This is a genomic window from Pseudomonas pharyngis (assembly GCF_021602345.1).
Lineage (GTDB): Bacteria > Pseudomonadota > Gammaproteobacteria > Pseudomonadales > Pseudomonadaceae > Aquipseudomonas > Aquipseudomonas pharyngis.
The window spans coordinates 575,604-630,320 of the sequence record NZ_BQID01000002.1; the positions used below are offsets into that span (position 1 = coordinate 575,604).

The 54,717-nt window shown below is 58.5% G+C and carries 61 protein-coding genes and 4 pseudogenes (2 of these 65 running past the window's edge); 45 read left to right on the plus strand and 20 right to left on the minus strand.

The features are described 5' to 3' along the window. The 6 genes from hisM to L6D74_RS06150 form a co-directional block, all read right to left on the minus strand. Nucleotides 1–529: the 5' portion of a histidine ABC transporter permease HisM gene (gene hisM, locus L6D74_RS06125; RefSeq protein ID WP_152746380.1), read on the minus strand. The gene continues 236 nt to the left of window position 1, outside the view; only the first 529 of its 765 coding nucleotides appear in the window; the start codon lies at nt 527–529; its stop codon lies off the left edge, out of view. Continuing rightward, complete coding sequence (locus L6D74_RS06130; protein WP_069787704.1) at nt 526–1,215, minus strand: ABC transporter permease; 690 nt, start codon at nt 1,213–1,215, stop codon at nt 526–528. The genes hisM and L6D74_RS06130 overlap by 4 nt, the downstream gene beginning before the upstream one ends. Before the next feature lie 91 nt (nt 1,216–1,306). Further along, nucleotides 1,307–2,080 carry an ABC transporter substrate-binding protein gene (locus L6D74_RS06135; protein ID WP_069787705.1) on the minus strand — a complete coding sequence of 258 codons (774 nt, stop codon included), beginning with the start codon at nt 2,078–2,080 and terminating at the stop codon, nt 1,307–1,309. A gap of 100 nt (nt 2,081–2,180) precedes the next feature. Continuing rightward, nucleotides 2,181–3,707: a histidine ammonia-lyase gene (hutH, locus tag L6D74_RS06140; protein WP_236188226.1), complete on the minus strand. Its 1,527-nt coding sequence runs from the start codon at nt 3,705–3,707 to the stop codon at nt 2,181–2,183. A 45-nt stretch (nt 3,708–3,752) separates the two neighbouring features. Continuing rightward, nucleotides 3,753–5,267 carry an amidohydrolase family protein gene (locus tag L6D74_RS06145; protein ID WP_236188229.1) on the minus strand — a complete coding sequence of 505 codons (1,515 nt, stop codon included), beginning with the start codon at nt 5,265–5,267 and terminating at the stop codon, nt 3,753–3,755. Between the two features lie 11 nt (nt 5,268–5,278). Further along, nucleotides 5,279–6,970, minus strand: a complete 1,692-nt coding sequence (locus L6D74_RS06150) for a urocanate hydratase (RefSeq protein WP_236188232.1) — start codon at nt 6,968–6,970, stop codon at nt 5,279–5,281. 197 nt (nt 6,971–7,167) lie between these two features. On the opposite strand from L6D74_RS06150, the gene L6D74_RS06155 reads away from it, so the two are divergent. From L6D74_RS06155 to L6D74_RS06170, 4 genes are all read left to right on the plus strand, one after another. Then, a complete protein-coding gene (locus tag L6D74_RS06155) occupies nt 7,168–8,538 on the plus strand; it encodes a dihydroorotase (protein ID WP_236188235.1) in 1,371 nt (456 codons plus the stop codon). Nucleotide 8,539: 1 nt separating this feature from the next. After that, entirely contained in the window at nt 8,540–9,799 is a 1,260-nt protein-coding gene (locus L6D74_RS06160) for a Zn-dependent hydrolase (RefSeq protein ID WP_236188237.1), read from the plus strand. A 90-nt stretch (nt 9,800–9,889) separates the two neighbouring features. After that, nucleotides 9,890–10,864, plus strand: a complete 975-nt coding sequence (locus tag L6D74_RS06165; protein WP_236188238.1) for a LysR family transcriptional regulator — start codon at nt 9,890–9,892, stop codon at nt 10,862–10,864. Nucleotides 10,865–10,923: 59 nt separating this feature from the next. Beyond that, complete coding sequence (locus tag L6D74_RS06170) at nt 10,924–11,448, plus strand: helix-turn-helix transcriptional regulator (protein ID WP_236178624.1); 525 nt, start codon at nt 10,924–10,926, stop codon at nt 11,446–11,448. Nucleotides 11,449–12,002: 554 nt separating this feature from the next. On the opposite strand, the gene L6D74_RS06175 is transcribed toward L6D74_RS06170, so the two are convergent. After that, nucleotides 12,003–12,623: a fumarylacetoacetate hydrolase family protein gene (locus tag L6D74_RS06175; protein WP_236188239.1), complete on the minus strand. Its 621-nt coding sequence runs from the start codon at nt 12,621–12,623 to the stop codon at nt 12,003–12,005. A gap of 164 nt (nt 12,624–12,787) precedes the next feature. Here L6D74_RS06175 and L6D74_RS06180 point away from each other — a divergent pair, with 164 nt between their 5' ends. Further along, complete coding sequence (locus L6D74_RS06180; protein ID WP_236178622.1) at nt 12,788–12,940, plus strand: helix-turn-helix domain-containing protein; 153 nt, start codon at nt 12,788–12,790, stop codon at nt 12,938–12,940. A gap of 25 nt (nt 12,941–12,965) precedes the next feature. On the opposite strand, the gene L6D74_RS06185 is transcribed toward L6D74_RS06180, so the two are convergent. Then, nucleotides 12,966–13,589 (minus strand): TetR/AcrR family transcriptional regulator, encoded by a 624-nt coding sequence (locus tag L6D74_RS06185; protein WP_236178621.1) that lies wholly within the window; start codon nt 13,587–13,589, stop codon nt 12,966–12,968. Nucleotides 13,590–13,671: 82 nt separating this feature from the next. On the opposite strand from L6D74_RS06185, the gene L6D74_RS06190 reads away from it, so the two are divergent. The 13 genes from L6D74_RS06190 (at nt 13,672) to L6D74_RS06250 (ending at nt 25,201) form a co-directional block, all read left to right on the plus strand. Next, nucleotides 13,672–14,553, plus strand: a complete 882-nt coding sequence (locus L6D74_RS06190) for an alpha/beta hydrolase (protein ID WP_350404753.1) — start codon at nt 13,672–13,674, stop codon at nt 14,551–14,553. A 60-nt stretch (nt 14,554–14,613) separates the two neighbouring features. Next, a complete protein-coding gene (locus tag L6D74_RS06195) occupies nt 14,614–15,387 on the plus strand; it encodes an SDR family oxidoreductase (protein ID WP_236178619.1) in 774 nt (257 codons plus the stop codon). Between the two features lie 185 nt (nt 15,388–15,572). After that, nucleotides 15,573–16,322 (plus strand): hypothetical protein, encoded by a 750-nt coding sequence (locus L6D74_RS06200; RefSeq protein ID WP_236188240.1) that lies wholly within the window; start codon nt 15,573–15,575, stop codon nt 16,320–16,322. A gap of 115 nt (nt 16,323–16,437) precedes the next feature. Further along, a complete protein-coding gene (locus L6D74_RS06205; protein WP_108538423.1) occupies nt 16,438–16,662 on the plus strand; it encodes an AlpA family phage regulatory protein in 225 nt (74 codons plus the stop codon). Between the two features lie 5 nt (nt 16,663–16,667). Continuing rightward, nucleotides 16,668–17,513 carry a ParA family protein gene (locus tag L6D74_RS06210; protein WP_236188241.1) on the plus strand — a complete coding sequence of 282 codons (846 nt, stop codon included), beginning with the start codon at nt 16,668–16,670 and terminating at the stop codon, nt 17,511–17,513. An 80-nt stretch (nt 17,514–17,593) separates the two neighbouring features. Beyond that, the gene (locus L6D74_RS06215; RefSeq protein ID WP_236184527.1) at nt 17,594–17,803 is read left to right on the plus strand and encodes a hypothetical protein; all 210 of its coding nucleotides are present in this window, start codon (nt 17,594–17,596) and stop codon (nt 17,801–17,803) included. 14 nt (nt 17,804–17,817) lie between these two features. Then, nucleotides 17,818–19,401 (plus strand): ParB family protein, encoded by a 1,584-nt coding sequence (locus L6D74_RS06220; RefSeq protein ID WP_236188242.1) that lies wholly within the window; start codon nt 17,818–17,820, stop codon nt 19,399–19,401. Beyond that, the gene (locus L6D74_RS06225) at nt 19,398–19,946 is read left to right on the plus strand and encodes a DUF2857 domain-containing protein (protein WP_108538419.1); all 549 of its coding nucleotides are present in this window, start codon (nt 19,398–19,400) and stop codon (nt 19,944–19,946) included. Before L6D74_RS06220 ends, L6D74_RS06225 begins: the two co-directional genes overlap by 4 nt. Then, the gene (locus L6D74_RS06230) at nt 19,943–21,130 is read left to right on the plus strand and encodes an STY4528 family pathogenicity island replication protein (RefSeq protein WP_236188249.1); all 1,188 of its coding nucleotides are present in this window, start codon (nt 19,943–19,945) and stop codon (nt 21,128–21,130) included. Before L6D74_RS06225 ends, L6D74_RS06230 begins: the two co-directional genes overlap by 4 nt. 144 nt (nt 21,131–21,274) lie before the next feature. Continuing rightward, entirely contained in the window at nt 21,275–22,039 is a 765-nt protein-coding gene (locus L6D74_RS06235; protein WP_236188254.1) for a PFL_4669 family integrating conjugative element protein, read from the plus strand. Next, nucleotides 22,027–22,545, plus strand: coding sequence for a DUF3158 family protein (locus L6D74_RS06240; protein ID WP_236188258.1), 519 nt, complete (start codon nt 22,027–22,029; stop codon nt 22,543–22,545). The genes L6D74_RS06235 and L6D74_RS06240 overlap by 13 nt, the downstream gene beginning before the upstream one ends. After that, entirely contained in the window at nt 22,542–23,012 is a 471-nt protein-coding gene (locus L6D74_RS06245) for a single-stranded DNA-binding protein (protein WP_236188259.1), read from the plus strand. The genes L6D74_RS06240 and L6D74_RS06245 overlap by 4 nt, the downstream gene beginning before the upstream one ends. 221 nt (nt 23,013–23,233) lie before the next feature. After that, nucleotides 23,234–25,201, plus strand: coding sequence for a DNA topoisomerase III (locus L6D74_RS06250; protein ID WP_236188261.1), 1,968 nt, complete (start codon nt 23,234–23,236; stop codon nt 25,199–25,201). 38 nt (nt 25,202–25,239) lie between these two features. On the opposite strand, the gene L6D74_RS06255 is transcribed toward L6D74_RS06250, so the two are convergent. Next, the gene (locus L6D74_RS06255) at nt 25,240–25,497 is read right to left on the minus strand and encodes a hypothetical protein (protein ID WP_236184551.1); all 258 of its coding nucleotides are present in this window, start codon (nt 25,495–25,497) and stop codon (nt 25,240–25,242) included. A 208-nt stretch (nt 25,498–25,705) separates the two neighbouring features. Here L6D74_RS06255 and L6D74_RS06260 point away from each other — a divergent pair, with 208 nt between their 5' ends. Then, nucleotides 25,706–26,047 (plus strand): helix-turn-helix domain-containing protein, encoded by a 342-nt coding sequence (locus L6D74_RS06260; protein ID WP_027912505.1) that lies wholly within the window; start codon nt 25,706–25,708, stop codon nt 26,045–26,047. An 821-nt stretch (nt 26,048–26,868) separates the two neighbouring features. Here L6D74_RS06260 and L6D74_RS06265 read toward each other — a convergent pair. The 5 genes and pseudogenes from L6D74_RS06265 to L6D74_RS06285 form a co-directional block, all read right to left on the minus strand. Further along, nucleotides 26,869–26,988, minus strand: a pseudogene (locus L6D74_RS06265) (DUF2274 domain-containing protein); the annotation flags it as partial. Continuing rightward, nucleotides 26,985–27,392 (minus strand): annotated as a pseudogene (locus L6D74_RS06270) (TraB/TrbI/VirB10 family type IV secretion system protein); the annotation flags it as partial. The pseudogenes L6D74_RS06270 and L6D74_RS06265, both read right to left, overlap by 4 nt. Nucleotide 27,393: 1 nt before the next feature. Continuing rightward, nucleotides 27,394–27,849: pseudogene (locus L6D74_RS29965) on the minus strand (LysR family transcriptional regulator); the annotation flags it as partial. A 7-nt stretch (nt 27,850–27,856) separates the two neighbouring features. Further along, nucleotides 27,857–29,050, minus strand: a complete 1,194-nt coding sequence (locus tag L6D74_RS06280) for an MFS transporter (protein ID WP_236188262.1) — start codon at nt 29,048–29,050, stop codon at nt 27,857–27,859. A gap of 3 nt (nt 29,051–29,053) precedes the next feature. Then, nucleotides 29,054–29,758: a type 1 glutamine amidotransferase domain-containing protein gene (locus L6D74_RS06285; RefSeq protein ID WP_236188263.1), complete on the minus strand. Its 705-nt coding sequence runs from the start codon at nt 29,756–29,758 to the stop codon at nt 29,054–29,056. A 154-nt stretch (nt 29,759–29,912) separates the two neighbouring features. Here L6D74_RS06285 and L6D74_RS06290 point away from each other — a divergent pair, with 154 nt between their 5' ends. Further along, nucleotides 29,913–30,821 carry a LysR family transcriptional regulator gene (locus L6D74_RS06290; RefSeq protein WP_236188265.1) on the plus strand — a complete coding sequence of 303 codons (909 nt, stop codon included), beginning with the start codon at nt 29,913–29,915 and terminating at the stop codon, nt 30,819–30,821. 45 nt (nt 30,822–30,866) lie between these two features. On the opposite strand, the gene L6D74_RS06295 is transcribed toward L6D74_RS06290, so the two are convergent. The 3 genes from L6D74_RS06295 to L6D74_RS06305 are packed head-to-tail and all read right to left on the minus strand — an operon-like array spanning nt 30,867 to nt 32,604. Beyond that, nucleotides 30,867–31,706, minus strand: coding sequence for an MBL fold metallo-hydrolase (locus L6D74_RS06295; RefSeq protein WP_236188266.1), 840 nt, complete (start codon nt 31,704–31,706; stop codon nt 30,867–30,869). A gap of 21 nt (nt 31,707–31,727) precedes the next feature. Further along, nucleotides 31,728–32,054, minus strand: coding sequence for a hypothetical protein (locus tag L6D74_RS06300; RefSeq protein ID WP_236188267.1), 327 nt, complete (start codon nt 32,052–32,054; stop codon nt 31,728–31,730). Further along, a complete protein-coding gene (locus L6D74_RS06305; protein ID WP_236188268.1) occupies nt 32,047–32,604 on the minus strand; it encodes a sugar ABC transporter in 558 nt (185 codons plus the stop codon). The genes L6D74_RS06300 and L6D74_RS06305 overlap by 8 nt, the downstream gene beginning before the upstream one ends. A 98-nt stretch (nt 32,605–32,702) precedes the next feature. On the opposite strand from L6D74_RS06305, the gene L6D74_RS06310 reads away from it, so the two are divergent. Then, nucleotides 32,703–33,665: a LysR substrate-binding domain-containing protein gene (locus L6D74_RS06310; RefSeq protein WP_236184566.1), complete on the plus strand. Its 963-nt coding sequence runs from the start codon at nt 32,703–32,705 to the stop codon at nt 33,663–33,665. Here the strand turns inward: L6D74_RS06310 and L6D74_RS30025 are convergent. After that, nucleotides 33,655–33,920 (minus strand): annotated as a pseudogene (locus tag L6D74_RS30025) (DUF3363 domain-containing protein); the annotation flags it as partial. The gene L6D74_RS06310 and the pseudogene L6D74_RS30025 sit on opposite strands and share 11 nt — an antisense overlap. A gap of 709 nt (nt 33,921–34,629) precedes the next feature. Here L6D74_RS30025 and L6D74_RS06320 point away from each other — a divergent pair. From L6D74_RS06320 to L6D74_RS06370, 11 genes are all read left to right on the plus strand, one after another. Further along, nucleotides 34,630–35,211 (plus strand): STY4534 family ICE replication protein, encoded by a 582-nt coding sequence (locus L6D74_RS06320; protein WP_236188269.1) that lies wholly within the window; start codon nt 34,630–34,632, stop codon nt 35,209–35,211. Nucleotides 35,212–35,281: 70 nt separating this feature from the next. Next, nucleotides 35,282–35,539 carry a hypothetical protein gene (locus tag L6D74_RS06325; protein ID WP_236188270.1) on the plus strand — a complete coding sequence of 86 codons (258 nt, stop codon included), beginning with the start codon at nt 35,282–35,284 and terminating at the stop codon, nt 35,537–35,539. A gap of 97 nt (nt 35,540–35,636) precedes the next feature. Next, entirely contained in the window at nt 35,637–36,131 is a 495-nt protein-coding gene (radC, locus tag L6D74_RS06330) for a RadC family protein (RefSeq protein WP_236188277.1), read from the plus strand. A gap of 52 nt (nt 36,132–36,183) precedes the next feature. Continuing rightward, nucleotides 36,184–36,948, plus strand: a complete 765-nt coding sequence (locus L6D74_RS06335; protein ID WP_236188278.1) for a DUF5983 family protein — start codon at nt 36,184–36,186, stop codon at nt 36,946–36,948. 88 nt (nt 36,949–37,036) lie between these two features. Continuing rightward, entirely contained in the window at nt 37,037–37,579 is a 543-nt protein-coding gene (gene pilL2, locus L6D74_RS06340) for a PFGI-1 class ICE element type IV pilus protein PilL2 (RefSeq protein ID WP_236184576.1), read from the plus strand. Continuing rightward, on the plus strand, nt 37,576–38,247 hold the full coding sequence (locus L6D74_RS06345) for a tropomyosin (protein ID WP_236184578.1): 672 nt from the start codon (nt 37,576–37,578) through the stop codon (nt 38,245–38,247). The genes pilL2 and L6D74_RS06345 overlap by 4 nt, the downstream gene beginning before the upstream one ends. 9 nt (nt 38,248–38,256) lie before the next feature. Beyond that, nucleotides 38,257–38,976 carry a TIGR03759 family integrating conjugative element protein gene (locus L6D74_RS06350; protein ID WP_236188279.1) on the plus strand — a complete coding sequence of 240 codons (720 nt, stop codon included), beginning with the start codon at nt 38,257–38,259 and terminating at the stop codon, nt 38,974–38,976. Continuing rightward, nucleotides 38,958–39,506 (plus strand): lysozyme family protein, encoded by a 549-nt coding sequence (locus L6D74_RS06355; protein WP_236188280.1) that lies wholly within the window; start codon nt 38,958–38,960, stop codon nt 39,504–39,506. Before L6D74_RS06350 ends, L6D74_RS06355 begins: the two co-directional genes overlap by 19 nt. After that, nucleotides 39,503–40,018, plus strand: coding sequence for an integrating conjugative element protein (locus tag L6D74_RS06360; RefSeq protein ID WP_236188281.1), 516 nt, complete (start codon nt 39,503–39,505; stop codon nt 40,016–40,018). Before L6D74_RS06355 ends, L6D74_RS06360 begins: the two co-directional genes overlap by 4 nt. Nucleotides 40,019–40,027: 9 nt before the next feature. Next, on the plus strand, nt 40,028–42,133 hold the full coding sequence (traD, locus tag L6D74_RS06365; RefSeq protein WP_236188287.1) for a type IV conjugative transfer system coupling protein TraD: 2,106 nt from the start codon (nt 40,028–40,030) through the stop codon (nt 42,131–42,133). Between the two features lie 90 nt (nt 42,134–42,223). After that, complete coding sequence (locus L6D74_RS06370) at nt 42,224–42,955, plus strand: TIGR03747 family integrating conjugative element membrane protein (protein WP_236188289.1); 732 nt, start codon at nt 42,224–42,226, stop codon at nt 42,953–42,955. Between the two features lie 270 nt (nt 42,956–43,225). On the opposite strand, the gene L6D74_RS06375 is transcribed toward L6D74_RS06370, so the two are convergent. Further along, nucleotides 43,226–43,594, minus strand: a complete 369-nt coding sequence (locus L6D74_RS06375; protein WP_236184594.1) for a histone-like nucleoid-structuring protein, MvaT/MvaU family — start codon at nt 43,592–43,594, stop codon at nt 43,226–43,228. A 303-nt stretch (nt 43,595–43,897) separates the two neighbouring features. Between L6D74_RS06375 and L6D74_RS06380 the strand changes: the two genes are divergently transcribed. The 9 genes from L6D74_RS06380 to L6D74_RS06420 are packed head-to-tail and all read left to right on the plus strand — an operon-like array spanning nt 43,898 to nt 51,359. Then, nucleotides 43,898–44,233: an integrative conjugative element protein, RAQPRD family gene (locus L6D74_RS06380; RefSeq protein ID WP_236184596.1), complete on the plus strand. Its 336-nt coding sequence runs from the start codon at nt 43,898–43,900 to the stop codon at nt 44,231–44,233. Further along, nucleotides 44,230–44,463, plus strand: coding sequence for a TIGR03758 family integrating conjugative element protein (locus L6D74_RS06385; RefSeq protein ID WP_003174124.1), 234 nt, complete (start codon nt 44,230–44,232; stop codon nt 44,461–44,463). Before L6D74_RS06380 ends, L6D74_RS06385 begins: the two co-directional genes overlap by 4 nt. A 17-nt stretch (nt 44,464–44,480) precedes the next feature. Next, nucleotides 44,481–44,852, plus strand: a complete 372-nt coding sequence (locus L6D74_RS06390) for a TIGR03745 family integrating conjugative element membrane protein (RefSeq protein WP_003174125.1) — start codon at nt 44,481–44,483, stop codon at nt 44,850–44,852. Nucleotides 44,853–44,859: 7 nt separating this feature from the next. After that, nucleotides 44,860–45,273, plus strand: coding sequence for a TIGR03750 family conjugal transfer protein (locus L6D74_RS06395; protein ID WP_236188296.1), 414 nt, complete (start codon nt 44,860–44,862; stop codon nt 45,271–45,273). Then, on the plus strand, nt 45,270–45,911 hold the full coding sequence (locus L6D74_RS06400; protein ID WP_236188298.1) for a PFL_4703 family integrating conjugative element protein: 642 nt from the start codon (nt 45,270–45,272) through the stop codon (nt 45,909–45,911). The genes L6D74_RS06395 and L6D74_RS06400 overlap by 4 nt, the downstream gene beginning before the upstream one ends. Next, nucleotides 45,908–46,720 (plus strand): TIGR03749 family integrating conjugative element protein, encoded by an 813-nt coding sequence (locus L6D74_RS06405; protein WP_236188299.1) that lies wholly within the window; start codon nt 45,908–45,910, stop codon nt 46,718–46,720. The genes L6D74_RS06400 and L6D74_RS06405 overlap by 4 nt, the downstream gene beginning before the upstream one ends. Next, nucleotides 46,710–48,227 (plus strand): TIGR03752 family integrating conjugative element protein, encoded by a 1,518-nt coding sequence (locus tag L6D74_RS06410; RefSeq protein ID WP_236188300.1) that lies wholly within the window; start codon nt 46,710–46,712, stop codon nt 48,225–48,227. Before L6D74_RS06405 ends, L6D74_RS06410 begins: the two co-directional genes overlap by 11 nt. Next, complete coding sequence (locus tag L6D74_RS06415; protein WP_122513570.1) at nt 48,190–48,606, plus strand: TIGR03751 family conjugal transfer lipoprotein; 417 nt, start codon at nt 48,190–48,192, stop codon at nt 48,604–48,606. Before L6D74_RS06410 ends, L6D74_RS06415 begins: the two co-directional genes overlap by 38 nt. Next, nucleotides 48,606–51,359, plus strand: a complete 2,754-nt coding sequence (locus tag L6D74_RS06420; RefSeq protein WP_236188303.1) for a conjugative transfer ATPase — start codon at nt 48,606–48,608, stop codon at nt 51,357–51,359. Before L6D74_RS06415 ends, L6D74_RS06420 begins: the two co-directional genes overlap by 1 nt. Before the next feature lie 41 nt (nt 51,360–51,400). Here L6D74_RS06420 and L6D74_RS06425 read toward each other — a convergent pair whose 3' ends face one another. Then, a complete protein-coding gene (locus L6D74_RS06425; RefSeq protein WP_069551349.1) occupies nt 51,401–51,658 on the minus strand; it encodes a LasR-specific antiactivator QslA in 258 nt (85 codons plus the stop codon). A 169-nt stretch (nt 51,659–51,827) separates the two neighbouring features. Here L6D74_RS06425 and L6D74_RS06430 point away from each other — a divergent pair, with 169 nt between their 5' ends. The 4 genes from L6D74_RS06430 to L6D74_RS06445 form a co-directional block, all read left to right on the plus strand. Continuing rightward, nucleotides 51,828–52,082 (plus strand): helix-turn-helix domain-containing protein, encoded by a 255-nt coding sequence (locus tag L6D74_RS06430; RefSeq protein WP_236188305.1) that lies wholly within the window; start codon nt 51,828–51,830, stop codon nt 52,080–52,082. A 117-nt stretch (nt 52,083–52,199) separates the two neighbouring features. Further along, a complete protein-coding gene (locus L6D74_RS06435) occupies nt 52,200–53,156 on the plus strand; it encodes a TIGR03756 family integrating conjugative element protein (protein WP_236188306.1) in 957 nt (318 codons plus the stop codon). Further along, on the plus strand, nt 53,153–54,535 hold the full coding sequence (locus L6D74_RS06440) for an integrating conjugative element protein (protein WP_236188307.1): 1,383 nt from the start codon (nt 53,153–53,155) through the stop codon (nt 54,533–54,535). The genes L6D74_RS06435 and L6D74_RS06440 overlap by 4 nt, the downstream gene beginning before the upstream one ends. Before the next feature lie 3 nt (nt 54,536–54,538). Then, nucleotides 54,539–54,717, plus strand: the 5' portion of a protein-coding gene (locus L6D74_RS06445) for a hypothetical protein (protein ID WP_236188308.1). The gene runs 130 nt beyond the window's last position; the window shows 179 of its 309 coding nt (coding positions 1–179); the start codon lies at nt 54,539–54,541; its stop codon lies beyond the right edge, outside the window.

Sequence of the window (54,717 nt, forward strand, 5' to 3'; positions counted from 1 at the left end):
CAAGCGTGGTGCCGTGGAGCATGAAGATTACTTCGTTACTGTAGGCGGGCAGCGCTCGACGCAGTGCGCTGGGCAGTATCACTTTGAGATTGAGTACCGTAGCACTCAAGCCAAACGCCCTGCCCGCCTCCACTTCTCCGCGATTGCTGGCACGAATCGAACCGACCAGGATCTCGGTCATATAGGCGCACTCGTTGAGTACGAAAGCAAACAGGGTGCAGCAATAAGCATCGCGGAAAAAACTATTGAGCAACGCCGTGTTTTGGATGAACGAGAGGCTGTACAAACCGCTGTATATAATCAGCAACTGCACGTAGAGCGGCGTCGTGCGGAATGTGTAGGTGTACAGCCAGATCACGGCGCTCAGTGAGCGCGAAGAAGATACGCGCCCCAGTGCCAGTGGAATCGACAACACAAAGCCGCCCAGCGTCGCGACGATCAACAGCAACAGCGTGACGACTACCCCGCTCCACTGCTGCCCATCGGTCCAAAGAAAGCTCTGCCAATAGGTCTGCAAGAGATCGATCATAGCTCTGCCTCGCGTACCCAAGCTGCCGAACGGTGCTTGAGCCAATACAACAGCAGGCTGGAAAACCCCGACAGACAAAAATAAACCGCGCCGGCCAGTACCATGAACATCAGGGTGTTGTGTGTGCTACGACCGGCCTCTTGCGCCGCCATGACCAGATCGCTGAGCCCGATGATCGACACCAGCGCAGTGGCCTTGACGAGTACCTGCCAGTTGTTACTGATGCCAGGCAAGGCAAATCGGATCAACTGCGGCAGCACGACCTTCTGGAACGTTTTGCGGGCTGAGAGACCATAGGCTCTGGCGGCTTCCGCTTGCCCCGGATCGATAGCCAGAAACGCGCCGCGAAACGTTTCGGCGAAGTAGGCCCCGTAGATAAAACCCAACGTCATGACGCCCGCCACGAAGGGGTCAATTTCAAATCGACCGAGCGAGAGCTTATCGGTGAGCTGATTCACGCCGATCTGGATGGTGTAGAAGATCAGCAGCATCAATGCCAGGTCCGGAATGCCTCGGATCAATGTGGTGTAGCACTGCGCAGGCAGCGTCAGCCAGAGCGTTCCCGACAGCTTGGCCAACGCGGTGATCAGCCCCAGAAACAAGGCCAGCAACAGCGCCACCAACGCCAGTTCGACCGTACTCAAGGCACCTTTGGCAATCAAGGGTAAATATTCAAGCCATTGCATGGCGCATCACTCGCAATAGGTGGACGTACAGAAGCCGCGCGGTACCGGTCATGACAGCGACACGCGGTCATGACCGGGACAAAACTCGCCGTCAGCCGCCGTAGATGTCGAAGTCGAAGTACTTGGCGGCGATCTTCTGATACGTGCCGTCAGCCAGCATTGCGGCGATGGCATCGTCGATGCGCTGCTTGAGTGCCTGATCTTCTTTGCGAACGCCTATCGCAGTGCCGCTGCCCAATACTTTGTCGTCGACAATGATCGGGCCGGCAAACGCGTAGCCTTTACCCTGGTCGGTGCGCAAAAAGGCATAGGTTGCCTGCACTTCATCCTGCAAGGAGGCGTCGATACGCCCATTCAGCAGGTCGGCGTACACCTGGTCTTGACTCGCATAGGCCTGCAATTTGATGCCTGGCACTTTCCAGTAGGTACGGGCATAAGACTCTTGAATCGTGCCTTGCTGATACCCCACGGTCTTGCCCTTGAGCCCCGCCGCTGTCGGCGTGATACCAGAGCCATCGCGCGCCACCAATCGTGTAGACGGGTTAGAGAGTTTGCTGCTGAAGTCGATCTGCTTCAGGCGTTGCTCGGTAATGGACAAGCTCGACAGTACCCCGTCGAACTTGCGTGCGAGCAAACCCGGGATCAGTCCGTCAAAGCTGCTTTGAACATACTCACACTTGACCGCCATGCGCTTGCAGATTTCGTCGCCCAGGTCGATATCAAAGCCGATCATTTTGCCCTGCGGGTCGCGGTACTCCAGTGGTGGATACGTCGGGTCGACGCCCATGCGCAGTACATCCGCAGCCTTTGCCCAAGTGGAACTCAGAAGCAATACTACGCAAGCTACAACGAGATTCTTGTTCATGATTATTCTCTATGTGGTAGTTGGCAGATTTCAGGGATTAGCGATGTCATTGTTATTGTCCAACGCCGGTGGTAGCACCAGCCGGCGCTGGGTGGAGCACTTAGAACAGGCTGAGCAGGTCCGGGCAGGCGTTGACCAGCTCACGACTGCGGATCAACTCGGCCACGCTGGCCATGTCCGGCGCGATCGGTCGGTCCACATTCATCGCCGGCACGCTGGCACGAATGCACTCGACCGCTGGCGCCAGGCGTGCGCTGTACAACTTACCGCCGCGCAGGTCCAGACCCTGGGCCGCACACAGCGCCTCGATAGAGAGAATCCCGCGTAACGTGCACGTCATTTCCAGCAAACGGCGTGCGCCATGGGTGGCCATCGAGACATGGTCCTCCTGGTTACCCGCCGTAGGGATGGTGTCGATGGAGGCCGGGGTGGCGCGCTGTTTGTTTTCCGATGCCATGGCCGCAGCCGAGATGTGCGCCGTCATGTAGCCCGAGTGCAAGCCGGCATCGACCGTCAACATTGGCGGCAGCCCGGAGAAGCCTGGGTCCAGCAGCAGGTTGCAACGACGTTCGGACAGGTTGCCGATCTCGGTAATGGCGATCGCCAACATGTCAGCCGCAAAGGCGACCGGCTCAGCATGGAAATTACCGCCGGAGATGACTTCACCGGTTTCCACGAAAATCAGCGGGTTGTCAGAGGCAGCGTTGCTCTCGATCTCCAACGTGACACTGGCGTTGCGAATCAGGTCCAGGCACGCCCCCAGCACTTGGGGTTGGCAGCGAATGCTGTAGGGGTCCTGAACCTTGCCGGACGCTTGGGAAATGGCACGCATCGGGCTGTCATCCAACAGCCGCTTGAACGCAGCGCCTACGGCGATCTGTCCCGGATGACCACGCAGTGCCTGGATACGCGGGTCGAACGGACTGGCAATACCCGCCAGCGCCTCGGTGGTCATGCTACCGATTGCAATGGCCGCCATGAAGGCGTTTTCCAGGGCAAACAGGCCGGCCAGCGCGAGGGCCGTCGATACCTGAGTGCCATTCATCAAGGCCAGGCCTTCCTTCGGGGCCAGCACGATCGGCGTGAGGCCAGCGCGTGCCAGGGCTTCAGAACCGTCGAGCAACTCGCCCTCGTACCACGCCTGGCCCATGCCGATCATCACGGCGGTCATGTGCGCCAACGGCGCCAGATCGCCACTGGCGCCCACCGAACCCTGGGCGGGGATAAACGGGATGACACCGCGCTCGCGCATTTCTTCCAACAGTGCCACGGTGCCGTATTGCGCCCCCGAGGCACCGCGTCCGAGGCTGGCAACTTTCAAGGCCATGACCAGACGTACCACATCGGCATCCAGCGCTGGGCCGTAGCCCGTCATATGCGACATCACCAGGTTTTTTTGCAGCTGGCAAAGGTCGGCATCGCTGATCCGCACATTGGCCAGTTTGCCGAACCCAGTGTTCAGGCCATACACCGCGCGCCCGCTATCGACCAACGTGTCGACCATCTTCGCCGCCGCCTCGATACCGGTCCGGGCGCTGTCACATAGCCGCGCCGGCGCACCGTTGTAAATGGCACGCCAGGTGGCGATACGGGTTTCGCCTGGGACAATTTTCTGTACTGTGCTCATGGTTTTTCTCGCTGTTCGTAAATGAGTGGAAACAGACCAGATGGGTCAGGCGCCGCGTCTGGATCGGTCGAATTGGTTGATCGAATGGCGCATACCCGCCATTTGCGGATCGGTCAGGCAATCGTTATAGGCGCCCTCCAGATACGGACGCAGCGTTTCGCTGGCGCTTTGGCCGCCCTGAATCCGCCCTTGCAGAGTGGGCATGCAGTCCATCAGTTCAAGCATCAACGCCTCTTCATCGATACGCGTGATCCTGCCGTGATCCACCAGCTTGCGACCGCCGACGTACACATCGCGCACAGCGTTGCCCTGTTCGCAAAAGACCAGTTGCGTCAAGGCATCATTGAGCGGCGTAAAGGCGCTGGTCTTGAGGTCGAGCAAGCAGAAATCGGCTTGCTTTCCAACCTCGATCGACCCCGTCTGCGTACCGCGCCCGATGGCGTTGGCGCCGCCGAGCGTGGCCATGTTGAACGCCTGCAGTGCATCAACCGGACAGGCCTCGTCCTGATCGAGCAGTGCGTTGGAAAGCGCTGCCAGGCGCATGGCGTCAAACATCGAGTTCAGGTCATTGCCGTTATTGTTGTCGGTGCCCAGACCGACATTCACCTGACGGCGTAACATTTCGGCGATCGGCGCCACACCGCTGCCCAACTTCAGGTTACAGGCGGGATTGTGCACCACGCTGGCGCCGCGCTCGGCGATCAAATCGAGTTCAGCCGCTGACAACCAAACGCCATGCGCGAGCACGCTACGAGATGTCAACAGCCCCAGGTCGTCCATGTACACGGCCATTGGCTTGCCATAGAACTTCGCCGCCGTGAGCGCCTGAATGCGGGTTTCCAGGAGATGGATCAGCACCGGGCGGTCGTATTGCTCGGCCAGTGCCCAGGTTTTCTGCAGAAAATCGGCGCTGCAGCGTTGCGGGCCGGATGGTGAGAATACAAAGCGCACCCGGCCGCTCCAGCTGCGCGCCAGTTCCTGCCAATGCTCCAGCATCCGATCCGCAGCCTTGGCTGAGACACTGCCTTTAAGTGGGTCGGGCAACCGCTCCGCCAGGTAGGGAATGCCCTCCTGAAACGGTTTGTCGGACCACGCCACACTGACGTCGGCGCGAATGCCGAGGTCTGAATAGGCTTGAAATGCCGCATGCACCACCTCCGGTTCCAGCAGGCCACCGAAGTGAATGTCATCGACCACCGTGGTGATGCCATTGCGCAGCATCTCGATGCCGTTGAGCAAGGTGCGCAGGTACACCTCGCGCGCGGTCCAGCCACGTCGATAGGAAGGTGGGTTGTACAGGCCCATCCAGATCTCCAGGGGGATCCCGGAGAAACGCCCTTTATCGAAACGATCATGAGAATGATGGTGAGCGTTGATCAGTCCTGGTATCAGCAATTTGCCCCGACCATCGGTACGCTCGTCAAGATTGACCGTCGACAGATCGATTCGCGGCGCCAGGCCGACAAAGCGATCCCCGTCGATCAACACATCCATCACCTGGGCGGTCGAACCGCCCATGCCGACTACGCGAACCTGCTCGATCAAATGAAGAAGGGCCATGACGATGTCCTTTACGCGCGGTGCTGAGTGCCGTGAGGGGACCACCAGAGCGGTATTTGAATCGCGTTGTCGGTCAACGGACCCTCGCCTCTGGACACAGTCTTGGCCATTGGGTAACCGGCTTGCGCATGGCGTACCACACCAATCCCTGCGTCAGTGGTCAGGCAGGCATCCAGGCGCAAGTCGGCCTCCTCCGAACCGTCGGCGATCATCGTGACACCAGTGTGCGCCGAGATACCCATGGTGCCGTTGGACTGAATCGCCACCAAGTCCGCCATCGCCGACACATTCAGCAGCGCATTCAGGTAAGGCCAGTCGGAAATCGCGTCCGAGCCGTCCAGCATGTTTTCGGTTTCAAAGGCGGGGTTGGCGATTGAGCCGGTATCCAGGTTGTCGCGCGAAAAAGCCACCGGCCCCGCCAGCTCACCCGAGCGTACCAACGCGTTAACCGCAAGGCCAAATGCCCGGCGCTGGCCAAAACCGAGGAAACAGATGCGCGCAGGCAACCCCTCTATCGGCAAACGATAGCGCGCGGTGCTGATCCAGCGCGTGACCAGGCTGTCATCCTTGAACATCTCCAGGGCCAGGTCATCCAGACGCTGCTGGTCGGCGATTTCGCCGGACACGCAGGTCCAGCGGAACGGCCCACGCCCCAGGAAGAACAACGGCCGCACGTACTCGGCGATACAGCCTGGATAGGCGAAGGCTTCTTCCTTGGACATCCCCGCATCCACCGCCTCCTTGCGCACGAAGGTGCCGTATTCGAACACGATCGAGCCGTTTGTTTGCAAGCGTGTCATCGCGCGCACGATACGGATCATCGACTGGCGCGACGTCGCCATGTAGGCCTCGCGGTCGGTCTCCAGCAATGCTGCGGCTTGCTCCAGCGTTAGCCCGGAAGGAATCAGCGCGAACGGGTCATGGCACGGGCACATTTCGGTGACAATGTCGGGCTTCCAGCCACAGTCAAGCGCCTGCTCCAGCGCGTCGACCATATTGCCCAGCACCACGATGGAGAGTGCCCGCCCTTCCCGCTTTGCGCTCTCGGCCATGTCGATGGCGTCCTGCAAGGACGCCGCCTGAACGTCGGCATAACCGCTGGCCAGACGCTCCACAACGCTTTGCTGGCGGACTTCCACGGTCACACTCACGCCGCCGTGCATGGTCATGGCCAAGGGCTGCGAACGCCCCATGCCGCCCAGGCCAGCGGTGAAGAAAATACGCCCCTTCAATTCCCCGTCAAAATGCCGATCGGCTACCAGCGCCAGTGTTTCAAAGGTGCCTTCAATCACACCCTGGCTCCCAATGTACTGCCACGGCCCGGCGGTGTAAGAGGCAAACGCCGTCAGGTTTTGTGCGCTCAGGTCGTAAAACTTCGGCCAGTCGGCCTTGATGACGTTGCTGTTGGCCATGACCACTCGCGGCGCCAGTCGATGGGTCTTGAATACGGCCACCGGCATGCCCGACTGAATGGCCAGGGTTTCATCGTTCTCCAGGTTTTTCAGCGACTCGACGATCGCGTCATAGCTTTCCCAGTTGCGTGCAGCCTTGCCGATACCGCCGTAGACGGTCAGACGCGAGGCGTCCTCAGCGTTTTCAAGGTTGTTTTCGAGCATGCGCAGAATGGTTTCCTGTTTCCATCCTTTACACCGCAAGGTGCTGCCACGCGCAGCCATGATTTGTTTGGCTTTTTGCTGAGTCATGTAAGGCCACTCTCGCTGAGGTAAATGCGAAAGCCTGTTGGAGAGGCTTCCGTTGGTATGGCTCGAATTATTCAAACCTACCGTGAGGAGAGCCATGCAAAAAACCGCAAGTGAAGTTGTCATTCTCCGCATGGATGGCTCGATACACCCCGTAGATACTCGCTTCATGCTTATTCACCCGATGACGAGGCTGACAAATGAGTGATTTCGATCTGGTGGTGCGGGGACGTATCGTCGACAGTGAACAGACCCGCGAAAACGGCTGGCTTGCCATAAGTGAAGGACGTATTGCCGCGCGCGGTACCGGTGAGCCGCCTGCCGCCAAAACCACGCGTGATGAACGCGGACACTGGATCTTACCCGGCGTCATCGACGGCCAGGTCCATTCTGGAAGCCAGGCCAACCAGGAAGGGCTGGGTTGGGCCAGCCGTGCCGCTGCCGCGGGAGGCATCACCGTGATGGTAGACATGCCTTACGACGACCCGGAACCGGTTGCCTGTGCCGAGCAACTGCTGCGTAAAGCCCAGGAAGTCGAAGACACCTGCCACGTTGATGTCGGCCTGTTTGCCACTGTCAATGAAACCCACGGCCTGGCGGCGATTCCGGGGCTGATCGAAGCCGGTGCCTGTGCGTTCAAGTTCTCGACCTTTGAAGCGGCACCGGGCCGCTTTCCACGCATCGAGGAGGACCTGCTGGCGGAACTGTTCACCCTGATCAAGCCGTCGGGCCTGGTTTGCGGCGTCCACAACCAGATGCAGGAAATGACGCGTAAGAATATCAACCGCTTGATCGAAGCCGGCGATACCGGATGGGATGCGTTCCTGCGCGCCCATCCACCGCTGGTGGAGGACCTGGCGACCGCGTTGATTTATGAAATCGGTGCACAGACCGGCGCACGCGCCCATCCGGTTCACGTCTCAACCAGCCGTGGGTTTGAGTTGTGCGAAATGTATCGCCAGGCCGGACACCAAGCGAGCATCGAGACGTGCATTCAGTACCTGATGCTCAACCATGAAGAACACACGCAACGCTTCGGCGCCAAAACCAAGCATTATCCACCGATCAGGCCCAAAGCCGAATCCGACAAACTCTGGGCGCACATCGCCCAGGAGCGCTGCACTTTTGTGTCTTCCGATCACGTCAGTTGGGGGCTGGAGCGTAAAGGCAATCCCAACGTGTTTCGCAACGCGTCGGGTGGACCGGGACTGGAGACATTACTGCCAGCATTCTGGACCGGCGCCATGGCGCGCGGCCTGTCGCCATCGCTGGTGGTTCGACAGCTGAGTCGCAATCCGGCCAGGCATTTTCTGCTCGATAACCGTAAAGGCGACTTCGTACTCGGCCTGGACGCTGACTTCGTCGTGCTGGCCGACGAGCAGTATCGTTACGACCCCTCTACCAGCCTGAGCGCGGTGAAGTGGAGTTCATTTGAAGGCATGCCCTTTACAGGCCGGGTCAAGACGACTTACTGCCGTGGCCAGTGCGTGTTCGACCAGGGGCAGATTCTCAACAACGCCGGCTATGGCCAATTCCTGCGCCCGCGCGCACTGACGAAAGGTACGTATTGACATGACCGAACCTCAATTGGAACTGAACATCGAACGTCTTTGGAACCGGGTCAATACACTGTCGAGCTTTACGCTGCCGGACGTGCCGTGGACCCGACGCGCTTTCTCCCCTGAGTTTGAGCAGGCCAGGCAGTGGCTGAAGGCTGAATTCGAGTCGGCGGGCCTGAGCGTGACGTTGGACGCCGGTGGCAATCTGATCGGCCAGCTTGACGGCAGTGAGGCTGATTTAAAGACTCTGATCAGCGGCTCGCACTGTGACACGGTGGTCGGGGGCGGTCGGTTTGACGGCATTATCGGAGTATTGGCGGCGCTGGAAGTCGCCCACGCGTTGAAAGACGCCGGCCAACGCTTGCGCCACCCGTTCCAGGTGATCGATTTTCTCTCCGAGGAGCCGAGTGACTATGGCATTTCCTGCGTCGGCAGTCGCGCATTTGCTGGGCTTCTGACTGCCGAGATGCTCGCATCAAAAAACCGCGCAGGTGAAAGCCTGGCACAGGCGATGACCCGCATCGGAGGCGCTCCAGAACGCCTCGGCCAGGCACTGCGGGAACCCGGTAGCACCGCAGCGTTCGTTGAGCTGCACATTGAGCAGGGCCCGGTTCTGGAAAGTCGGGGGTTGCCCATTGGGTCGGTCACCAACATCGTGGGTATTCGCCGAGTCGGAATCACCGTGCATGGCTTGCCGGATCACGCGGGCACGACGCCCATGGATCTGCGGCGTGACGCCCTGGTCGGCGCGGCGGAGCTGATTCGCGAAGCGCGCAACATGGCCGCCGACATGAGCGGCAACCCACACTATGTGGTGGCGACCGTTGGCCGGTTGGATGTGAGCCCTAATGTGCCCAATGCCGTGCCCGGCAAGGTCGAAATGGTGCTGGAGGTGCGCAGCGACTCCAAACAAGTACTGCTCGACTTTCCCGAACACCTGCTTGAACGCTGCACCCCCGTGCTGGCCGACCTGAGGTTGACTGTCGACTCGGTACCGTTGACCTATGCCGACCCTACGGATTGCTCGACGATTGTCATCGAGGCCGTCAGCGAGGTGGCTAAACAGTTAGGCTTGCCACACATGACCATGCCCAGCGGCGCCGGGCATGATGCAGTCTACGTTGGGGCCACCGGCCCCATGGGCATGGTGTTCGTGCCCTGTCTTAACGGGCGCAGCCACTGCCCCGAAGAATGGCTGGAGCCGCAGCAGTTGCTGGACGGCACTCGCGTTTTGGCGCAAACCCTGATTTATTTGGATGGCCATCTTCGCTGATCGAATGACTTGGTGTAAAACACATCAAAATCTGAGCGCGCGACCCGGACCGGCCCGCGCGCTCTACTCCCCGCACCTGGAGCCTCCACTTTGAACACTGCATCGGTCCCACCGTTACACGACATCGACTTGAAACACTGGCGGCTGTTCAAGGCCGTTGTCGAGTGCGGGGGGCTGTCGGCAGCTGAAGAAGCGACGGGAATGGGCATCTCGGCGATCAGCCGGCAATTGTCTGACCTGGAGAGTCGCTTCGGCAGTCAACTGTGCCATCGAGGTCGCAGCGGTTTCCAACTGACCGAGGAAGGACAAGTCGCCTACACCGCGGTGCTGCGTTTACTCGATTCGATCGATGAATTTCGCGACACCCTGGCCAGTTCGAAAGCCGAGGTTAAAGGCGACCTGAGCCTGTGGCTGATCGATCATTGTGCCTTCACGCCCAGCAACCCTATCGCCACTGCACTACAGCATTTTCGTCGCGATTATCCGCTGGTCAACCTCAGTATTGGGGTCGCGCCACCGGATGCGGTGGAACGTGCGGTTGCCGAAAAGAAAGCCGGCGTCGGCGTGACCATTTGCAAGTCCGACCTGCCGTCTCTGAGCTATCAGGTGATCGGCTCCGAAGCCTCAGCCTTGTACTGTGGTCGCCATCATGAGGCGTTTGGCAAAGATGAAGAACAAGCCCGTAGGATCATTGAGCAGAAGGCGCATTACGTTCGGCGCGGCTATTTGGTGCAGGACGCCGCGCCGACGAATTTCCTGCAAAAAAACAGCGCGCTCGCCCACCATGTAGAAGGCACGGTGCAACTGCTGCTCAGTGGGGGGTTTGTCGGTATCGTACCTGACCATATCGCTCAACCCTGGGTGGAGCGTGACGCCTTGTTTCGTATACCGTTGCCGGAGTTCATCGTGGAACGGCCGGTATTTGTCGTCGCGCGGGAACCACAAGGGTCGAGTCGAATAGCCAGCCTGATGCTTGACGCTATTATCAGGTCCTTTCAGGAGGCTGCGGCCCGAAGTCCTCTTGGGCCGATCGAGGAATATCCGCGACCGGATAAGGCGTTTTAACAGCACCTCGGGCAGCGTCGCTACTGATTCTCCTCCATGGGCAAGCGCTGGCGGCGTTAATGCAGCATGCCCCGGTTGCAGAGCCGGAACAGTATCGGCGCCTGATCGGTTTGACCCCAAGCTTCAATGCGCCACGCAACTGCTTCATGTTTGAGACAGCACTGCTGGAAACTCCGCTACACGCCGCCGATCCGGCAGTGCATCGCCTGATCCAGCAACACCTCGACAGCGTCAAGCAAATGTCCATCCAGCAGTTACCCGAACTTGTGCAACAACTGATCCGCAGTTTTATGCCTGATGGCCGTGCGACCATAGAGCAAATTGCCGACTATCTGAATATCAGCACCCGCACGCTACAGCGCCAGTTGCAGGAAAAGGACACCAGGTTCCAGCACTTGTTGTCGGACACGCGCCAGACCTTGGCCAGTCGCTACCTGTTGGACTCTTCCATCAGCATCTCGCAACCGGCTGATCTGCTCGGTTACAGCGACCAAACTGTCTTTTCCCGCGCCTTTCAACGCTGGCATGGGCAAAGCCCGCGAGAACGGCGCGAGCAGCATCAGATATACGGATTTCTCTTATAGCTTGCGCCAAAGAGAAGTAGCGAAATGCCGGTCGAAGGTTATTTGCGCTCTTTGTATTTCTTAACCGATGGTAGTACGCCGTAATGGCGGGATTTTCCGCTTGCACAAATCGCACACAAACAAAAACGCCGACCATCTCTGATCGGCGTTTTTGTTGAATTTTGAGCAGGAAACGAGACTCGCATCTGGCGTCCGACCCATTGAAATCTAAGGGGTTTCTTTTCTTGCCGGAGCAGGAAAAGACTTAAACTCTTGACTTATTTTTGAAGGGTATCAAGGACCAGAAGAAGGATGACTTCGGAGCTATGAGATTTGATTCGTTCCACGGCCCGCTTGAAGGCAGCAATCTTACAACACCTGAGCAGGTATTGGCTGAGGAAAAACCTTCCAGCAACTGTCAAAAGAAAGACGATTCGCTCGTAGCGCTGTTGGACACCACGCCCAACGTCTGGCGGTCCGTTTTACGACGTACTAACGCAACTTGGCGAAAGTAGCGCGCACCTCATCGACAAAGGCGATCGGCTGCTCCATCGCTACAAAATGGCCGCCTTTTGTTAACTCATTAAAATGGACAAGTTTTGTTTAGCGCCGCTCCGTCCAGCGCTTCGATTTGCGCACCGCCTCCTGGGGAGCGATCGTGAAGCCGGTCGGTAGGGTAATCGGTTTGGCCAAGCTAGCAGGCGGCGACCAACGCGCCTGGACCATTTCCCCATACAGCCGCGCCGACGACGCGCCGGTGTTCGGCAACAATACAGCATGATGTCGTCCAACATTTGGTCGAACGTAAACGACCCTTCGGCGTTGCCTGGTGTTCCACTGGTATCCTGGAACATCTGGTAGATCCAGGTTGCCTGCGCAACGGGCGAATCAGCCAGCGCATAACCAATGGTTTGTGGTCGTGTTTGCTGTTGCTTGGCATACGCCGACAGCTTGTCCCAGAAATTCATGCTGCTGGCGAGCATCGTTTTTTCATCCGGTGTTGCCGCAGCTATCTCTTCAGGTGTCGGCTGAAACATCGCGAAATGGGAAGCGTCACGCGGTTGCAGGAGGTCATAATCAGGGCCGTTCAGGCAACTGATCGCCTTATGAAAGATGATGGGCTCGACAGGACTCGACATGCCGGCCTCTTCGGCATGGTCGCGATAATTAAGGCCGATTGCGATGAATTTGCGCACCTGGGCGTCGTGGACGCCATAACGAACCCCTCCTCGACCAGCGATAACTGTGCGGCATCAAGCTTCGACAATTCAGCCATCGCCGACGGCGCAAGCACCGTCGCATTGATGTCGATGACATATGCAGAGAGATCGCGCACGCGACCTGCAGCATCTATGCACGCATGACCTTCGCCCTGCAGCTGCTGCAATCTTCCGCCCAGACGGTCATACAAATAGCGCTGTGTGTGGGATATCAGACGCCCTCGCAATTTGCTGTGCGTTTCCGTGACCGGTTCGGCTTTGCACCCACGGCGGTTCGGGGTCATCGGCGCTAATCAAGCAGATAAATACTCCGGCCCCTTATGACTTTGGGCACAGCCCCTTTATCACAATGGCCATCCACTGCGCCCACAGACGTTCCATCATTTGCGCCTCGACCGGCGCTGAATCCGCGCGCCACGCCAAGCTCAGGATGCCATTGGCCGCTGCCCACAACGAGGTGGTTGCAATGTGGGCGTCTACGCCTGGGTCAATCGAACCATCCGCAATACCATCGGTAATAGCTGCCTCCATTTTGCCGTTCTGGTGCCTGACCAGTTCGCTCACCCGCAAGAGCGCTTCAGGATCATTCGGAGGGTCAGCCAGCAAGCGAAACGCCGTCGGACGCTCCATAGCGAAACGGAAGTAACCGTTGGCGGCCACCTGCAGACGCTCCAGAGGCGTACCTGGGGTTCGATATGCCGCGTCCATGTACGCCCTGTTTTCTTCAAAGGCTTTTTCTGCGACAGCCATCAATAAAGCCGAACGCCCGCCAACTCGGTTGTAGATGGTTTGGACGGCAACATCGGCGCGCTCGGCGACGATCTCCAGCGTCAACGCCGTCGCGCCGCTCTCAAGAATCAAGCTTTCGGCATGCTCTATGATCGCCGTCCGCGTGGCCTGGGCCTTGCGTTGGGTACGCGTGGGGGATGTGATTTTAGTCATGGCGACAGTCTACATGAAGGATAAATATTGTAAGTACGTCCAATATTGGAATAGCATCAAAAAAACAACAAGGAACACCGCCATGTCTCAACGTCTGGATGTTTCATTTGCGTCCGCGAATGCGCGTTGCGCGGCGTGGCTGTATTTGCCCGACGCCGTGTCGGCGCCGCCGGTGATCGTTATGGCGCACGGCCTGGGCGGCGTTCGGGAGATGCGCCTGGATGCCTTCGCGCAACGATTCTGCGAAGCGGGCTATGCCTGCCTGGTCTTCGACTACCGCAACTTCGGCGCAAGCGAAGGCGAGCATCGGCAATTGCTCGACATCCCGAGCCAGCAGCAGGACTGGCGATCAGCGGTCGCCTATGCTCGTAGCCACCCGGCGTTGAATCCGCAAAAAGTCATCCTGTGGGGGTCGTCTTTCAGCGGTGGGCATGTGTTGCATACCGCAGCGGCTGACAACGCCATTGCAGCCGTCATCGCGCAATGCCCGTTCACCGACGGCCTTGCTTCGCTGAGGCAGGTGGACATCCTGACCTCCTTAAAACTGACCGCCTTAGGCATTGCGGACATGGCAAGCGCGGCTTTTGGGCTGGCACCGGTGCGCGTGAAAATTGCTGGCCCCAAGGGCTCCGCTGCACTGATGACGGCACCCGATGCCGAGCCCGGATACCTCAAACTGGTTCCAACTGATTACCCCTTCAAGAATTACGTGTCCGCGCGCTTTGCCTTGAAGATTGGTTTCTACCGACCGGGCAAGAAAGCCTCGACCCTTCGCTGCCCCATCTTGTTCTGCGTGTGCGATGCCGACAGCGTCGCGCCCGCCACGCCGACGCTCCGTTATGCAACAAAAGCCAGGGATGCCGAGATTCATCGATATCAAGCTGGGCATTTCGGCATTTATGTGGGAGACGCCTTCGAGCAAGTGGTTGAGCAGCAAATCTCATTTCTGAAGCGGCGCGTCTGACGTCGCTTTCACTCGCCTGCCCCTGAACCTTCATCGCCGCATTCAAAGAAAGGTATGACCATGAACCCTAAACCCAGCGTATTCGTGACAGGTGCCGCCAAGGGCATCGGCGCACAAACCGCTTTGATGTTCGCCAAGCATGGCTACCGAGTAGGCGCGACGGATGCCAATGAACATGACCTGCAAGCATTGAAGGCACTACTTGGCCCCGGGCATTTCTATCGCCGGCTGGACGTCACTCAGGCCGACGATTTTGCCGCCGTACTCCACGATTTTGCGACTGAAAATAAGGGTGTCATTGATGTGTTGGTCAATAACGCTGGGATCGCCTTTATCGATGACTTCGAAAAAGTGCCACTCGCAAAACACCTCGCCGTCACCGAAGTCAACGTCAAAGGCGTGCAAATAGGCGCCTATCACGCGCTGCCCTACCTGAAGAAAAGCTCGCGTCCCTGCTTGATCAATATGTGCTCGCTCAGCTCGGAATACGGCGTGCCCAGCGAAGCCTCCTATTCAGCGAGCAAGTTTTGGGTAAAAGGCTTCACCGAAGCGATCAATATTGAATGGGAACGGCATGGAATTTATGTCTGCGACATCATGCCCAATTTCGTCGCAACACCGATGATGCAAGAAGCCCATGGAAAAATCGTCGACTCAATTGGCATTCGGCTCACCGCCGAGGATGTCAGCCAGACGCTATGGCGAGCGGTGCAGAATCGGCGACGTGTGCATTGGGAAGTCGACACCTGGCGCCCTCGCCTGCTGCGCGCGATGAATAAGCTGCTGCCTACCACCGTGCGCCGAGCTGCGATGAAACACCTGAGCGGGTATTGATTCCGGCCGATTGTCGTACATGCGCCGATGCCTGGCTTATTCGCGACGACACAAAACTCGTTTAACTGGAAATGGAATGACCTCACCGAGTTGGTCAACTGTGGAAATAGCTAGCACGGATAGCTAGTTTTTATTTATAAATAATCGGTGAGAGACCTTCCATGGGGAATGGAGGTTCGCCGTAAATGAGTGTTTATGTTTTCAATCCGAATACGAAAACCTTCTATCGCCCTATAGATGCAGCATTGCGCTGGTGCAATCTCACTCGCTACGAAGCCAAAATTTTCCAGGCAGATTGGTCTCGTCCCGATAACCTTGCAATCCTATTCCCCCAATGGCCCAATCTTCAAATCGCTTTCGAAAGGATATTAGACGCCATACGCAATGGTGAACTGCCGTATGGATGCCTCGGCATTTCTGTTCCTTTGGGAAGCTATGTAGAGCCCTATCAGTTGACCATCCGCCATTCAGACTTACGCCGCTGGATGGAGACTCATTACCCCGACCACAAACCTAGCTTTTTATTCGAGGCCGGTGAGAACGCACCTGCAAAGGTCAGTCTCGGAACTTTTCTATCATTGAAAGCAGATCGAGATGAGTTATCGAGAGCGTTCAAAGCGCAACAGCAGCGCATTCAAGAAATCTTGGGAGAACTCCAGTCGATTGGACTTGAGAGAGATGATCTCAAAGCCTTGGCCAAAACGAATGGTCAACTCAGTGAGCGCGGCGAACTGACCTATCACAACATCATTGGGGCATTGGTCAGCCTTCTCTTGGACCATTCGCCCGCCGGAAAACCTCTTTCGGTTTTCACGAATCAAGCAGCCATCGTTGATGCCATTGTCGCCCGTCATCAGGATGTGCCCGGCCTGAGCAAGCGTACGCTGGACGAAAAATTTGCCGTGGCCAATCGTAGCCTCAAAAAAAATACCTGATCGAACCAATTGCGTTGCAATAGGGTTGATTGCAATGCAATGACTCATCCGCCGTGGTGCGATTCAATCCATGTCACTTCCCAACACGCGCCAATAGGCGCCAGGAGTGACTAGCATGTCCAGCCAATCTGAACCCGTCGTTGAAACATCTCCACTTCCGCGCCACATCATGCGACGTAATGAAGTTGAGCTAAAAACTGGCTTCAAACGTGCCCACATTTACAACCTGATGAAGGAAGGCAAGTTTCCGAAGGCCAAGCGCATAGGGCTGCGCGCAGTTGGCTGGGACTCACTGGAAATCGAGCGTTGGATTGCAGAACGCCTTTCGCGACAGGAGTGAGGGTGATGCACGTAGTCTCGGTGGTTTCCACCAAGGGTGGGGTAGGCAAAACCACAGTAGCGGTCAATCTCGGTGGTCTGTTGGCTGATGCTGGCCTGCGTGTTCTGCTCTTGGATCTGGATAGCCAACCCACCCTGTCCAGTTATTATTCATTGAGCCAGAAAGCGCAGGCAGGTGCGTACGAGCTCATTGCACTCAATCTAACAATACCTGAGCGAATAATTTCTAGGACTGCAGTCGTCGGTCTCGACCTGATTTTCTCCAACGACGATCAAGGTCGACTGAGCACGTTGTTGCTGCATGCACCTGATGGGCGACTACGCCTGCACAACTTGCTCAACGATTTGCATCTCAATTATGACTTGCTTTTGATTGATACTCAGGGAGCACGCAGTGTACTGCTGGAAATGGCCATCCTGGCCTCCAATCTCGCCCTCTCTCCCATCACGCCGGAAATGCTCGCTGCCCGCGAAATGCGTCGGGGCACCTTGAAGCTACTGAGTGAGCTCGAACCGTTTCGCCATCTAGGTATCGACCCGCCGCCCTTACGGCTCTTACTGAACCAAGTGAACCTCAATCGACTGGACACCCAGATGATCATCCGGAGCCTGCGCGAGACTTTCGCAGAGGCTACCAATATCTCGGTTCTAGACACCGTAATCCCTGACCGAGTGGCGTATCTCAATGCCGCCTCCCTCGGCTTACCGGTCCACCGAGTAGATGCACGCCCGTCGAGTAAACGCCGACGCTCGCAGTCAGCGCTAGAAATCATGCAAGCGCTGGCCATCGAATTATTCCCGGAATGGCGCGAAGCGATCTCATCGGTAACGAGGTGTGCGGAGCTTCGATAAAACAAATCGCCCAATCAGCTTTTTCACCAATTTCTTGTTTGATCGACCTTGAAGCCATCAGGCTTGGTAAGGAGTTTCTAATGTCGGATCAGTTTCCTATCGTTGTTCAGCCTTTCATTCGACCAAACGACGCGGCTTGCGAGGAATACTGCACTGTGGTTTTTCGTTTGCAAGGGGGGCGCTCGGCCATGGTGTGGTTCCTCGCAGAACTCTCCCAACATTTCGAAGGTTCAGGAACTGCCGAAATCGTGAAGTTCGAGGTCGGTGACCATTTGCGTAACCGGCGTTAATCGAGGCGGTTCAGATGAAGAAGCTCAGTCAGGAGGAAATCACCGACAAGCTGCACCGGGGCCCCTTCACGCGAGGTCCAGGACTGGAGCGCCTGTCCGATCCAGTTATCGACACTCCCATGCTGGTCACTCTGGAACAGTTACGCCCCTACGAACACAACCCACGCTTCATCCGTAATCCGCTTTATGACGATATCAAGGCATCAATCCGTGAACGCGGGCTGGATCAACCTCCACCGATTACCCGCCGCCCGGGTGAAACCTCTTTCATCATCCGCAACGGTGGTAATACGCGCTTGGCGATTCTCGGCGAGCTGTGGCAGGAAACCCGCGACGAGCGTTTCTTCCGCATCAATTGCCTGTTCCGACCCTGGACCAATGAAATCAGCGCCTTACTCGGCCATCTTGCTGAAAGCGATCTGCATGGCCAGCTCACTTTTATCGAGCGTGCTCTGGCAGTGACCAAACTCAAGACCATGCTTGAATCAGATGGCGCAACACTCTCGCAACGTGAGCTGGCACGACGTCTTGCCGCTGGAGGCTATCCAATTTCGCAGTCGCACATCAGCCGGATGCTGGACACCCTTGAACATTTACTGCCCGCCATTCCACAAACCCTGTATGCCGGGTTGGGAAAACCAAAAATTGAACGCCTAATTGGTCTGCGTAGCCAGGCTGAACGAACCTGGAATCGTTATCCAACCGACGCCATCGCTTTTCCCGAGTTTTGGCTCGACACCCTAGGGCAATTCGATGCCGACCCAGAGTCCTTCGACCTTGAGCAAATCCAAGATGAACTGCTCGAACGCATGAGTCGCTTACTCGGACAGTCCTACCGCATGTTGGCCCTGGAGCTGGGCGATACCCAACGGGTTATGCAGACGCCGGGCGTAGTCATCACGCCCCCGCAGAACAACCTTCTGCCGAGCGTTGATGAGCCCGCGGCCGAGCCTCCTCCACCCGGGCCGCATCCCAAATCAGCTCAAACCTGGACGCAGACCGAAACAGAGCGAGAGGAACAGCTCACGCTGCCCGTAACGAATGTCGTATCAGCAGTCAGCTCTCCGTCACGTGTCCAGCAGATCCGCGAACAGATTGAACGCGACACTGCCCCCAAACCAGAACCAACCGTCGCAATCTGCCCGATCGACGACATCTGGATCATCGCACCAACACTGGATACCCCCGAACAACTGCGTTTAGCCATTGCCGGCTTGGCTCGGGAAATGGCGGCCTATGCCGGACATCCCGAGAGCATCATCGACCAAAAGCACGGCCTGGGTTTCGCCCTCAGCATCGAGCAGCTTGATCTTGCAGCCCCTCGTGCGGCCGGCGTTCACCTGTTGCTCTTGGCCCTGCTGCGTGCCCAAGACGAAGTAAACTGGGAGGATCGCAAGCAATTGCCCTCAGCTCTGTTCGGGCAGCTGTTGTTGGGGGTCTATCAACTTCCGCTGACAGATCGTCCCGCCGTGGACGTAGGGCTGGAGCGACTGCCGGACGGTCTGCTAATAAAACTGTATCGCCTCATTCGCTTATCCCGGCGCCTGATCGACTTAACGCTTACCCATGAAGACGATTCACCAAGGGAGCTGCCATGAACCTGTCCTTCAATGTGCTCAACCAGGCCATGCTAACCCAGGTCCTTCACGAGTTGCGCCTGGGTAATCTGCAACGCTGCAAAGCACTCGGACTGGGTGAAGAGGACATCTACCTGTTGCAATCATTACCGCCGACCACCCTGTCACGCCTGGCCCATGCCACCGTCCCCTGGGTTGAGGTCAAGATTGATTCGCCGGTGTTGCATCGGTTGATCGACCAGGCCGAACGCGACGAACATAACGAGCGTTTAATCAACCGAGCGCTAAAGCTCGGTGCTAGCAGTACCATCATGTATCAGTGCTTCGGCTTGGCGCATTCGGAAACCGCCCTGCGCCGACGTCTGCTCAAAATAGAAACCCGTAAGGGCCGCCCCCAGAACTTGAGCGAAGCGCAGGAACATGCGCTCTGGCAGCGTTGGTGCCAGCTACGCGATCAAGACGGTGCTGAGAATCAGCTCGACGCCATGATGATGTTGGCGGAGGAGCAACAGATCAGCTTGACCATCGTTTGGCAGCAGATCGACCATTACAGCAACGGAACATGAACACTGCCCCTTCCAGTCGCTGGCAGCGTGTCCTGCAGCAATGCACCCAACAACTAAGTGAACGTTGGCCCGCACGCCCCAGCACTGAACATCCTTCCAACCAGGCCCTGCAAGCAGGCTTCCTGTTCAGTGGCCAATCACACGAAGTCGTGCCGCGTCGCTTGCTGCTGGATTGTCGGCTGACGCCATTGGAGCGTAATGCATGGCAAGTATTTAGACTCATGCTGCAAGGCCAGGGTGTGGTCACACCGCGCTATGAAGATCTGCAACCTTACCTGTCGAGCGTACCCTACGGTGCGTCAGCCTCCCGTGAAACCATCGCTCGCGTCTTGACGATGCTCAGGCTGACCCGCTGGCTCAGTTTGGTGAGTCGTGGCCGCGATCATCTCAGCGGGCGCTTACAAGGTTCTCTGTACGTCCTGCACGATGAACCGTTAACGCCCGCCGAAGCCATGGAGCTGGATCAGGATTATCTGGAGCTGGTCGGACATGCCCTCTCTCACGCGACCAAGGCGGTGCGAATTGTCGCTCGGCATGTTTTGGAAGAAATTCATCAGGACACCGATATCGATTTGGATCGACTCCCCTCCCGGCTCGACAGTTGGAGCGACCAGTGGACACAGCAAGGATTGGATCTCGCACCCGATGAAGCGTTACACGATTCCGAACTGGGTGGCGCCCACCGCGTTCGGAATCGTGCAGGGCCTAGTTCGGAATCCGAACCGGGTCTGAACGCCCATGTTTCCGGCAGCGTTCGGAATGCGAATGCCGCCTGTACTGTATTAAAAGAAAGTATTTGTACGATACCGCGCGCGACCCCGGCGGTGGATAACCTGCACTGGCCTGATCCGCTGCACCTAAGTCCGAGCGAGCGGCAGGCCGTCACCGTGACGCTGAACAAGCTGAAACCAGCAGATCGGCAGGCGGTGCTCAACGAAGCGGGCGCGCGATGTGCGGCAGGAAGCGTCCGCAAACCCGCGGCGTATCTGATGGGCCTGATCCAGCGGGCGCTGAAAGGCGATTTCCGCCCTTGGGCAGGTCAGGCTGAATCGTTACCCATGACAGAGCCGCCCCCCTCTCCCCCGCGCCAACTTAGGAAAAAGGGCGAACCCGCCTCTGCCCTCGCCCAAGCGTGCCTGGATGAACTACGCCAGCTGCGTAGCAAACCCCCTGGACGTCAGTAGATTTGATGCCACTGGCATCACTGACGAGCGTCTCGAAATTCAACCATCTCAAACCAAACCGAACACACCGCATTCAGCTTTTCAGCTGTCCTTGACCTTCATATATCGCAACGTCTCCGTGCAAGCCTATGCGAGGACTACAACGTGGCCGATCACTATCAGCTCAACCTGGGTTCATTGCGCAGTAGCATCACGCTGACGCTGCACACGCACCACGCCGCCCGGATCTGGCAGGGCCGGACCGCACGCAAAGGAGTCCACCCGATTATGGGTATGGCGGGCTACATCAGCGTCACAAACCTGATCAAACAAGCCGCAGCGCAGGACGATCCTTATGCCGACTGGGCGATCGTGCAGCTCGAAGAAAAATTGATGCAGGCCAAGGCTGGGATGCTGGAACTGACCCAGCAGTTGGACCGGATCAGACAGGAGCTGCCGACGCAGATCGACATGAGCGATAACCTCAATATCCACCCCGTCACCTTACCCTTGTACATCGGCAGCCAACTGGGATTTCTCGCCGTCTACCTGCTGACTGACTACGACACGCTGGTGCGGCATACACTGTTGGCACATCACACCGCCCTGATCGGTCGCCGAGACATGGAAGCCTGGATCGACGACGGCGCCCACCTGCTGCGCAGTTTGTTCGGTCAGGCGCAGCGCTATCGGCATGCTGGCATCACCCGTGATGACATGGCTGCGAACAACGCCCGTGCTCTGGCGGCTATGGAGAAGTTTGGACTCCCCCCTATGGACATCCTTGAAGGGCATCGCCGCTCTCAGTTCGCGCCACCCATCATTCGTCGGGGCGCTGTGGCAGTGGATGACGCCGACGCGTTGGCAGAGGACGCGTTAGAGCCGTCTGCGGCAGTGGATGATCGAGAGGACGAAGTATGCCCCCCCTGATCGCGACTCAACCAATGCCCCTCGAAACACTAACACCGGATGCCTATCGACAGCTCGAACACGCTGCTTCCCTAAAAGGCCTTTTGAAACCTTTTAAGGGTAAGGGGGAACTGGAATACCTGGCGCAGGTGGCGAGGGCAACTGAGGCGCAGTTACGTCTTCTGATGGAGGCTGTGGCGCAGCAGGCCGGGCAACCGCCTTACTCGTTGCTGGATATTCGATTGGTGCTGCAGAACACCAGTGCGCGGAGCACCTTTTTGCGATGGCGCACCCGCGATTTTGCCCGTATGGGCGTTGCGGTCTGGGAACGCCAGGTCTCCAGCAAGGCCTTGCCGCCAACCGTACGCGAGGGATTGCACCGTTTCGAATGCGAACGCATTGCACTGAACTTGCAGATGAGCGTGGTGCATTCGCTCTACCGTCAGGCTTCAACCTGCGCGATCAAAATGGCCAGCGCCGAACGGCTGCTGCGCCAGTCCACACCAGCAGCGGAGATATCACGATGAGTACTTTTTTCGTCGGCGAAGGCAACATCGGCAGTGCGCCAGAGTTCCAGGAATTCCCGTCAGGCAATGACGAGCCACGGCGTCTGCTGCGCCTGAATGTGTACTTCGACAACCCCGTGCCACGCGATGGCAGCTACGAAGATCGAGGCGGCTATTGGGCGCCGGTCGAGCTCTGGCACCGCGACGCCGAACACTGGAGCACGCTGTACCAGAAAGGCATGCGCGTGTTGGTAGAGGGCCGCACCGTACGCGACGAGTGGGAGGACAGTGAAGACAATGCGCGGGTCACCTTCAAGATCGAGGCGCGTCGTGTCGGCATTCTGCCTCATCGCGTGCAGAACGTGGTCATGCGGGAGCGCTCAGGTGAATCAGCTTCGTCTGCGGCTCCCGTCGGGCAGGCTACAGACCTGGCCAGCTCGCCTGCGTCGAAGTCCAAAAAGCGCAGAGGGCAGCCACCATCGGCATGACTGACTTGAGGCACAAAAATTGCGCCTTTGCGCGAAGTTCCTGGTCTGTCATTACTCGCTGCTCATGAAGCACTGTCGTCCACGTGACTACATGGTAGTAGCCACGCCCCATTCAAGACTGCCCTCACCGACTAATATGAGGAACCTGCCATTCAGGTTTCTCATATCTCGCCACTGATGTTTCCGACAACGCTGCTCCGACCTCAATACGGAGCAGTTCTATGCGCCTCTTCCTCTGCGAAAAACCTTCCCAGGGTCGGGACATCGCCAAGGTACTCGGGGCCACTCGGCGTGGTGATGGTTGCCTGATTGGCACAGAGACAACCGTAACGTGGTGTATCGGCCACCTGCTGGAGATAGCATCGCCTGAAGCCTATGGCGAGCAATTCAAGAGTTGGTCGTTGGATCATCTACCGATCATTCCCGCGCAGTGGATGGTCGAGGTCAAACCCAAGACTGCGGCACAGTTCAAAGTCATCAAGCGCCTGCTCAGTGAAGCCTCTGCTGTCGTCATCGCGACCGACGCCGATCGTGAAGGTGAAATGATTGCCCGCGAGCTACTAGAACTCTGCAAGTATCGAGGTCCCGTTCAACGTCTTTGGTTGTCCGCACTCAATGAGGCGTCGATTCGCAACGCACTTTCCTCACTAAAGTCTGGTCAGGAGACCTTCCTGCTTTACCACTCAGCCCTCGCCCGCAGCCGAGCCGACTGGCTGATCGGCATGAACCTGAGTCGTTTGTTTACCCTTCTTGGTCGGCGGGCGGGCTACGACGGTGTATTGTCGGTTGGACGCGTCCAGACACCCACTTTACGTTTGGTAGTCGATCGGGATCGTGCGATTGCCAGCTTCGTCTCGGTGCCCTACTGGGAAGTGGAGGTGCACCTGTCCTCAATGGGGCAACCATTCATCACGTCGTGGTTACCACCCAGCTCAGGGCAGGACGAGGCAGGTCGTTGCCTGCAACAAGCGCTGGTCACTCAGGCGGCCCAAGAGATTTCTAGCAGTATGACCGCCACAGTGCTCTCGCTGCAGACTGAGCGTTTCCGAGAACCTCCGCCCCTGCCCTTCGACCTAAGCACACTGCAAGAAGTCTGCTCGCGCAAACTGGGACTCGGCGCTCAGGAAACCCTGAACATCGCCCAAGCCCTGTATGAAACCTACAAAGCCACCACCTATCCGCGCAGTGATTGCCGCTATTTGCCGGATAGTCTGTTCAACGAGGTTCCCGCGGTATTCGATGCCCTGCTCAAAACGGATCCGGCGCTGCAGCCCACATTCGGAAGACTCGATCGATCACTGCACTCCCGCGTGTGGAACGATTCCAAGGTCACCGCGCACCACGCCATCATCCCCACCACCGAGCCGGCGAACCTGGCGCGGATGTCCGAACAAGAACGCCAAGTCTACGAACTGATTCGTAGTCACTACCTCGCGCAATTCCTACCGCATCACGAGTTTGATCGAACCGAGGTCGAACTGGAGTGCGGCGCCGAGCGTTTGACTGCTGTTGGCAAACAGATCATCGTCCATGGCTGGAAAGGTTTACTCTCCGACAACGCCGAAGACGATGAACCCAGTCGAAAATCCCAGAGGTTGCCCGCCCTACAACAGGGTATGCAATGCGAAGTGGACGACGTCGAACTCAAGTCCATGCGCACCGCTGCGCCCAAACCGCTCACCGAGGGCGATCTAGTCAAGGCGATGAAAAACGTCGCCAAGTTGGTCAACGATCCGCGCCTTAAACAGAAACTTCGGGACACCACCGGTATCGGCACCGAAGCCACACGAGCTGGCATCATCAAAGGGTTGATTGATCGCGGTTACTTGCTGAAGAAAAAACGTGCATTAACGGCCTCCGCAGCGGCCCATACCCTGATCGAAGCGGTACCCGCGGCAGTCGCCGATCCGGGTATGACAGCGATCTGGGAGCAAGCTCTGGATGAAATCGAAGCAGGACGTCTGAGCTTGGATGCATTCGTTGCCAAGCAGGCGCATTGGATTACGCAGCTGATCGCAAACTGCGGAGCGCTCACCTTGTCGGTACCGGTCGAAGCCGGGCCGGCTTGCCCCAATTGCAATGCCTCAACGCTCAGGCGAAAGGGAAAATCAGGGCCGTTCTGGTCATGCTCCCACTACCCCGACTGCAAAGGCACCGTGCCAATCAGCAAAGGGACGCCTCGTCCATGAGGCGCCATTGGTGTCCACATGAATCTTGGGGTGATGAGTCAGTGCATCATCAATGGCGGCTGATCCTTCTCCAAGTCGCTTAGCGGTCGTCCGATTTCACGGGCCAAGGCGATGCCTGTCGCTATCCATATCTGCCCCAGTTCGTTGAACGCTTTCAGGTGAGCAGGATCTTCGTTAAGCCAATGAACAAGGCTGTTGCGGTGTTCGGGGTTATCAGGGCAGTCATGGATTTTGATGAACAGCTCCAGTGTTCGATCCCAGATCAGGTCCATGACGTTCTCGCGCTGCTCATCCATGCTCAACCTTTCCTCCATTTGGTCCTATCGAACCGCTCAGTCTCACTGGTCACTACGGGCTCTGTTCCTGGAGGAACAGACGTCACGTCGCGACAAACAGCTATTTCAGTCAATATAGCAACCATATAAGTCGATACTCAACCTCTAAGGATGTTCATGTCAACGGGTCTTTGCTCAACCATTCGGGTTGAATTGGAGAACTGATCACTTGGCACATAAACATCCAACCCAAGCCCAAATCGGGCGCATGATCGCGAAACACCGCACTCAGCGTAATCTGACCCAGGAAGAGGTGGCTGAACGGCTGGGGATCGGCAGCGAAGCCATTTCGCGCCTTGAGCGGGGCGTGGTTGAGCTTTCCGTGGTCAAACTGATGCAACTGGCGGACATCTTCGACTGCCGGATGGATGAACTGCTAACGGAGTCGAGCAGTCGCCCCAACGACCAGGGCCAGATGATCGCGGGTCTGCTGAGCGGCCTTCAAGAAAGCGACCGTGCCTTTATCCTGACGACCGTCGAACAGTTGGCCGCTCATCTCAGTAGCAAATAACCTCTTTACCCACTGGCTTGACTTCGTCACACCCGCTCTGCTGTAGTACGTCAGGATCATCGCTTACGGCGACCCAAGACCGATTCGCTCCGGGTAGTTCGGTCGGACTCCCTGAGTTCGGAGCCTTCTCTTCTGCGGAATTCCATTCCCGCTTTGTGCTCGACCTGATAGTGGTGGCGGATGACCACTGTCGCCTCTGCCAGGCAACAGCGGTCATCCGCCACGGCGATCATATTCAGTCCCGGAGCCCACCGGGGAAACACTGGGCACCCTTTGTGCGCGGATGCGTGCCAGCATGTTCCGACCCAGGCCACGACAAGGGTTGGTTGGCGAATCAGGGCGCAGTTAAATCAAGTTTTGCGAGGAGCTTGTCGACTGCGTCAGACCGCCTAAGGTGGCTTTTCTCTTCCTCGCCTGGCGCCCCACCAGGCCCCCTCTTCATTTTTTCATTTCTTAATTCCACTGACTGCCACCGTATTCCGGCCATTAAAATATGGCCTGTATGAAGCGTTCTGATTGAATGCAGATCGCATCAGAAGCCTATACAGGGCAACGGTTAGACCGGATTGAGGTTTTTTTCAGGAGTTCCAACTCTATGGCCTAGGAGTCCATAAGAGCATCGCGGCAGCAAGCCTCATCACGCCATGGCGAGCGATAAGGCAACCGTTCAAGGATTATCTCATCCTCTCCTTGCCGCAGAAATTAAACGCGCAGCCCTTGAGCCGCGCGTTCGCCATGCGGTGACCGATAGTAGTAACAGGCTTCGTCAGCGCGGTTTCGGAGCTGGCCACCGTGGCATCGACCGCTTCGCCGTAGGTCTACGCGTGCAGCGCGGCATAGCGGTCGAGGTCGGCCTTGAGCGTGACCGGACATCCGAACGTAAGCTTGATGTTCTCGGTTTTCGGCAATGGCCCCAGCCGCAGCTTCTTGGGCGTGCTCATTGTGAAGTCACACGGTAGAAGAACAACGGCTGATACGGTCGAATCACCAGATCCCGATTGACGATGATGCTTACCGGCAGGCCGGACCGCTCGGTCAGCGTCGGCTGGATGTTGAGGTTGCGGCGTGCGAACTCCTGGCCAACCTGATTGGCCGTGTCCTGCGCGCTATCCCAGAACGCGATGACGGTATTGCCATTGACATTGCCTTGTTTCGAGACTGCCAGCTCGGAGCCTACGCCCAATATGGTGGACAGCGCGGCACCCGCTAGGATGCGTCCCCAGTGCCAATCGACGCCATCCTCCAGGCCGGCATAGCCGGCCGGATCGGAACCGGCTAGTTTGTCCCGCGTGAGTGAAGACGTGTCCGGCAGGATGATGCGGTTCCACACGACCTGCACGCGGCTTGCCGACTTCATCGGCACGTGCAAAGCCCGCATCGTACAGGTCGCCGTGCAGCCCTTTGATCTGCTGCGACAGCGGCACCTCGAAGAAGCGGATTTCGACCTCGGGTTCTTCCTGCCGACAAAGCGCCAGCAAAGCCGGAAGTCGCGAGGGCGTGATGCCGTCGGACAGGGCAATGCGCGATCGACTATGGAAGCCGTTGGCTGAGGCCTTCACGCTGTCACTGGCTTGCTGCAAGACAGAGAAGACACGCGGCACATGCTCAATAAAAAGCTTGCCCGCACGCGTCAGGCGTGTGCTGCGTGTTGTGCGTGCGAACAGCACCACGCCCAGTTCTTCTTAGAGCTCTTTGATGGCCCGAGACAGCGGCGATTGCTCAATGTGCAGTTGCTCCGCCGCACGGGCGAAGTGGAATTCTTCGGCTCCGGCCAGGAAGCAGCGAAGATGCCGAAGATCCATCGTTCACCTATCTATGAGTTCTTGCGCCCAGGAACGTGGGACGCCGCATCTGCCAGAGCATCCAGACGATCCCCAGGCCCACGGCAACCGCACCGACCCAGGCCGTGCTGGTCAGACCCATCGCTTCCAGGCTGGCCCCGCCTAGCAGCGAACCCAACGCGATGCCGCCATTGAAGCCGGCGATGTTCAGCCCAGCCGCCACCGCTGGCGCCTGCGGCGCGTGGATGTGCGACAACCCGATCACCCGCGCCTGCAAGGCTGGCACCGCCGCATAGGTCAGCGCACCCAGCAGGCCCGTCAGCAACACCATCAACGGCAACGATGGTGCCGATTCCCATATCGCCAACAGCACGACGGCCAGGCCGACGAGCACAGTCATCACCGCAAAGTCGGCACCCTTGCGGTCGGTGAGCCGCCCGCCCCACACATTGCCAATGGCGGCCATCACGCCGTAGCCCAGCATCAAAAGGCTCGCCATGCTTTCACTCACGTCCGTCACTTGCAGCAGGATCGGCGAAATGTAGGTGTAGAGCGCGAAAGATCCCGCATACGCCAACACGGTGATACCGGCTCCGGCCAGCAGACGCGGATTGAACATGGCTTTCAGGCCATCCATCGCATTGGCCTGCGCCGAGGCATCGTTGAGATCTGTCGGCATCAGGGCTAGCAGGCCGACGAATCCAATGGCACCACTTGCGGCCACTGCCATGAAGATGACCTGCCAGCTCAACACGCTGCCCAGGTAGGTGCCGAGCGGTACGCCCAGCGCCAGTGCCAGCGTCAGGCCGCCGAACACCACGGCCACCGCCGCACCGGCGCGATGTCGGCCCGCCAATTGGGTTGCCACGCTGGATGCTACGGCGAGAAATACCCCATGTCCCAGGCCGGAGGCGAAGCGGGCCACCAACATGGGTGTCAGTGCATCGGACAGACTGACTACAGCGTTGCCCAACGTGAACAGACCCATCGCCACCAGCAGCAGCCGCTTGCGCGGCCAGCGGGTTGCCAGCGCGGTCAGGCCTGGCGCACCAATCACCGCACCCAGCGCGTAGGCCGTAACCGCCGCGCCAACCTGGCTGACGCTGACATGCAGATCAGCGGAAATAGTGGACACCAGGCCGATGGTGACGAACTCGGTAAAGCCCAGGGCGAACGCGCAAAGCGCGAAGACGTAGATGACGAAAGGCATACGTGGATTCATGGTTCAGCCTCGCTTCTCGGCTATCACCGCTAATAGGGGCAGCATCGCTTCCGCGACGCCCTTGGCCGAGGCCGGGTTCTGCCCCGTCACCAGGCGCTCGCTCGCCACTACCTGCACCTGGAAATTCGCCGCAGGCACATGCCGGGCGCCACGCTCCTGCAAAGCATCGGCCAGCAGGAAGGGCACCGTGTCGTACAGGCCGACCGCACGCTCCTCCTCGTTGGTGAAGGCCGACACGTCCTTACCCGTTACCAGATAGCCGCCATCGGACAACTTGAGGTTTACCAGCCCGGCCGGCCCGTGGCACACCGCCGCGACCACGCCGCCACGCTCGTAGATGAACGCCGCAATGGCCGCCAGTTCGGCGTTGTCCGGGAAGTCCCACATCGTCGCGTGGCCGCCGGCGTAGAAGATCGCGGCGTAGGCATCGGGACCGACCTGCGTGGGTGCCATGGTGTTCTCGATGGCGCTTCTTAGCGTCGCATCGTTCCAGAACGCGACATTGATCGGATCGTCCAGATCGAGTCCATCGACGTGCGTCTTGCCGCCCTTGGGGCTGACGAAATCGACCGCATGACCGGCGTCTGCCAGCACCCGATGCGGATGCGTGACCTCGGACAGATAGAAACCGCTGGGCGCGGCATCGGCGGCGCCGGCCGGTCCCTTGCGGTCGTGGCTGGTCAGGACGAAAAGAACACGTTGGGTCATCAGAAGCTCCTGCAAGCGAATCGAGCACACCGCCGGACACCTCCAACGGAGGCATGCGCGTTGCAATGTGGGAAGTTGGGATCCTCATTCTGGTGAATTCGGTATATCCTTTAAACGACCAAAATCTACAAACACTTTCCCCGGAACGACCCAAATGGCCCTGCGCAATCTTGATGACCTAGCGGTGTTCGTGCATGTTGTGGAGCGCCATAGCTTTTCCGCCGCCGCACGCGACCTGCACCTCGCGCCTAAGACGGTCAGCAAGCAGATCGCCCGGCTGGAACAGGCGTTGGGCACCACACTGTTCGAGCGCAACACCCGTAACTTGCGCATCACCAGCGAAGGCCGCGCCATCGCCGAGCGCGCACGGGTTGCCTTGGCGGTGCTGGAAGAAGTGCAAGAACTGGCGACTGGCGGCAGCCAGGAACTGAGCGGCACCATCCGCTTGACCGCGCCCACGCCGTTCGGGCGCAAGTTCGTGGCCCCGGCTATCCACGATTTCTGCCGCCTGCATCCCAGGGTCGGTTTCGACCTGCGCCTGTCCGATCAAGTGCAGGATCTGTATAGCGGCGACCTCGACCTGGCGATCCGCATGGGCGAGTTGGCCGATTCGCGTTTGGTGGCGCGGCGTGTGGCCGACAACCGGCGCATCCTGGCGGCGTCTCCCGCCTATCTGAAAGCGCATGGCAGTCCCGCGCAGCCGGAAGAACTGGAACGGCACAACTGCCTGGTGTTCGCCTATCCGGGCCTGCTGCAAAGCACCTGGCCGCTGCGCAAGGGCCACCGGGAGAAGCCTGTCGCGGTCAGCGGTACGCTGTGCAGCGACAACGGCGACGTGCTACATGCGTGGTGCCTGGCCGGGTTGGGTATCTCGCTGCGCGAGACCTGGGATATTCACGAGGAACTGCGCGACGGGAGGCTGGTGCGCGTGTTGCCCGAATGGGAAGCCACGCCCTCGAAGATCAGCATCGTGCGGGCACGGCGCGAACCCGTGCCGCGCCGGCTGACGGCGTTCAGCGATTTTCTGTTCGACCGCTGGCAGGAGGCGCCGTGGGATCAATGAGCTCATTCGCCGTAGCCGACGCATCGTAGGCATCTCGAACAGCCGCTAAGTTTCGTAGGAAATTTTGTAGTTCTTGCCTAGCCGCTCGACATGTGCAAATCCGAGTTCGCCAAGGTGCATACCAGCGATAAGAATCTTATCCGAGCTAACAACATTCAATAGTTTGGATCGTGTTTCGGCGGAAAGAAGCGGATCTTGGTCGAACGCAATGGATACGTCGGGACGAGCAATCTGGATTTGGGGGAAGTGAACGATATCCCCCCAAACCAGCAGACTACGACCATTGGAATCGAGACGATAACCGGAATGTCCTGCGGTATGCCCCAGAAGGGGCATCGCACTAATGCCAGGGAGAACTTCGCTATCAGTAAACAGGCGCGTCTTCTCCCGATACTGATCGAACACCTTCCGAGCAAACAGAAAGTTGCCACGAGCACGCTCACTCGCTCGACTGAGATTGCCATCGTCCTCCCAGAAAGAAACCTCACGCTGGTGGACGACTAGCTCTGCATCGGGAAAGGCTGCTTCCCCTGAAGAGTCAAGCAGCCCCCCAACATGGTCGGGATGTGCATGGGTCAGAAGAATGGTGTCAATGTCAGCGGGTTGCACGCCAGCAAGCACGAGATTCGCCTTTAGCTTGCCGCCCCACTGCTTGAAACCACCAGCCCCCGCATCGATGAGGATCGTGCGGCCCATTCCACGCACCAGGTAACAGTTGATGTGGATCGAGGATGGATCGCTCACGCCTGCGTCCTGCTGCAATTTGGACGCCTCCGTAGGATCGATATTGGAGAGAAGATCTAGACTTGCGCAAAGGTATCCGTCACTGATGGCCGTAATAGTAAACTCGCCGATCTGCTGGCCCGGAAATTTCACGTGGTTCATTGCGGCACTCCTTGCGGATCATCAGTTCCGCGCGTAGATGGTATCGGCTGGATAGCCAAAGCAACGGATGCGCGCCGTTAGCCCCGCATGGCGTTTTATTGCCTCATCCAGTCGCGCCATGAAATCGTCCATGACCGATGGCGTTCTAAACGGTTCGAGGCGGTACTTGATTTGCGCGTAAGCAGGATGCCCGCGCCCGTGGCGGGCAGCGACATAGATGACATGCACGTTGTCCAACGCAGCCCGGAGGCCGTCCGTGCAAAGTCGAGTGCATTCTTCAGTGAGTTCCGACAGATACGCTTCGGGCGGCATCTTTTCCGCCTGGATGAAGATCGTCAGGTTAGGCATGGTTGTCCGCCTGGGTCTGCGGCACTGTGCCATCGTGACTCGTCAATTGCGCGGTCATCGGGGTATAGAGATGCACGCCCTTGGGAAGCGCATCCAAGCCGAGACTGGTGGAGCTACCCAGCTTCGCCAGCCACCTGTTTTCAGGACACTTCTCCAATGCCACGGCCCACATCTGCTCAGGCGTGAGCCCCATCTCGATGAACGGCTCGGGACCGACTGCGCTCACGATCAGATGCTCCCCTTCACCGATGGCAGGCGCACGCTCAAGGCCGCCGTAAAGATTGCGGTGCCAATCGGTGATGTGCTGCTGCCAGCGTGCGAAGTTGCCCCCGCCCTTTTGGCGATATTCATCGCCCTCAAGCACAGCCAGACTGTCGATCGAGTGCATGGCCAGGTACACAGGGCAACCAGCGCTAAACGCCTTGAAGCGCTGCGAAGTATGGAACCCGCTCACGGAAATAAGCGCGGGTAGCTTTTCCAAGGTATAAAAATCATTCCACTCTGCTTCGCTGGCTGGGTCGGCAAAGCTGCACTCGACGGTGTAGATCATGGATCACTCGCTACCGGACTTCTTGTGCGTCCGGCCCTCTTTGTTGATGTCTCGTCATGGTATGACCTTGATCTCAGCGCATAAAACGATTATTCGGTATGCTTCAGTTACAAAAGATCAAGCTAAGCTGGATCGCCATCTTCAGAACGGGAACGCTCATGCGAAGGAAGATCCCCAGCAGCACGGCACTGACAGCATTTGAAGCCGCCGCCCGCCACGGCAGTTTCGCGCGCGCAGCAGAGGAACTGTCTTTGACTGAAGGAGCTATCAGTCGCCAGATTGGCCGGTTGGAAGCCTTTCTCGGGGTCACGCTGTTCGAGCGGGTCGGCAATCGGGTCCGACTCCTTCCTAACGGAGAGCGTTACGCTGTCCAAGTTCGCGAATCGCTTGACCGCTTGGATCGGGACAGTCAGTACTTAATGGGGCAGCCGAACGATGGCGCAAGCCTGGACATTGCCACTATCCCGACGTTCGCGATGCGATGGCTCATTCCTCGCTTGGGACGATTCCAGCAGAAGCATCCGAACATTACTGTGCATTTGGCCGAGCGCATGGAACCCTTCGTCCTGGCCGGGAGCGGATTTGATGCTGCCATCCATTTCGAGCACCCGGCGTGGGCGGGCATGCGGACATCCCCCTTGTTGCATGAAGTGCTGGTTCCGGTTTGCCATCCCGGACTTCTGACAGGACGCAATCGAACAGCCGCGCTGGACGAATTACCGCGCCTGCACCGACGACAGAACCCTGAAGCTTGGCAACACTACTCCGAGGAGACGGGAACTCCGCTGACCAATCCTGCAATTGGCGCACGCTTTGATCTCCATGGAATGTTGATAGAAGCCGCATTGGCCGGCCTCGGCGTTGCGCTAGTACCCCGCCTGTACGTTGAAACCGAACTTGCGTCAGGAAGCCTGGTCGCCCCGTGGCCGGAGGGAAAAACCATCTCCAAAACCTTCTGCCTCATCCTCCCTGAGCCCATCGGATTGGGCAGAAAGCCAATACAAGCTTTTGCTCAATGGTTGCTCGACGAAGCGAAGAAGGGGGCAGCGGTTAAATCGTAGGATATGTCTTTCCTCCATTGTTATCAGAAAGAGGCGCTACGTTGCGCCTGATCTCCCACGACACATCACCGCCGCGGCCATCTGCTACCCAAGCTTCTTCTCTGTCGCTGGCTGCCAAGGCACCAGACTAAATCCCATGCGTCATCCAGCATCGCGTAGCGCCCGCTGGTGAGCATGACGGAACGCCGGTAGATGCCGGCCACGCGCTGCTCGTCTGTGACGGGGGCGATGCTCCACGCCAGTGTCGGCGGTTAACCGCCAACGGCGACCCAAAGCCGATTCGCTCCGGGCAGCTCGGTTGAACTCTTAGAGTTCGGAGCCGTCTCGTCTGCGGAATTTCATTTCTCTCTTGTGCTCGACCTGATCACGGTGGCGGGTGCGTGCCAGTAGTTTCCGACCCAGGCCACGACAAGGGTAGGTTGGCGAATCATTGCGCAGTCAAACCAAGTTTTGCGAGGAGCTCGTCGACTGCGTAAGACCGCCAAAGGTGGCTTTTCTGTTCCTCGCCTGGCACCCCGCCAGGCCCACTCTTCACTTTCTTCAATCCAGTGACTGCCATTGTATTCCGGCCATAAAAAATCGGGTGGCAGCGTCTTGACGCTCCCCTATGACAAGCTTATACAAAGGGCGTGGTTCGCTGTCGTTGACAGCCCAGCCCAGGTAGCCAAAACCTTCAAGGCTACGCCACGTTCGTGGTGGCTTACCCAAGTGCGATCAGCGTTCGGAAGCTCGCGCGGTTACCGCTTCAGCGGTAATGAATGCCCACTACCTCATGCCTGCGAATCACCACCGCAGACGTTTCTCTGCTGCACCGCTATTCCCCCAGACGCATCGTTCTGATCGTCATCGGCTTGCCGGTGGCGAGTCGTTCATTGCTCGACTTCACCTTACCTACCCTGACGGGGACTCACTTCCCCGTCAGGGACTGTGCGTCACCGTTTTCCATTGAAACAGGAGAACCACCATGGCCCACGCCAACCATTCCCAAGAAGCGACCACCTACTTCAACCTGCACACCGTCGGTATCGGCTACCTCAACCGTGTTCGTGAAGTACAAGTCCGCCGCGGCCAGCCATTCATGGCCTGCGATATCGCCGCCCTGCACGGTGCCACCGATGCCGTGGAGTACACCCGCTTCGACTGCAAAGTCGCTGGGGGCGAAGCTGAACGCTTGATTCGTCTCTTTATGGACGCCGTCAACACCGAGAAAAAGGTCTTGCTGTCGTTCCGTATCGGCGACCTGTGGATCGATCCGTTTCTCTACGAGAAAGGCGAAAAAAAAGGCCAACCGGGCGCCAGCCTGAAAGGTCGTCTGCTGTTCATCGACTGGATCAAGGTCAACGGCACGTTCGAATACAAAGCGCCCGCCAGGCAGGAAGCAACAGCACCTGCTGAGCAAGCGCCGATCAATGAACCCTCTCCAACGTCGGTTGATGCCGAAGCTGAGGAAACCGAAAACCCAACAGAGGCTCGGGTTGAACCTGAATCTCTATCCGCTCCACGCATGGCCCACCGTGATGCCACCCATACCGTTCAGTCCGCCTGAACAATCCACGATGTTCCTCATCAAGGCGCTCTGTCGAGCGCCTTTTCTTCAATCAGCACAGGAGAACCTTATGGAATCCTTCTGGCTTTGCGACGAGTGCCTGTTCGCTGCGGCTTACGAGGACTACAGCACGTTGTCGCTCTACTACACGGCGAATGAAATCGAAAAACGCATCGCCGACATCCATCGTGGACTGGTTCGGTTAATGCCCATCAGTGCCGACTTCAATCCCGAAGCCGGCTGGGGAATGAGAGCCTTTTCCCCATTACCCTGCGACGGCTGCGGTTCACACCTACACGGTCAACGCCACCGATTCACTCGGCTGTAAACAGCGCGCCATCGACTAATGCTCGCGACTCTATTTCCACCTCGGGGACACCACTCCTCTCGGGCGTGTACCCCTGATTGTTCCCTTTGGAGGCACCATGAGCACTCAACTCACACTGATTGAAACCTCGGATTTCGAGGCTAATCGTATCGTCCAAGAAAACCAGCTGATCGACGAAGCGCTGCGTATTCTGGATCGTCGGTTGTTCGCCCGAGGCCCTAATCTGACGTCACCTGACGCCGTGACCTCATACCTAAAACTGCATCTTGCACAACAAGAGCATGAAGTCTTCGGTGTGATTTTTCTCGATGCCAAGCACCGCGTGTTGGCGTTCGAAGTGCTCTTTCACGGCAGCATTGATGGCGCCAGCGTTTACCCCCGCCAAGTCGTTAAGCGCTCCCTCGCGAATAACGCTGCGGCCGCCATTTTTGTTCACAACCACCCCTCAGGGTGTACCGAACCCAGCCAGGCGGATCGCGTCTTGACCGCACGGTTGAAAGAGGCCTTGGCCTTGATCGAAGTGCGCGTACTGGATCACTTCATCGTGGGTGAAGGTCGTCCTCTCTCTCTTGCCGAACATGGCTGGCTTTAACCCTCACAGGCGTCTTCGGGCGCCTTGTTCATTTTCATTCTGGAGAACCTTCATGAACCCCACACACCAAGCTGCAGCCCTGCTGACGGCCTCAAACCCATTTGCTCGCGGTTACGAAAACCTTCATATCGAACGGCTGCTACTGATCACCTACAAAGACGACTGCCCTCCCTGCTTTCGACCCGTGCACGACGCACAAGCCCATCTGCCCGACGACGAACTGCAACTGTTCCCCTGCCTGTTCAATGACGATTTCGCCGTTATCAGCGAAGGCCAATCCATTCCGGATGATTTGGATGAACGCTGTCAGTCCAGCGGGCTGGTACGCCAAGTGATCTACGCCGTGATGGGCGAAGTGCTCAACGAGCGGCATCACCTCGGTGACCTGTACTACCTGGAAGAGGCACAAGCCATGGTCCATCGCTTGAGCTTCGAAACGGGACACTACAGTCGAGCCTGGGAAATCAGTACCGCGCACCTTCCCGAAGAATCGATGCTTTATCTGGAGGAGTGGGTCAGTAACTTCGCTCTGCGGCAAACCGGCCTCTTGTTCGAGCTTTTTACGCTGCCAGATTGCTGCGGTATCGGTTGCAAACTGATCGGCACGCCATGGACGGACGAGAACTTGCTGAACATTGAGGGCAATCGTTATTCGAGCTTGAGACAAGAACAACTCGACGCAGGCACACCGGAAGCCTTGGTCAACGTACTGTATCTGGCGGCATTGGCGGATGTGCGATTGTTGATCTTCGACCCCGACGCTGCCGTCTTGGATGGGCTCGCCATTTTTGATGAATGGCAACGCGTTCAGCGTTAACACGACCCACCATGAATCAACTTTCTCACTGAATCGCTCCTTCACCTCATGTCAGGTTCTGCACTGAATCTGACATGAGGTTTTTTCCATGGAGCGTTTTTTCACGCCTGTCTGCCTGCTGGGTTTGTTGAGCGCCTGCACCGCGCAAATCCCCAACCCTTTGCCGACCCATCCAGAGATCGACAGTGGCTCCAATCGGGCCCAGCACTCGAGGGGCATAGCCGAAGAAAGCCATCCGGCAGAGCTTCGTTATGGCCGCTACACGCTGGTCAGCACCGAGCCCACCACGGAACAACGCGATCTTCTTGCCCAAATCATTGACGTGAGCATCCCGTCCAGCCTGAACCCTTCAGTGCAGGATGCATTGCTGTACGTATTGCAGCGCTCGGGCTATGCGCTCTGCCCCGTTACCGCGTCGGTGAGGGTGCTGTTTACTCGGCCCCTGCCCGCGGCCCATTACCGGCTCGGCCCGATCTCTTTGCGCCGCGCGCTGCAGGTGCTCGCTGGCCCCGCCTGGCAACTCACGACCGACGAAGTCAGCCGTTCAGTCTGCTTCGAACAGCAGAAAACGGAGGCTGGCGTCGCGCTGATCACACCCGTCTTGCCCCATCTGTTGGAGGCACGCCCATGAGAGCCTCGACGTTTCAAACCCTCATCATTGGGCTGCTTTGCTTGGCGGTCGCCGGCCTGAGCGGTGGTTTGTATAACCAGTATCAACGCGTGGCCGAACTGCAGAGCACGAACACCCAACACCTACAAACCCTGGACACCCTGCAACATGATTCAAGCGCCCTCCAGGACGCCCAGGAGAAGCTGCAGTACGCGCTGAAAGACCTGAAGCAGATGGTCGATACTGGTGAGCAACAGGCCAATACCCTCGATCCGATGTTGGATCAGTGGGCGCAAGAGATACAGGAACTGCGCGATGGTCTCGCAGCCCGCGCCACCCAGGCAGACCTGACAGCGCTGCGCGCACGCCTTGAACAGGTCGAGCAGCAGCTCCTGGACCTCAGGACAAAGCCATTCCCTCCACCGCCGACGCCTTCTGCGACCAAACCGAAAAAGACCGCTCGCCCCAAACCCACCCCGCTCTCGCCACCGTTTTCAATATTGAGTGTCGAGTCCCGCGGTGGTGAGCGCTTTCTGGCGGTCGCACCTCATGACAGCCGCTCGCTCACGGATGTCCGGCTGCTACATAGCGGTGAGCAGCAAGGGGCTTGGCGCCTGAAAATACTGGAGCCGAACTCAGCCATCTTCGCGGTGGCCGCTCAGCCAGACCAGACCGTGCACCTCCCTTGAGAAGCGATCATGAACAGAGCGCCACTACTCCCCGTCGTCTGTCTGATTTCGTTACTGATCACGAGTGCTGCGATGGGTAACCCCATCACGGCACAGTCACAGATCCAGGACACGCAGTCCGCTCCGCTGGGACGATCTCACTCTGAACAGGCTGCGAGCTGGGGTCTGACGGAGCAGGAGTGGACGCGCTTCGAACAGATCCAAGCCGGCCCACGCGGTTTCTGGAGCCCGAACCTCGATCCGTTGACCGCACTCGGGGTCGAGGCCCAGACCGACCAAGAGCGCCAGCACTATGCCGAATTACAGGTAGCGCTGGAAGCCAAACGCGCCGAGCGCGAGTTGGCCTACCAAAACGCTTACACTGCAGCCTGGGCCAAGCTGTTTCCCGGGCTGCTGCCGATCCAGGGCATGGCCTCCCCGCCCCCTGCCAGCTCATCGGTCGTGCCGCGCCAGGCCCTGTTTGTGGAGGACCACTGCCCAGCGTGCACCGACGAAGCGCAGCGTCTGCAAATCAGCGACACGGCGTTCGATATCTACCTGGTGGGCAGCCAAGGCCAGGATGAACGCGTCCGTAGCTGGGCTCGGCAAGCCGACATCGATCCGGTCAAGGTCCAACGCCAGCAGATCACCTTGAACCATGACCGTGGTCGCTGGTTCAGCCTGGGTGCCCCGGGGCCGTTGCCCGCCACGTTCCAACAGGTGAATGGACAATGGCAACGCTTCGACTGAGTGGTATTTCGCTCATGCTGACGATGCTCGCCGTCCAGGCTGACGAACTTCCGCCTCCTGCCTACCAACTGGCAGCGCATGACGCCGACATCCCTTCTACGGTGCTGTTCGCGATTGCCCTGCAGGAGAGTGGTGCCCGCGTCCGTGGTCGACTGCTGCCCTGGCCTTGGACCCTGAACATCGCCGGAACACCCTACCGCTTCGCCACTCGCCAGACCGCCTGTCACGCCTTGCTTCAGGCACTCGCCCGACATGACGCCAAGCGGGTCGATGCCGGTCTCGGGCAAACCAACCTGGGTTACCACGGCCAACGTTTTTCCAGCCCTTGCGAAGCCCTTGATCCCTACCGAAATCTCGCCGTGACCGCCGCGCTGCTGCAGGAGCATCACGCTGCCACCGGTGATTGGGTCTTAGCTGCCGGGCGCTATCACCGTCCGGCAGGCGGAACGCCGGCAGCACGCTACCGTGCTGGCTTTTCCCAGAGACTCGAACAGTTGCTGACTTCCTTTGAACAGGGCACACCACCATGAAGCGAATCCCCATTGTCTGTTATTGCATCCTGCTCTTGGCACCTTTCGCCCAGCCGGAACTGACCGTTGCCGCGGATCAGCCTAGCGACTTCACCCGCCCCCCTTTTCAAGTTGCCAGGCCGTCAATAAACAACAAGATCCACCCTGATCGGGCCATGCCTGCGGACCTGTCCACGTTTGCCGATGAAGCCTGGATACTGCCCATCCGCAGCTCCCACTTGAGCCCAGGCCAGATCACGCCTCGCGCCCTGAACATGCCGGGCTTACGGCCTTTCTTCCTGATCGGTGAGGATCCCCAATCACTGGCTTGGTTGCGTCAACGCGCGGCTGAACTGCAGGAAATGGGCGCGGCTGGCCTCGCCGTGGAAGTGGCCGATACTGAAGCCCTGGGCCGGATTCGAGCAGCCGCTCCGGGCATCACCATCCTGCCGGTCAACGGCAACGACATCGCCACCCGCCTGCAGATTGAGCACTACCCCGTCTTGATCACTGCCACCTCACTGGAACAGTGAGTCCAGGTCATGGCCGAGCATGCGATGGAGTCCAAGCTCCGGCCAGCGGTGGAGCTGTACACCGTAGCGATCTGCATCGCGGCCGCGGTGTTGTGCGTGTACTCGCCCTGGGCTGTGGCCCTGTCACCCGAGATCGGTCTGGTTGCAGCGCTGGCCTATGCCCTGTTCGGCCTTATCCGGCTGCGACAAGCCTGGGAGGTGCTGCGTTATCGGCGCAATATCCGTCGGCTGCCCCGCTACGAGCTGACCAGTCGGCAGATTCCGGTCAGCCGCAAGCGTCTGTTCATGGGCCGAGGATTTCGCTGGACCCGCCTGCACACCCAGCGCTTGGTCGAGGCCCAGGATCCGGCGGTCGCCCACTATATCGACCAACCGACCCGCTACCGCCTGGCCCGTGGACTCGAGCGGCGCCTGGAGCATGCACCGTTTCCACTCTCGATACTGGCCCGTGTCACGGCCTGGGACAGTGCCTTCAATCCGATGCGGCCTTTGCCCCCGGTAGGTGGCTCGCCACTATTGCATGGGGTCGAGCCCGATGAAACGGAAGTCAGTCTGCCGCTGGGCGAACGGGTCGGACACACCCTGGTGCTCGGCACTACCCGTGTCGGCAAGACCCGGCTCGCCGAGGTGTACATCACCCAGGATATTCATCGCATCGAGCATGAGGTGGTCATCGTCTTCGATCCGAAGGGCGACGCCGACTTGCTCAAACGGATGTACGTCGAAGCCAAACGCGCCGGTCGGGAGAAAGAGTTTTATGTGTTCCATCTGGGCTGGCCGGAGATCTCCGCACGCTACAACGCCGTGGGACGTTTCGGGCGCATCTCGGAGGTTGCATCGCGTATCGCTGGACAGCTCAGCGGTGAAGGCAACTCTGCGGCCTTTCGCGAGTTTGCCTGGCGATTCGTCAACATCATCGCCCGTGCTTTGATCGAGCTGGGCCGACGTCCAGACTACCTGCAGATCCAGCGACATGTGGTCAACATCGACGCACTGTTCATCGAATACGCCCAGCAGTTTTTCGCCAAAACCGATCCGAAAGCATGGGAAGTAATCGTCCAGCTTGAAGGCAAGCTCACCGAGAAGAACATTCCCCGGCATATGGTGGGGCGCGAAAAGCGTGTGGTGGCCATCGAGCAGTACCTGGCGCTGAAGCGGGTATTTGATCCGGTCATGGACGGACTGCGTTCGGCGGTCCGATATGACCGTACTTACTTCGACAAAATCGTTGCCTCGCTACTGCCGCTGCTGGAGAAACTCACCACCGGCAAGACCGCCCAGTTACTGGCCCCCAACTACACCGATTTAGATGACCCGCGGCCAATTTTCGACTGGATGCAGATCATCCGAAAACGCGGCATCGTCTACGTCGGTCTGGATGCACTGACCGACGCCGAGGTGGCCGCCGCGGTGGGCAACTCCATGTTCGCCGACTTGGTGTCGGTCGCCGGACACATCTACAAACACGGCATCGACCATGGCCTGCCCCAATCGGGTAACAACAGTGACAAGTTGCCGATCAACCTACACGCCGATGAGTTCAACGAATTGATGGGTGATGAATTCATCCCGCTGATCAACAAGGGTGGCGGTGCCGGCATCCAGGTGACGGCCTACACCCAGACCCTCAGCGATATCGAGGCGCGAATCGGCAACCGGGCCAAGGCCGGCCAGGTCATCGGCAACTTCAACACCTTGCAGATGCTCCGCGTACGCGAGACCGCAACTGCGGAGCTGCTCACCCAGCAGTTGCCCAAGGTCAACGTGCTAACTAGAACCTTGGTGTCGGGTGCGACTGACACCTCCGATCCTGAAGCCAATACCGACTTCACTTCGTCCTCCCAGGATCGTGTCAGCAGCACCAGTGTGCCGCTGATCGAGCCTGCTCATATCGTCAGTTTGCCCAAGGGGCAAATGTTCTCCTTTCAGGCCGGTGGGCAGCTCTGGAAAGTCCGCATGCCTTTACCTAAACCCTCCAACGACGATGCCATGCCCAAGGATCTGCAGGAACTCACTCAGCGGATGCGGGCCACCTACAACGAGCAGGCGGGACAGTGGTGGACTGCCAGCGGGGGCGGCCCAACAACAAACTTCGATCTGGATCAGGTGGGGTAGCCCGCCCCCGCTACAGGTTTTGATTCAGCAGAAAACTGTCCAGAAGGCGTCGTGAAGACATCAACGCTGCAGCGCGCAATGGAGTGAACGATGGCGACTTCCGTCCAGAACACGCCGCCACAACCGGTCCAGCGCCCGGGGTTGATCATCTCGGCAATCAGCCTGGTCCTGCGCATCGTCGGATTGCTGATCGCCTCGTTACTGTTCTCGATCCTCATAGAGTTCGCCGGCCTGCTATTGTTCTGGGGCGATCAGGGTTGGCGACACAGCCAGGCCATGTTGAATAGCGAATTGGGATGGCTCAGCGAGCACTTCAAAGCTTCACTCATCCTCCAACAACCCGGGCAAACAATCGTTCAAGTACTGGATTTTCTCAATCAGTGGCTGCTGGTCAAGACTGGCTTTGCGGATTTTGCCCGGCAGGCGCGGGTGTCGAGTCAGGGCAACAGCTTCTGGAGTTGGACCAATCAGCTATACCTGAGCATTGAGGATTTTGTGCTGGCTGCAGTGTATGTGACCTTTACCTTCGTGGTGCGCCTGACCATTCTAGTCCTAGCCACACCCTTATTTCTGTTGGCCATGTTCACTGGTTTTGTGGATGGCTTGATGCGCCGTGACCTGCGCAAATTTGGCGCGGGCCGTGAGAGCAGTTTTGTCTATCACCGCGCCAAGCGCGCAGTGATACCACTGCTGATCGTGCCCTGGATCATTTACCTATCTCTACCCTTTTCGCTCAACCCTATGGCCGTATTTTTGCCTTGTGCTGTAATGCTTGGTATCGCAATGGCAATCACGGCAACTACATTTAAGAAATATCTCTGACTCGGAAAAATTATATTTTCCGTCGTATATCCCCCTGGTATCAGGATAGTTATCCAGCGTCTGCAGAACTGATACACCGCACGAGTTCACCCGCCAGAATTCGACCGAGATTCCCCACTTCGAGCGGAGTGTTGAGTGAAAGGCAGACTCCCAAAATTTGGGAGTGTGCCTCACGATTGGTGCAGGAGTGGGACCAAGATTCGCATTCAGGACTCATCACCCTCACCGACAAACAAGGACGCATGCAGAGCCCTTGCAATCAAACCGTTCTTACTGCGTACGCCACGACTCGACAACGTCTGCACCAAACTCGATTTTCCATTCTTTCAACTGCCGATGGTTACCTCCCTTGGTTTCGATCAGCTCACCAGAGTTCGGATTTTTGTAAATTTTCACATCGCGAGCTTTACGCGCGGCCTTCACAGGAGCTATTAGTGTCGAGGTACGACGGCCAGCCTCTGGATCTAGGATGCTAATGATGTTCTTCAAGCTGAAGCCGTACTCGCCAAGCAACGCCCGCAATTTGCTCTCAAATTCCATTTCTTTTTTTAGGCCGGAATCACTTTTCATCGACTCAAGCTCTGCGAGCTGTTCGGCCAGTTGTTGCTCAAGCTTACGAAATTCAACCAACCGAGACATGTGAAACTTCCTTCAGTTTAGGGAAATGAAAAATGAACATTCCAATGTTAAGCGATGATTAGCTCTTCGTCACCCATGCTGCCTTCAAGCACGAGCAAATCCACTCATTGCTGCATGAACAACACATTATTAATGGGTAAGAGTGCTGTCTGAGCTTTCTTTATGGTCCAATCGATTGCTCATGTAGTGTGAGTGTCTTCTTCCGCTTTCCGCTAAAAAAGCGATACATCCCACCTCGCGTTTAATACTGAATAATTCAAGCGCTAACTTGATTCTGACTCCATCTCCACATGGGCCAGCATCATGTCGATTACCATCTATCGCAACTTTTTGCTCCTTTCACTGACCATTGTTCAAGGCAGCAGCTATGCCGCATCTGCTCATGAGCAGGAACAGCTCAGCCTGGTCCCGCAACAACTCGACATTATCGAACGCCTTGCGACGCAAGCTGAGGTAGCCAGTACCTCTGAACCAAACGAACGCTATCGCTTCGACTATCCCCAACTGACTCAAGACATCCAACGCATCCGCCATGGTGTGCTGGGATACCTGTTTCCTTCCCGTGCGCAACCCCGCGATCCCGCTGAATTGGTCGGCGAATACCGCCTCGACACTCCGTCAGCGGAGCCGTCGCCATGACTGAAGCTCAGACCTCGGCGTTCCAAAACGCCTCCGGTTTCTCACCGCAGAGCAGTTCGACGCTCTGGCTGTCCCTGGTTCTCGTCCTGGCTTTGCTCTGGTGTGCCTGGGTGATGTGGACGGCTTACCGAGGATGGGCCGCCGGCAGTGTGCGCTTTGGAGCCTTCGGTGGCAGCGCCATGCGCGTGCTGCTCGCATTGTTGGTCCTGATGTTCTTCACCCTTTCCTAATCCAGGAGATCGCCGTCATGCTCAAGTGCCTTGTCCCCCTGAAAAACAATCTGCGTGATCGCGCTAGCCAGCGCTTGATCGGTCTGCTGTTGGTACTCGGTCCAAGCCTGGCTTTTGCCGAACTACCGACTATGGAAGCTCCTTCACGTGGTGAAGGTTCCGGGTTGATCGAGACGATCAAAAACTACGCCTACGACGGCGGCATCCTGCTCGGTCTGCTGATTGCCCTGCTCGCTTTCTTGGGGGTGGCCTGGCATTCGTTGACCGTGTACGCCGACGTGCAAAACCAGCGTAAGACCTGGAAGGACTTGGGTGCGGTGGTCGGTATCGGTGCTCTGTTGGTGGTGATCATCATCTGGTTCCTGACCAAGGCTGCCGCGATTCTGTGAGGTTGGCATGAACGACGCTATCGAACGCCTTGCCGACGGCACCTTGGTTTTTCTACCAGAGCGACTCAATCGTGATCCTGCCGTATTGCGTGGTTTGACCAATGATGAGATGTGGGTGGCGCTCGGTGCCGGCGCACTTGTCGGCCTGGTGCTGGGTGTACCTCTGGCGATCGCAACCGTCTCCATTGCCGTGGCGCCAACCAGCATGATCGCAGGCATGGCGGTGGTGCTATTTGCCGGTGGCACACTACTGCGTCGGGCCAAACGGGCTCGCCCCGAGACCTGGTTGTACCGCAAACTCGAATGGGTACTGGCCAGCCGTTCGCGCCTGGGTCGCGGAAGTCTGATCCTGCACTCCGGCGCCTGGACGGTTCGCCGTTCGCGTCGACTGCGCCCTGCCCTGTCCCGGTGGCAGCCATGAGCCGATTTCGGAACAAGGTGGATGCCCAACAGGCCCACATCTTCAGCCTGCGTCTGGCGGTAGTGATTCTGGCCCTGGTCTGTGCCGGACTTTGGTATGGCTGGCGCTCGGCACCGACCGATCTGACGGTGCATGTCCCCCCGGATCTGCGCTCGGGCAGCACTCGTAAGTGGTGGGATGTCCCCCCAGAGAATGTCTATGCCTTTGCCCTGTACATCTTTGGCCAACTCAACCGCTGGCCTTCGGATGGCGAGCAGGATTACCGCCGCGCCATCTATGGCTTGCAGTCCTACCTGACACCCGCCTGCAAGGCCTTCCTCGACGGTGATTATGAGTATCGTAAGGCCGCCGGCGAGCTGCGCCAGCGGGTGCGTGGCGTCTACGAAATTCTGGGCCGAGGCTACAGCGAAGATCCGGAACTCAGGGTCAAGAAACTCGACCGCGACAGCTGGCTGGTCAAGCTCGATCTCAATGCCGATGAATATTACGCCGCCGAACCGGTGAAACGGGTGGTGGTGCGTTATCCATTGCGCGTGGTGCGTTTTGATCTGGACCCCGAGCGCAATAAGTGGGGGCTGGCACTGGATTGTTATCAGGGCACTCCGCAAAAAATCTCCCTGCCTGGAGGTGAGCCATGAAGCGGATTTCTACCCTGGGACTCACCGTCGCACTGATGCTATGGGGAGCTGCAGCGCAGGCCGTCGAGCTGATGCACTGGGAACGCCTCCCCCTCGCGGTCCCGCTGGTGATCAATCAGGAACGAGTGGTCTTTATCAATGAGGATGTTCGGGTCGGCGTGCCCTCAACCCTGACAGGCAAACTGCGTGTGCAATCAACTGGCGGCACGCTGTACCTGCGCGCGTCAGAAGCCATTGCCCCGACCCGACTGCAACTGCAATCGGTCACGACGGGCGAGATTATCCTCCTGGATATCGCGGCCACTTCCGGCGATCAACCGCTGGAGCCCGTACGTATTCTCAAGAATGCTCAGGGGCAAGCTACCGAGGCTGAATCTAGCGCCGTCCCTATTCCAGAACGCACACCGACCCCGGTCGCTTTGACGCGCTACGCCGCGCAAAGCCTGTACGCGCCGCTGCGCACCGTGGAGTCCCTGCCCGGTGTACGCCGCGTCCCGCTCAAGCTGCGCACCGAACTGCCAACCCTGCTGCCGACGGAAAACGTGTCCAGCACACCCATCGCCGTCTGGCGACTCGGTGATTATTGGGTGACGGCGGTGAAATTGCGCAATCGTGGTTCAGAGACGGTGCAACTCGATCCACGTCGACTTCAGGCCAAGCTGTTCGCCGCGGCTTTCCAGCATGCTTTCCTCGGGCCTGTCGGCAGCGCTGAAGACACCACGATCGCCTACCTTGTGACCCGCGGTGCCGGCCTCGAGCAAGCCGTGCTGCTCCCGCCCGTTGCGCGAGGTGCTGACGATGAAAGCTAACGCCTTGCTCAAATGGCTGGTACCGGCTGCGCTGCTGGGCGTGGTGGTAATCATCCTGAAAACCTGGGTCGCGGGTAGTAACACTTCCTCTCCAGAGCACCCAGTTGATCAGGGCAATATTCAGTTATCCGCCGAGCAAGCCAAGTCGCTCGGCATTGCGGGCGATACCCCACGCGACACGGTCGCCACCCTGGTCGGCCAGGTGAAGGCCATGCGCAGCGACATGCTCGGTTTGAAGAAACACAATGACTCACTGCAGACGGAAAACAACCGCCTACGCGAGCGGGAAAACAGTGTCGATTCGCGTATCCAGACCGCGCTTGGCAGTGTGACCCAGCAGGTCGACGAAGGCCGCCGCCAAGCCAACGAGGCCCGACTCAAAGCGGAACAAGACAGTCGTCAGGCTCGCGGCCTGCTGACGCAATTGCAGGAACAGTTGTCGGGGCTGGCTGGCAAAAGCAAGGACATGCCGATCGGATTGGGGCTTGAGCCCGGCGACGGCGCTCAGTTCGAAGAGCGACACTCTACCAATGATGCACTGCAGTGGATTGAACCCTCGGATGCTCCGTTCACCGACGCCAGAGGCAAAACCACGACTTCCTCCGCACTGAGCCTGCCTACCGCTTTCAACTCTCTGGAAGGCTTGAAAGACAACGCGATTGATCGCAGCCAGAAACAGCTACGTGCAGCTACCAAGGGTGAGCGCGACCTGACGCGATCCGTTGATCGTACCGAAGGCGCGAAGCCGGTCTACACGATCCCCGAAAACGCCACGCTGATGGGCTCGGTCGCCATGACCGCGCTGATCGGCCGAGTCCCGGTGGACGGCACCGTGAATGACCCCTATCCCTTCAAGGTGCTGGTCGGTCCGGAGAACCTGACCGCCAACGGCATCGACCTGCCGGACGTCGCGGGGGCCGTGATGAGCGGCACGGCGTCCGGTGACTGGACCCTATCCTGCGTACGCGGACAGGTCGAGTCAATTACCTTTGTGTTTACCGATGGCACCATCCGCACGGTGCCTCAGCCGAAGGCGATAGCCAGCCGCACTGCCTCCACCACCCAGAGCTCGAACACCGACAAGATCCGTGGCGGGCTCGGTTACCTGTCCGATCCGTATGGCATTCCTTGCATCGCTGGCGAGCGCCGCTCGAACGCCCAGCAATACCTCGGCAGCCAGAGCCTGATCACTGCCGCCGGTGCCGGTGTCGCAGCGCTGCTCGGGGATGAGCGGAACAACAGCAGTGTGATCAGTTCGGGCGGCAGTACGCTCGGAGTCACCAGCAGCAGTGGCAATAGCGCACTGAATTCAATTCTCAGTGGTGGGGTCAGCGACATCCGCGAGTGGGTGAACAAACTGTATGGCGAAGCCTTTGCTGCCGTGTACGTACCACCTGCAGCACAGGTCGCACTGCACCTCGACCATGAGATCACCATCGACTACGAGCCCAAGGGCCGGAGCGTTCGCCATGAAAAAGACCATGCTTCTCTGCCTGACCTGGATTAGCTTGCTCTGCTGGGTCCTGACGGGGTGTTCCACCGACAAGGAAACGCTTCTGCCCCATGGCGAGCAAACCATGCTGGACATCTGGAACGGCGCCGGTTCACAAGGCACTCAGCAGCAACTGCTGGAGGCTCGGCAACAGTTACGCCGCCCGCTGGCTCAGGCAGATTTCTCCTCTTCTCTACAGGAACCGTACACGCGCACAGCGGCGAACGAGATCCGCAACCTGTTCCCTCGCCTGCCCAATCCCGATCTGGTGCTGTACGTGTATCCGCACCTGAGCGGTACCGAGCAAGCACCGGTCCCGGGTTACTCAACCGTCTTTCCGTTCTACCAACGAGTGCAGTACGCATTACCTGGTGAACGTCAGGAAGACTTGTAGTGCGTACCGGAGATTCGGGCAACCGCACTCCCGCGTGGAAAGCTTGGCGCAACCCGTCGCGCCCTCGCGTGACCTTAGCCGATGAAACCGCACTGTATGCGCACAACCCCAGCTTCACCGATCACCTGCCTTGGGTCGAGTACCTCGACACTGAGCAGTGTTTTCTGCTCGATGACAATCGTTCGGTGGGCGCGGTGTTCGAGTTGCTGCCCATCGGCACCGAAGGGCGCGAACCCGATTGGCTGATGGCGGCCCGCGATGCCCTCGAGGATGCCCTGCAGGATAGCTTTGACGAGTTGGATCAAGCGCCTTGGATAGCGCAGTTTTTCTGCCAGGACGACAACGATTTCACCCCCTATCTGACCCGACTCACCGACTATATCCGGGACAGCGCGCGAGGCACGGTCTTCACCCAGGCATATTTGGAGCTCAGCCGTCGTCATCTGAAGGCCATCACCAAGCCCGGTGGTCTGTTTGAGGATAAGGTGGTTACGCGCCTATCCTGGCGTGGCAATAACCGACGGGTGCGCCTGGTGATCTATCGCTGGCTTGAGTCTGACGCTGAGGAGACGGGACTCACTCCAGTGCAATCCCTGCAACAGGCTTGCGAACGTATCGCGGCTTCGTTGCAGGCGTGCGGGGTGCAATCGACACGAGTCGATGGCCGAGGTCTTTATGCCTGGTTAGTGCCCTGGTTCAATCCTGCGCCCACGCTAACCAATGAAGCGCCCGAGGAGTTCTACCAGCGCGTTGCCTATCCGGAGTCTGCCGAGGGCGAGTCGCTGGAACTGCCCTTCGATCATGACTTTGCCGAGCGGCTGTTCTTCAACGAACCGCGTTCGGATGTGCAGCACGGACTCTGGTTTTTTGACGATCAGCCCCACCGGGTCATGGTGGTGGACAAGCTTCGCCGGGCGCCCTTGATTGGTCAACTCACCGGAGAAACCCGCAAGGGCGACGCGGTGAATGCCCTGTTCGACCAGTTACCCGAAGGCACGGTGATGAGTCTGACCTTGGTGGTCAAACCTCAGGATGTACTTGAGGATCAGTTGAACCGCCTTGCCCGCAAAGCCATCGGTGAAAACCTAGCCTCGACCCAGACCCGCCAAGATGTTGAAGAGGCTCGTGCGATCATCGGTCGCCAGCACAAGCTGTATCGCGGCACCCTGGCGTTCTACGTGCGCGGTCACGATGAGCAGCAATTGCACCAGCGCTCGGTCAGCCTGGCCAACGCGCTGCTGGGTGCGGGGCTGCAACCGGTACGCGAAGGCGATGAAGTCGCCGCGTGCAACAGTTACCTGCGTTGGTTACCGATGGCTTACAACCCGGCCCGCGACACGCGCAACTGGTACACACGCCTGATGTTCGCCCAGCACCTGGCGAACCTGGTTCCGGTCTGGGGCCGCAGCACGGGCACCGGCCACCCCGGTATCACCCTGTTTAATCGTGGTGGCTCGCCGTTGAGCTTCGATCCCTTGTCACGCCTGGACAGGGCCATGAACGGCCATCTGCTGTTGTTCGGCCCTACCGGTGCCGGCAAGTCGGCCACCCTGGTCACCCTGCTGATGCAGGTAATGGCGGTGTACCGCCCTCGCCTGTTTATCGTCGAGGCCGGCAACTCATTCGGTTTGCAGGGCGACTACTTCGCGACACAGGGCTTGTCGGTCAACAAGGTCCAATTGAAGCCTGGCGCCTCGGTCAGTCTCGCCCCCTTTGCCGATTCCTACCGTCTAGTCGAGCAGCCAGATCAGGTGGCGAGTCTTTCCGTTGATGAGTGGGACGATGAAGCGGTAGCCAGTCACGAGGACCAGCGCGACGTGCTCGGCGAACTGGAAATCACCGCCCGGTTGATGATCACCGGCGGCGAGGCCAAGGAAGAAGCCCGCTTGAGTCGAGCCGATCGCAGTCTGATCCGCGAGTGCATTCTGGATGCGGCACAGACGTGTGTCGCGGTGGGTCGGCAGGTACTGACCCGAGACGTGCGCGACGCCTTGCTGCGCGTCGCCGCTGACCCGCACTTGCCGGAAAAGCGTCGCGAGCGTGCCCAGGAAATGGGCGAGTCCATCGACCTGTTCTGCCAGGGTTTCGAGGGTGAACTGTTTGATCGCGAGGGCACGCCTTGGCCCGAGAGCGATGTGACCGTTGTCGATCTCGCCACTTACGCTCGCGAAGGCTACGAGGCGCAGATGTCCATCAGCTACATCAGCCTGATGAACACCGTGAACAACCTAGCCGAACGCGACCAGTACCTGGGCCGACCGATCATCATGGTCACCGACGAGGGCCATATCATCACCAAAAACCCGCTGCTGGCACCATTCGTGGTCAAGGGGACGAAGATGTGGCGCAAGCTCGGCGCTTGGTTCTGGATGGCGACGCAAAACCTTGCTGATTTTCCGACTGTCGCACAGACCATGCTCAATATGATCGAATGGTGGATTTGTTTGAACATGCCGCCGGCGGAAATCGAAGAGATAGCCCGCTTCAAGAAGCTCACACCAGCGCAAAAAAACCTGCTGCTCTCCGCCAGTAAGGAACCGGGTAAATACACTGAGGGGGTCGTGTTATCGAAGAAGCTCGAAACGCTGTTTCGGGCCGTGCCGCCCAGTCTTTATCTCGCCCTGGCCATGACGGAGCCCGAGGAAAAAGCCGAGCGCTGGACACTGATGCAGGAGAACGGCTGCTCAGAACTGGAAGCGGCGTATCGGGTAGCTGAACGGATCGATAGAGCGCGAGGAATAGAGCCCGCATAGGGGAATCTATTCAGGCCTCTCGCTCTAAAGCGAGTGACCGCTTATTGCGGTACGCCCCGGAGCCGCTGCTGAATCCTCAACAAGAATCCGGCTTCGAAGGCATCCTGGCAGTCACCGACAGGAAAGGTCTTGCGGGTTTGCGCCAGCTCCCACCACAGGGGAATCTCGCCGGGCGTATCAAGCCAAGCCTGAGCACATTGCACGCCACGTTCGATCATCGAGGCAAACTCGTTGCCCCAAGGCGTCAGAAGACTTGGGCAACCATCCGCCGCAGGAATTGAAATGTAGTTTTCGTCCATACACACCCTAGGGTTCTGATTTTATTGTTAGACGCTGGACCTAGCCTCGAAATCATAACGTAACCAAATGAACGCTGGATAACAGGTATGTGCATCAAATGGCCTAGATCAATACCAATGTAGACTATATCCCGTGGATTGAGAGTCCCTCAAGGCGCAATTTGCGCGCATGACTCAAGACTACGAACAGCTTCGTCTGCAGCTGGCGGAAAACATCCGCTTGATGCGACGGTTAAAGAACCTTACCCAAGAGCAGTTGGCGCTCATGGCCGAGGTCGATCGTACCTACGTCAGTCAAATCGAACGATGCACGGGCAATCCGTCGCTGATGGTCCTGTGCAAACTCGCCAATATTCTCGAAATCACGACGGATCAGCTCCTCACTGAGTCAGACACCCTTCGCCGTGCGTTGAGCATCGAATAGCTACCTCGTCGCCCTGCAAATCCTTGTAAACCGACAACGCCAGCTTCAGCTTTATCACTGACGGTGTACGTTCAATCATCGAACGTGTCCAGGCCATTAGCCCAAAGAGCCTGGACCATGCCTGTCGTATGCCCATCAATCGCGCCCCAGAAGCTACGACCTTTGACGCTGAGCATCCTGCTGGTGTGCGGGCCAAGCGTAGCGCTGGACACCGGCAGCATCACATCCTCGGTGTTGTCGCCAAATTGCCTCGCCTACAGGGTCGTCGGCATTTGTTTCTGGCTCCTTTGCACGCCCTTCGGATGCACAGTCAAAACCTCGACCAAGGTTCGTCATTTCATTCCTGAACTGGTGGTTTCGAGCTATTCCACCACGGGCAGTAACCCATGGACCGAGATGGCCACCCTCTCCTCTTCCATCAGCGGTGCGGAAGGTGGCGGTAACCTGATTACGCCGAACACCCAGCGCGACAATCTGCCCCGCTTCAAGAACGTCGATGGCATTGGTCACCCCGGGGGCTGGGCCGCCACACAACTGGCCTCGCAATCCGGCTATGCCTGCACCAGCGGCGCAACCGCGTTCATGCCCTACTACTTGAGCACCCTGGACTCACTGGCCTGGCGTCATGGCATCCCGGAAAGCTTCTATCCCGAGTCGCTCATGCCGGGGATCCGTGAAGTCGGTAGTCAGGCCTCAGGAAACATGTGGGGCAACGTTTATCCACGGCAGGGTTTTCTGGTTCAGCCCGACGATTTCAAGGCGGCCGCAGTCATGGCACAACGGGCCGGCGATGTGATTACCCGTAACGGACAGCCGCATGTGTATTTACCGCTCACGCCAGCAAAACGCGACGGCTACTGGCCGCCTGGCCCGATCATTGAAAACGACGCTTCGACCCACAAATGGCAATTGCTCTACCCTCAGGTTCAGCCCACGTGCGCCATCTTCCCCAGCGATCCAGTACAGAGCGCGGATGGCGGCTACGCCTGGTCGCTGTGGCGCCCCTATAGCTGCTGCAAACGTGAGGGGCAGACCTTCCTGTTCAGCATCGACTTCGAAGGCGATGCATCATGAGCCGGTTGTGCGCGCGACCATGGCGTGCCGTGAAGAGCCTGCTGCTCTGTGGACTGCTCGCCATAGCCACGCATGCCCACGCCGCCGAGGGCGATTACCGCCTGGGTACCCAAGGCGAAGTACTCGACGACCGGGTGATGTACACCGTTGGTGGCGGCTCGGCAGTCGGCTCACCGAGCTCGCTCTACCGACCCAGCGGTCTCGGCGTCGGCGGCTCCTGGCGAGCGAACATGATGTGCGGAAACATGAGCCTCACCAATACCCTGCAAAACCAGCTGAACGGCGTCACCGAAGGTTTCCAGCAGATCATGGGCAGCATCGTGCAGAACGCGACCCAAGCGGTGATGTCGCTGCCAGCATTGATCATCCAGCGCGCCAACCCCGGTCTCTATGAGTTACTCAGTAACGGGGTGATGCAAGGTCGGATCGACTTCGACCGCTCCAAGCTAACCTGCCAGGCCATGGCCGAAAAGATGGCGGATAAGGTCGGTCAAGCCGGTTGGGGCGCGCTGGCCAAAAACCAGGAGATGCAGGGCAATCTGGAGCAAACCGGCGGTGATGCGGTGGCAGCGGTGAAAAACACCGAGGCCCATAACGGCAACAATGGGGTGTCCTGGGTCGGCGGTTCGAAGGCCGGAGGTAACGGACAGACGCCCATTCGGGTGACCGCCGACGTGGTCCGCGCAGGCTATAACCTGCTGCATAACCGGACGGTGGATGACAGTGCGTCGATCAGTAGCAGCGACTGTTTGGGTGGGGCCATTTGCCAGACATGGGCCTCACCCCAGGAGGAGTCCGAATGGGCAGTTCGCGTGCTGGGCGAGAGCGAAGTCGCGACCTGCGACACCTGCGAAACCCTGCGTGCGACCGCTGGCAGCGGATTGACGCCGCTGATCCAAGAGGCCTACAGCGAACGCCTCAAGGCCTTGCAAGGGTTGCTGTCCGACTCTCTGCCGCTTACTTCTGACAACCTGGCTAAAGCCTCCAGTTCAATGCTGCCGGTGACCCGTGGCGTGATCGAAGCGCTGCGCGACGATCCTGATCAGGAACTCCTGGCGCGGCGCCTGGCCAGTGAGACGGCCCTGTCCAGCGTGCTCGACAAAGCGCTCCTGCTACTGCGCACGCTGCTGGCGGGCAGTCATGAACCGAACATCGCTTCCGCCGAGCCCGCACAGACCGCCTTGACGAAAAACATCGATGCTCTCGAACGCGAAATCCGCCTGCTACAAACCGAGCTACAGGTCCGGCAGATGCTCGCCACCAACACCGCCAGCCTGGTGCTCGACCGGCATGCCGGTGGTGCCGACGCATCGCGTACCGTCGAGCAAAGCGACCCCGAGCCCGGTCGACTCAATGATGCTGACGCCAGGCGCAAGTGAGCCATGAAACGCTCACCGCTATTCACTCTGCTTTCAGGTCTGGGGATTGCCGCGGTGACGATCCTGACCGCCGCACTGGTCGCCTGGATCGGCCGAACTGCGCTCGGTAGTTTCGAGGTCTGGCAGCAGGCATTCGAATCCGCACGACCTTATCTGCGGTGGTGGCGCGCCCTGCTCTATGT

Bases quoted from the DNA above. Each gene is read 5' to 3' on its own strand.
- L6D74_RS06320 (WP_236188269.1), top strand. From the start codon at position 34,630: ATGGCCCACGCCAACCATTCCCAAGAAGCGACCACCTACTTCAACCTG.
- L6D74_RS06250 (WP_236188261.1), top strand. From the start codon at position 23,234: ATGCGCCTCTTCCTCTGCGAAAAACCTTCCCAGGGTCGGGACATCGCC.
- L6D74_RS06410 (WP_236188300.1), top strand. From the start codon at position 46,710: ATGAAAGCTAACGCCTTGCTCAAATGGCTGGTACCGGCTGCGCTGCTG.
- L6D74_RS06370 (WP_236188289.1), top strand. From the start codon at position 42,224: ATGGCGACTTCCGTCCAGAACACGCCGCCACAACCGGTCCAGCGCCCG.
- L6D74_RS06220 (WP_236188242.1), top strand. From the start codon at position 17,818: ATGAAGAAGCTCAGTCAGGAGGAAATCACCGACAAGCTGCACCGGGGC.
- L6D74_RS06430 (WP_236188305.1), top strand. From the start codon at position 51,828: ATGACTCAAGACTACGAACAGCTTCGTCTGCAGCTGGCGGAAAACATC.
- L6D74_RS06335 (WP_236188278.1), top strand. From the start codon at position 36,184: ATGAACCCCACACACCAAGCTGCAGCCCTGCTGACGGCCTCAAACCCA.
- L6D74_RS06135 (WP_069787705.1), bottom strand. From the start codon at position 2,080: ATGAACAAGAATCTCGTTGTAGCTTGCGTAGTATTGCTTCTGAGTTCC.
- L6D74_RS06350 (WP_236188279.1), top strand. From the start codon at position 38,257: ATGAACAGAGCGCCACTACTCCCCGTCGTCTGTCTGATTTCGTTACTG.
- traD (WP_236188287.1), top strand. From the start codon at position 40,028: ATGGCCGAGCATGCGATGGAGTCCAAGCTCCGGCCAGCGGTGGAGCTG.
- L6D74_RS06425 (WP_069551349.1), bottom strand. From the start codon at position 51,658: ATGGACGAAAACTACATTTCAATTCCTGCGGCGGATGGTTGCCCAAGT.
- L6D74_RS06145 (WP_236188229.1), bottom strand. From the start codon at position 5,267: ATGGCCCTTCTTCATTTGATCGAGCAGGTTCGCGTAGTCGGCATGGGC.
- L6D74_RS06190 (WP_350404753.1), top strand. From the start codon at position 13,672: ATGTCTCAACGTCTGGATGTTTCATTTGCGTCCGCGAATGCGCGTTGC.
- L6D74_RS06345 (WP_236184578.1), top strand. From the start codon at position 37,576: ATGAGAGCCTCGACGTTTCAAACCCTCATCATTGGGCTGCTTTGCTTG.
- L6D74_RS06230 (WP_236188249.1), top strand. From the start codon at position 19,943: ATGAACACTGCCCCTTCCAGTCGCTGGCAGCGTGTCCTGCAGCAATGC.
- pilL2 (WP_236184576.1), top strand. From the start codon at position 37,037: ATGGAGCGTTTTTTCACGCCTGTCTGCCTGCTGGGTTTGTTGAGCGCC.
- L6D74_RS06170 (WP_236178624.1), top strand. From the start codon at position 10,924: ATGCAGCATGCCCCGGTTGCAGAGCCGGAACAGTATCGGCGCCTGATC.
- L6D74_RS06310 (WP_236184566.1), top strand. From the start codon at position 32,703: ATGCTTCAGTTACAAAAGATCAAGCTAAGCTGGATCGCCATCTTCAGA.
- L6D74_RS06325 (WP_236188270.1), top strand. From the start codon at position 35,282: ATGGAATCCTTCTGGCTTTGCGACGAGTGCCTGTTCGCTGCGGCTTAC.
- L6D74_RS06415 (WP_122513570.1), top strand. From the start codon at position 48,190: ATGAAAAAGACCATGCTTCTCTGCCTGACCTGGATTAGCTTGCTCTGC.
- L6D74_RS06290 (WP_236188265.1), top strand. From the start codon at position 29,913: ATGGCCCTGCGCAATCTTGATGACCTAGCGGTGTTCGTGCATGTTGTG.
- L6D74_RS06210 (WP_236188241.1), top strand. From the start codon at position 16,668: ATGCACGTAGTCTCGGTGGTTTCCACCAAGGGTGGGGTAGGCAAAACC.
- L6D74_RS06205 (WP_108538423.1), top strand. From the start codon at position 16,438: ATGTCCAGCCAATCTGAACCCGTCGTTGAAACATCTCCACTTCCGCGC.
- L6D74_RS06215 (WP_236184527.1), top strand. From the start codon at position 17,594: ATGTCGGATCAGTTTCCTATCGTTGTTCAGCCTTTCATTCGACCAAAC.
- radC (WP_236188277.1), top strand. From the start codon at position 35,637: ATGAGCACTCAACTCACACTGATTGAAACCTCGGATTTCGAGGCTAAT.
- L6D74_RS06300 (WP_236188267.1), bottom strand. From the start codon at position 32,054: ATGCCTAACCTGACGATCTTCATCCAGGCGGAAAAGATGCCGCCCGAA.
- L6D74_RS06435 (WP_236188306.1), top strand. From the start codon at position 52,200: ATGCCTGTCGTATGCCCATCAATCGCGCCCCAGAAGCTACGACCTTTG.
- L6D74_RS06375 (WP_236184594.1), bottom strand. From the start codon at position 43,594: ATGTCTCGGTTGGTTGAATTTCGTAAGCTTGAGCAACAACTGGCCGAA.
- L6D74_RS06240 (WP_236188258.1), top strand. From the start codon at position 22,027: ATGCCCCCCCTGATCGCGACTCAACCAATGCCCCTCGAAACACTAACA.
- L6D74_RS06150 (WP_236188232.1), bottom strand. From the start codon at position 6,970: ATGACTCAGCAAAAAGCCAAACAAATCATGGCTGCGCGTGGCAGCACC.
- L6D74_RS06200 (WP_236188240.1), top strand. From the start codon at position 15,573: ATGAGTGTTTATGTTTTCAATCCGAATACGAAAACCTTCTATCGCCCT.
- L6D74_RS06280 (WP_236188262.1), bottom strand. From the start codon at position 29,050: ATGAATCCACGTATGCCTTTCGTCATCTACGTCTTCGCGCTTTGCGCG.
- L6D74_RS06130 (WP_069787704.1), bottom strand. From the start codon at position 1,215: ATGCAATGGCTTGAATATTTACCCTTGATTGCCAAAGGTGCCTTGAGT.
- L6D74_RS06405 (WP_236188299.1), top strand. From the start codon at position 45,908: ATGAAGCGGATTTCTACCCTGGGACTCACCGTCGCACTGATGCTATGG.
- L6D74_RS06400 (WP_236188298.1), top strand. From the start codon at position 45,270: ATGAGCCGATTTCGGAACAAGGTGGATGCCCAACAGGCCCACATCTTC.
- L6D74_RS06385 (WP_003174124.1), top strand. From the start codon at position 44,230: ATGACTGAAGCTCAGACCTCGGCGTTCCAAAACGCCTCCGGTTTCTCA.
- L6D74_RS06225 (WP_108538419.1), top strand. From the start codon at position 19,398: ATGAACCTGTCCTTCAATGTGCTCAACCAGGCCATGCTAACCCAGGTC.
- L6D74_RS06155 (WP_236188235.1), top strand. From the start codon at position 7,168: ATGAGTGATTTCGATCTGGTGGTGCGGGGACGTATCGTCGACAGTGAA.
- L6D74_RS06160 (WP_236188237.1), top strand. From the start codon at position 8,540: ATGACCGAACCTCAATTGGAACTGAACATCGAACGTCTTTGGAACCGG.
- L6D74_RS06360 (WP_236188281.1), top strand. From the start codon at position 39,503: ATGAAGCGAATCCCCATTGTCTGTTATTGCATCCTGCTCTTGGCACCT.
- L6D74_RS06440 (WP_236188307.1), top strand. From the start codon at position 53,153: ATGAGCCGGTTGTGCGCGCGACCATGGCGTGCCGTGAAGAGCCTGCTG.
- L6D74_RS06195 (WP_236178619.1), top strand. From the start codon at position 14,614: ATGAACCCTAAACCCAGCGTATTCGTGACAGGTGCCGCCAAGGGCATC.
- L6D74_RS06295 (WP_236188266.1), bottom strand. From the start codon at position 31,706: ATGAACCACGTGAAATTTCCGGGCCAGCAGATCGGCGAGTTTACTATT.
- L6D74_RS06305 (WP_236188268.1), bottom strand. From the start codon at position 32,604: ATGATCTACACCGTCGAGTGCAGCTTTGCCGACCCAGCCAGCGAAGCA.
- L6D74_RS06255 (WP_236184551.1), bottom strand. From the start codon at position 25,497: ATGGATGAGCAGCGCGAGAACGTCATGGACCTGATCTGGGATCGAACA.
- L6D74_RS06185 (WP_236178621.1), bottom strand. From the start codon at position 13,589: ATGACTAAAATCACATCCCCCACGCGTACCCAACGCAAGGCCCAGGCC.
- L6D74_RS06390 (WP_003174125.1), top strand. From the start codon at position 44,481: ATGCTCAAGTGCCTTGTCCCCCTGAAAAACAATCTGCGTGATCGCGCT.
- L6D74_RS06395 (WP_236188296.1), top strand. From the start codon at position 44,860: ATGAACGACGCTATCGAACGCCTTGCCGACGGCACCTTGGTTTTTCTA.
- L6D74_RS06245 (WP_236188259.1), top strand. From the start codon at position 22,542: ATGAGTACTTTTTTCGTCGGCGAAGGCAACATCGGCAGTGCGCCAGAG.
- L6D74_RS06285 (WP_236188263.1), bottom strand. From the start codon at position 29,758: ATGACCCAACGTGTTCTTTTCGTCCTGACCAGCCACGACCGCAAGGGA.
- L6D74_RS06380 (WP_236184596.1), top strand. From the start codon at position 43,898: ATGTCGATTACCATCTATCGCAACTTTTTGCTCCTTTCACTGACCATT.
- hutH (WP_236188226.1), bottom strand. From the start codon at position 3,707: ATGAGCACAGTACAGAAAATTGTCCCAGGCGAAACCCGTATCGCCACC.
- L6D74_RS06180 (WP_236178622.1), top strand. From the start codon at position 12,788: ATGACCTTCGCCCTGCAGCTGCTGCAATCTTCCGCCCAGACGGTCATA.
- L6D74_RS06355 (WP_236188280.1), top strand. From the start codon at position 38,958: ATGGCAACGCTTCGACTGAGTGGTATTTCGCTCATGCTGACGATGCTC.